Below are 57671 nucleotides of genomic sequence, written 5' to 3'. Positions count from 1 at the left end.
TCGCCTGGACGTCTTATAGGGCAAGCAACCGATTGCAAGCCTGGACGTTTACGTGGTTTATCCACTGTATTTTTTTAGCCGGAACTGTTTTCAAGCAATAACGGCGAAGGATGCTACCTGTTCTCACTTACCGAGGCAAAAAAAACGTCACTAAAAATTGTTATCACTCATATTTCGCAGGACGAATTTTGTGGATACGTGCGGTCAGGATGTCTCTTTTGGCAGGCTCTCTTTTCTGACCCGCTCAATGTTAATTGACAGGTACATGACCTCTTCCGTGGTCAGCTCACGCTGATATTGCGCGCTCAGGTAATCACCAATCTTTTCGGCGCAGGTCCAGGCCTGCGGGTAATTTTCTTTGACCGCCACGTGCAGCGTCATGTCGTCGTCAGCCACTACCGTACGGCTCAGCATACGCTGTGCGAAAAATTTGAGATGGGTGACAAACCGCTGATAACTGAGCGATTCTTCGTCATACTCGAGCCGCAGCTGGTATTTCACCAGGTTAAGAATTTCCTGCATGACGCGGGTGATCTGCGCCACCTCAGGCATTTCGCCGTTAAGCTGAGCATTCACCAAATGGAGGGCAATAAATCCCGCCTCGTCGGGCGGCAGGCGAACGCCAAGGCGGCGGTCAATGATCTCAAGCGCGTCGAGCCCCAGCGCATATTCTTTCGGGTACAGACGGCGGGTTTCCCACAGCAGCGCATTACTGATCGGCACACCCTTTTTCTGCCGTTCGATGGCAAAATTGCAGTGATCGGTCAGCGCGATATACAGATTTTCCTGTAATTTTCCCAGACGGGTGCGCGCCAGCGTGATGATGTGATCACAGGTGGTCATCACTTCCATCGGAATATGGGATAAAAGCTCGGTCAGGCGGGCAACCAGTTCATCGTTTTGCAGCGCAAAGATTTTCTCGATTTTACTGTCGTCGAGTTCATCTCCCGTTTTTTTCATAAACGCCAGCCCGCAGCCCATGACCACCTGTTCGCGTTGCTGTTCGTTAACGACAACCACCACATTATTATTGAGTATTTTGGCGATTTTCATTCTAACTCCCTGAAAAGAAAAACCTGACCATCCGTACGGATGATCAGGTTTTGTCTGCCGCTGTCTACGGATCTGCCTGATAATATCAGGATTTCAACGATGCACCGTGAGATTTAATCACCTCGGTATACCAGAAGAAGCTTTTCTTACGGCGACGTTCCAGCGAGCCATTGCCCTGATCGTCGCGGTCAACGTAGATATAACCGTAGCGTTTGGAGAATTCAGCTTTCGACGCGCTCACCAGATCGATAGGCCCCCAGCTGGTGTAGCCCATCACTTCCACGCCGTCCTCAATCGCTTCACGCACCTGAACTAAATGGTCGTTGATGTACTGAATGCGGTAATCATCGTTGATACTGCCGTCGGCTTCGAGCTTATCGCGCGCACCCAGGCCGTTTTCAACAATAAATAACGGTTTCTGATAGCGGTCATACAGCTCATTCATCAGGAAGCGCAAACCTTCCGGGTCAATCTGCCAGCCCCATTCTGAACTTTCCAGATGCGGATTTGGCACCATGTTCAATATATTGGCGCGCGCTTTGATATTCAGCTCTGCATCGGTGGTCACGCAACCGGTCATGTAGTAACTGAAAGAAATAAAGTCGACAGTTTCTTTCAGCGCCTGTTTGTCTTCCGCGGTGATGATGATTTCCATGCCGCGATCTTTAAAGAAACGCGGCATATAGGCCGGGTACGCACCGCGCACCTGGACGTCACCGAAGAATAACCAGTCACGGTTCTGTTGCAGCGTTTCCATCATGTCTGCCGGTTTGCAGGTCAGCGGGTAGAGCATGCCGCCAAGCAACATGTTACCGATTTTGGCATCAGGAATAATCTCGTGGCAGGCTTTTACCGCTTTGGCGCTGGCAACCAGCTGATGGTGGATCGCCTGATAAATTTCCTGTTTGCTGCTGTCTTCCGGCAAGCCCACGCCGGTAAAGGGTGCGTGCAGCGACATATTGATTTCGTTGAACGTCAGCCAGTATTTGACCTTATCTTTGTAACGGCTGAATACGGTGCGGGCGTAGTTTTCAAAGAAGCCGATGGTGTCGCGGCTTCCCCAGCCGCCGTGTTTTTTTACCAACCCGTAAGGCATTTCGTAGTGAGAAAGCGTCACCAGCGGCGTAATGCCGTATTTTGCCATCTCATCAAACAGGCGGTCGTAAAAGGCCAGCCCGGCCTCGTTTGGCTGCGTTTCATCACCCTGCGGAAAAATACGCGTCCAGGCAATTGACGTCCGCAGAACGGTAAAACCCATTTCGGCAAACAGCTTCATATCTTCCGGGTAGCGGTGATAGAAATCGATCGCCTCGTCTTTGACGCCGAAATCACCCTCCACACGCTCCTGCACCGGACCGAAAACGCCCTGCGGCTGCAAGTCTGAGGTAGACAATCCTTTACCGTCGGTCAGGTATGCGCCTTCTACCTGATTGGCTGCCACTGCGCCGCCCCATAAAAAACCGTTTGGGAATTGCTTATTCATATGAACCTCCTGGCTCTGGTCGTTATCGAAAAAAAACTTATCGTAAAAGCGTAAGCAGTGGCGTTTGTTCACTGACGTTCTGGCCAATACTGGCCGGGATCACGTCAAGGTAATCGTCACTGTTGGTCATCAGCACCGGCGTTGTCAGATCGTATCCGGCGTCCGTGATGCCCTGAATATCGAATTCGAGCAGCAAATCGCCCTGCTTCACCACCGCATCGACGGCAACATGTGGCGTAAAGAATTTGCCGTCGAGCTTCACAGTATCGATGCCGACGTGGATCAAAATTTCCGCGCCGTCTTCGCCCTCAATTCCGATAGCATGATGCGTTTTAAACAGAGAAACCACCGTGCCGTTTACCGGTGAAACCACCCGCCCCGTAGTCGGTATAATGGCGACACCTTTACCCAGCAGACCGCTGGCAAACGTGGGATCTTTTACCTCTTCCAGCGCCACGCAGGTACCGGTCATCGGGCTTGCGATCAGCGTTTTACCCCGCGGTGCCTGTGCGGATTCTGCCGCCACTTTCGGATCGGGTTCGGCTGCGACCTCTTCTTCTTTCATACCGAAGAGATACGTTGCCAGGGCAGCAAACACCAGGGCAATCAGCGTACCGACAATGGCCGCGGTGACCGTCTGGTCAAAACCTGTCGGAGGGATCACCTGAGTGAATGTGAAAATGCTGGCAAAACCGAAGGAGTAAGCCGTGGTCTGGAAATAGCCAAGGATCGCCGACCCTAATGCACCGCCGACGCAGCCAAAGATAAACGGCCTGCGGCGCGGCAGGTTGATGCCATACACCGCAGGTTCAGTGATGCCGAAAATCCCGGCGCTGATGGCCGACCCCGCCAGCGCTTTAGTTCGCGCGTCTTTGGCGCGCAGCATGACGCCGATCACCGCACCGACCTGCCCCATAACCGCAGGGAGTAACAGCGGCAGCATGGTGTCGTGACCGAGAATACTGAAGTTATTGATCATCAGCGGCACCAGCCCCCAGTGCAGGCCGAATATCACACAAACCTGCCATAACGCCCCCATAAAGGCACCGGCGATCATCGGGCTGACGTGATAAATAAACTGATAACCGTTTGCCAGTTGCTGGCTCGCCCACGTCGCTACCGGGCCGATCACCAGGAATGTCAGCGGAACGATCACCATCAGGCAAATCAGCGGGGTAATAAAATTGCGCAGCGCACCGGGCAGGATTTTCATCGCCCGTTTTTCCAGCCAGCTGGATGCCCAGGCCGCGAGGATCACCGGGATAACCGATGACGCATAGTTAATGAAAATCAGCGGAATACCAAAGAAATGCTCGGCCGGAGCACCGGCCTGCTGAGCGTCAAAAGCGGCAATCATCAGCGGATGCACCATGGCTGCGCCAATCATCATCGTCACAAACGGATTACCACCGAATTTTTTACCCGCTGTAAACCCAATCACCAGCGGGAAGAAATAAAACATCGCATCGCTGGCGGCAAACCAGACTTTATACGTACCGCTTTCCGGCACCAGCCAGCCGCAGGCAAGCGCCAGTGCCAGAAACCCTTTGAGGATCCCTGAGGCAGCCATGATGCCGATGAACGGCGTAAAGATACCGGATATCACATCAATTGCCCGCGCAAACAGGCTGCCCTTGTCGCCGGACTCTTCGTCACCCCCTTCGGAAAGCGGGCTGGTTTTCACCAGCGCTTCGTAGACTGCGCCTACGTGATTGCCAATCACCACCTGAAACTGGCCGCCACTTTCCACAACCATGATCACACCGGGATTTTTTTTCAGCCCTTCCGCATCGGCCCTGGTGGTGTCTTTTAATTTAAAGCGTAAACGGGTTGCGCAATGCACCACGCTGTTCACGTTCTCTTTTCCGCCCACTCCGCGGAGAATTTCATCGGCTAACGTTTTGTATTCCATGGTGTTATCTCATCAGAGTAATGGCGTCGTGCACGACATTGCCGGTATATTCCACAGGGGCGGCCGGCCCCTGAATTCAGGCCAAAAAAAAACCTAAACATCCGGTCTCTCCGCACAATGCGAAGAAACAAGAAGTTTAGGTTTTGCCTGTCAGACAGTAACAATCCTGCTCTCTGAGGGGATTCTCTGGTGAATCCCTTCCGGATACAAGCCGTAATCTCGGACAAATCGTGAAAATGTGACCGGCCTCAGATTATGTGCAGAAGTCTTGCCTCACAAGCCCCCGGCCGGAGTTCGTTGCGGGCATAAAGCGCTAAATAAGCGGCGTAAGGCTGCAAAATTAGTAAGCTGTGTATTGCAACCTTGGTAACCGTTTACACGTTGCGCTATAATTCCTTGTCGCGGCAAAATCCGCGTCCGGGATTCTCAACCTGAATGTTCACTGGCGACATGGAATGCACACACATTCTATGTCTGAGTCTGCGCACACCTATTGCCTGTACAAACAACAAGCAATATCTCAATGGTGGCTCAGGCGGGGCTGACTTAGGTCAGGCCGGTATCCAGTAGAACCGGTGTTGAGAACCCCGTCAGGGCTACCACCAGCGAGATTCTCAACTCCAGTGGCGGCCAAACATTAATCTACTGGACAATGTGAAATGAAAGACAAGCCAAGGCAGGCACTCCCCCTCTCCCGGTCATTATGTGCCCCAGATACGCAGAGGCCGCATTATGACTAACTCCAGAGAAGACTGGCATCCCGCCGATATTATCGCGGCAATTCGCAAAAAAGGTTCAACGTTGACGGCACTCTCCCGGGAGTCCGGACTGGGTTCTTCCACACTCTCAAATACCCTTTCACGACGCTGGCCGAAAGGCGAAATGATCATCGCGCAAATGATTGGCGTACCGGCCTGGGAAATCTGGCCTAGTCGTTACTACAATGCCAAGGGTGAGTTAGTTGTGCCGAAGTTGCGTACCCCTAAAGCGGAAGTTTAGCCCGTTACGCGGTGAGAGCCCCGCTTTCACCGCCTTTTGAATCCAGCCGTTTACCTGCCTTTTCCTGAATTGCAGAAAACAAAACGGACGCTGATGCGTCCGTTGCAGGATATTTTGTCTGATATCGGGCTTATTCTTCGTCGCGAGAGAGTCCGAAATGCTTATAGGCATGATTGGTTGCCATTCGCCCGCGCGGCGTACGCTGAATAAAGCCCTGCTGGATCAGGAATGGTTCAATGACATCTTCGATGGTTTCACGTTCTTCACCAATCGCCGCCGCTAAGTTATCCAGGCCGACAGGTCCGCCGGAAAATTTATCTATAATCGCCAGCAGCAGCTTCCGGTCCATATAATCGAAACCTTCAGCATCCACGTCCAGCATATCCAAAGCGCCATTGGCGACATCACCGTTGATCGTTCCGTCACCTTTCACTTCAGCAAAGTCGCGCACGCGGCGCAGCAGACGGTTAGCGATACGTGGCGTGCCGCGTGAACGGCGGGCAATCTGATGAGCCCCCTCTTCGGACAACTCCAGCCCCAGGCATAATGCACTTCGCCCGACGATGTGTTGTAAATCCGCCACCTGATAAAACTCCAGGCGCTGCACAATACCGAAGCGGTCGCGCAAAGGAGATGTCAGGGAACCGGCGCGGGTCGTGGCGCCAATCAGAGTGAACGGCGGCAAATCGAGCTTGATCGAGCGCGCGGCAGGGCCTTCGCCGATCATGATGTCCAGCTGGTAGTCTTCCATCGCCGGATACAGAATTTCTTCAACAACCGGCGACAGACGGTGGATTTCATCGATGAACAACACATCGTGCGGCTCGAGGTTGGTAAGCATCGCGGCCAGATCGCCGGCCTTTTCCAGCACCGGCCCGGAGGTCGTGCGCAGGTTAACGCCCATTTCGTTCGCCACGATATTGGCGAGAGTGGTTTTCCCCAGCCCCGGAGGTCCGAAAATCAGCAGGTGATCGAGCGCGTCTTTGCGTTGCTTAGCCGCCTGAATAAAGATTTCCATTTGCGAGCGCACGTGAGGCTGGCCAACATATTCCGACAGCAGCTTGGGGCGGATCGCACGATCAATGACTTCTTCTTCGGTGAACACTTCGGACGAAATCAGGCGGTCAGCTTCGATCATCTCTTACCTCACAGCGCAGCGCGCAGCGCTTCTCTAATCAACGTTTCTGATTCAGCGCCGGGTTTGGCGACTTTGCTGATCATACGGCTGGCTTCTGGTGGTTTGTACCCGAGGGATATCAGGGCTGCAACGGCTTCGCCTTCAGCGTCAGATTCTTTCGCTTTCGACGCAGATGCAGGTAGCGTGATATCAGTATGATTGTTAAACAAATCACCGTTTAATCCTTTAAACCGGTCTTTCATTTCGACGACCAGACGTTCTGCGGTTTTCTTACCAACGCCAGGTAACTTGATTAAGGCGGTGATTTCTTCCTTTTCTACCGCACTGACGAACTGTTGTGCCGACATGCCTGACAGGATAGCCAGCGCCAGTTTTGGCCCGACGCCGTTAACTTTAATCAGCTCACGGAACAGCGCGCGCTCTTGTTTATCGTTAAATCCGTAGAGCAACTGAGCATCTTCACGGACGATAAATTGCGTGAAGATGATAGCTTCCTGACCCAGTTCCGGCAATTCGTAAAAACAGGTCATCGGCATATGCACTTCATAGCCCACGCCGTTGGTTTCCAGCAGCACCAAAGGGGGCTGTTTTTCCAGAATAATGCCTCGTAGTCTGCCTATCACGTTCATTTTCCTTATCAGGTCAAAAGCTGCGATGTTTATATCATAAAAAAGGCTGGATGGATATCCAGCCCAGGGGACTTGCGGCGTCTATCGCATACGTCCGCGTGCCATCTGTAATTTGTCCGTGCTGAGCCGGATAGCGTTCTGGCTCATGTGACAGTGAGTGATGGCAATCGCCAGCGCATCAGCCGCATCGGCCTGCGGATTAGCAGGGAGCTTCAGCAAGGAGCGCACCATGTGCTGAACCTGCGATTTCTCAGCGGCACCGGTACCCACGACGGTCTGTTTCACCTGCCGCGCGGCGTATTCAAACACCGGCAAATCCTGATTCACAGCGGCCACAATGGCGGCTCCGCGCGCCTGACCAAGCTTTAAAGCAGAGTCGGCATTCTTCGCCATGAATACGGATTCGATAGCAAAAAAATCAGGCTGAAATTGCGTAATAATTTCCGACACACCGGCATAAATCAGTTTCAGTCGTCCCGGCATATCGTCCACCACGGTACGGATACAACCGCTGCCGAGATAACTCAGCTGACGCCCTGTCTGGCGAATAATGCCATAGCCGGTGATACGCGAACCGGGGTCGATCCCCAGAATAATAGCCATAGCCAGTCAACGCCTTGTGTTGTCGTTTTTTTGCAAAGTTGGGGAGAGTATAAACTGCCGGGGGACAACAGGATAGCCAGCCGGTGGTAGCCACCGGCGGCACTGAGATTACAGAGTTTCTGCGATCTCGTCAGAGATTTCACCGTTGTGGTAAACCTCCTGAACATCATCACAATCTTCCAGCATGTCGATCAGGCGCAACAATTTAGGTGCAGTGTCTGCGTCCATGTCTGCTTTGGTCGATGGGATCATGGTGACTTCGGCGGAATCCGCTTTGAAACCGGCAGCTTCCAGCGCATCTTTCACGTCGCCCAGACTTTCCCAGGCAGTGAACACGTCGATAGCACCGTCATCGTAAGACACGATGTCTTCTGCGCCCGCTTCCAGCGCGGCTTCCATTACAACATCTTCATCCAGACCCGGTGCGAAAGTGATCACACCTTTTTTGGAGAACAGGTAAGCCACGGAGCCGTCTGTCCCCAGATTGCCACCGGTTTTGTTGAAAGCATGACGCACTTCCGCCACGGTACGGTTGCGGTTATCACTCAGACATTCAACCATCACCGCCGAACCACCAGGACCGTAACCTTCATAAATGATGGTTTCCATGTTGGTGTCGTCATCACCGCCCACGCCACGCGCCACGGCACGGTTGAGGGTGTCACGGGTCATGTTATTGGACAGGGCTTTGTCGATAGCCGCACGCAGACGCGGGTTAGCCGCAGGATCGCCGCCGCCGAGTTTTGCTGCCGTTACCAGCTCACGAATGATTTTGGTGAAAATCTTGCCACGTTTAGAATCTTGCGCCGCTTTGCGGTGCTTGGTGTTGGCCCACTTACTGTGACCTGCCATAAAAATCTCCAAAAAGTCTCAAGTCTTAACAGACCGAATAGTTTACAAATTCTTCAATCGCCTGCTGGTTGCTCGGGGAGACCGTCAGCGCTGCGGCTGCCGGCTTATCGAGCCACCGGTACGCGTGATGTTCCGTAAGAGGCACGTCACGCTCGTCGGGCAACGCCAGACAGAACCAATGTTCTTTGTTGCGGGTTACGCCCGGAGCATAGCGATGGCGCAAATGCGCAAATATTTCAAAGTCCTCACAGCGATGGCAGTCCTGAAGAGTCAGGTTTTCACCTGCGATGTCGATACCGACCTCTTCCATGACTTCGCGCTGCGTGGTTTGATTCGGGGATTCCCCGTCCTCCAGGCTGCCGGTTACCGACTGCCAGAAATTCGGGTCATCCTTTCGTTGAAGCATCAGCACCCTGCCGGTGTTTCTGGCGTAGATGACGCACAGTATCGACTCAGGACGCTTATAGCTCATTAGTTATTCTCTGTATTTGTGTCTGGCGTCACTTCTTTTTTCGCCACAACTGCGATGCCCAGTTCCAGCAGGGAAGCCGGATTGGCAAAGCTTGGGGCTTCTGTCATCAGACAGGCCGCTGCCGTGGTTTTCGGGAAGGCGATCACGTCACGGATGTTGTCCGTACCGGTCAGCAGCATCACCAGACGATCCAGACCAAATGCCAGACCCGCGTGCGGAGGCGTGCCGTATTTCAGGGCGTCGAGCAAGAAGCCGAATTTCTCGCGCTGTTCGTGTTCGTTAATACCCAGAATGCTGAACACGGTCTGCTGCATTTCGCTGCGGTGAATACGCACGGAACCGCCGCCAACTTCATAACCGTTGATGACCATATCGTAAGCATTCGCAATCGCGGAAACCGGATCCGCCGCCAGCTCTTCTGCGGTCATGTCTTTCGGCGCAGTGAATGGGTGGTGCATGGCGCTCAGGCCGCCTTCGTCGGTGTCTTCGAACATCGGGAAGTCGATCACCCACAGCGGCGCCCACACATCGTCCTGAGTAATTTTCAGGTCGCGGCCCACTTTCAGGCGCAGCGCACCGATAGCGTCAGTCACGATTTTCGCGCTGGCTGCGCCGAAGAAGATCATGTCGCCGTCTTGAGCGCCGGTGCGTTCAATCAGGGCAGACAGCAGTTCTTCGTTCAGGAATTTAGCGACCGGGCTCTGGATACCTTCCAGACCTTTCGCCACTTCATTCACTTTGATGTAAGCCAGACCTTTCGCGCCGTAGATTTCGATGAATTTCGCGTATTCGTCGATTTGCTTACGGCTCAGGGACGCACCGCCCGGCACACGCAATGCAGCCACGCGGCCTTTCGGATCGTTGGCCGGATCGGCAAACACTTTGAACTCGATATTTTTCATCAGGTCCGCAACGTCAACCATTTCCATCGGGTTGCGCAGGTCAGGTTTGTCGGAACCGAAACGACGCATCGCTTCTGCATAGGTCATGATCGGGAAGTCGCCGAGATCCACGCCTTTAATTTCCTGCCACAGCTCGCGCGCCAGTTTCTCCATCACTTCACGCACTTGTTCTGCGCTCATGAAAGAGGTTTCGACGTCAATCTGGGTAAATTCTGGCTGACGGTCAGCGCGTAAATCTTCATCACGGAAGCATTTTACGATCTGATAATAACGGTCAAAGCCGGACATCATCAGCAGCTGTTTGAACAACTGAGGAGACTGTGGCAAGGCATAGAATTTGCCTTTGTGCACACGGCTTGGCACCAGATAGTCACGCGCACCTTCCGGCGTGGCTTTGGTCAGCATCGGGGTTTCGATGTCGAGGAAATCATGGCTGTCCATGAAACGGCGCACGAAGCTGGTGATTTTTGCGCGCGCTTTCAGGCGGTTCGCCATCTCAGGGCGGCGCAGATCCAGATAACGGTATTTCAGGCGCGCTTCTTCGGAGTTGACGTGATTGGAGTCAAGCGGCAGGGATTCGGAACGGTTGATGATGTTCAGGCCGCTGGCAAACACTTCCACTTCACCGGTCGCCATGTCTTTGTTGAACTGGCTTTCAGGACGCGCGCGCACGGTGCCGGTAAGCTGAATGCAGAACTCGTTACGCAGTTCAGACGCCAGTTTATAGGCTTCTGCCTGATCGGGGTCGAAGAAAACCTGAACGATGCCTTCGCGGTCACGCATATCGATGAAAATCAGACCACCCAAATCGCGTCGACGGTTAACCCAGCCACACAATGTCACTTCCTGGCCCACATTGGACGCATTCAGTTTTCCACAATATACAGTACGCATAACGGTATCCTTTTGATCCCACTACCCGGCCTTATGGCGCACAGGTACAGAAACGGTTATTCACTCTGGTCGCCCGCCCGCAAAACGCTGCGGCGCGCGGAATAGGTTTTATACGGGTCGAAAAAAGGCGGCTATTATAAAGGAATTTCCTTCGCAGGATAAGTGCGAACACGTCAACGCGGGCGCGGAAATTCACTCATGTTGCAAGCTACACATAATTTAACAAAATTATCCCCAATGCGATCCCCGCGTTAGCATAGACTCGCGCAATCCCCTTTGTACACGCAGTTCATAATTCCTTTCGCTATTAATGAGATAACCGGGAGCTAAACGCCATGAAACTTGACCCTAACACTACCGCGCTGGTACTGATCGATTTACAGAAAGGAATTTTACCTTTCGCGGGTGGCCCGCACACGGCGCAGCAGGTGCTGGATAATGCCACTGAACTGGCAAACCGCTTCCGTAAACTGGGTGCCCCGGTAGTGATGGTGCGCGTGGGCTGGTCGGATTCTTTCGACGAGGCGCTGAAACAGCCGGTGGACATTCCCGCAGCAGCCCCCGAAGGCGGCCTGCCTGCCAGCTGGTGGGAATTCCCGGAGCAACTGGGCGTGACTGACAGCGATCTGCTGGTGATCAAACGTCAGTGGGGCGCGTTCTACGGCACCGACCTGGATCTGCAACTGCGCCGTCGTGGCATTAAAAGCATCGTGCTGGCGGGTATTTCCACCAATATCGGTGTGGAATCCACCGCGCGTAACGCCTGGGAACACGGCTATGAACTGGTCATCGCAGAAGATGCGTGCAGCGCGCATAACAACGATCATCATCAGTCCAGCGTACAGTTTATTTTCCCACGCATCAGCCGCGTACGTTCGACCCTTGAAGTGCTTGCCGCTCTGCCGGAGTAACGTTACCCTGCCCTGACGCATTAATTTTGCTATCCTGACGCCGCCCGCTGAGGCGGCGTTTTGTTATGGAAAAATCGGGAGAATTCGGCATGTATATTGGTTTACCGCAATGGCATCACAGCGCCTGGGCAAAGATTGGTTTGCGCGATCTGGCTGATTACGCGCGGTATTTCAACTGTGTCGAAGGCAACACCACCTTTTATGCCCTGCCAAAGCAGGAAGTGGTGATGCGCTGGCGCGACATGACACCGGGATCCTTCCGTTTCTGTTTCAAATTCCCTTCTGCCATCAGCCATAAAGCTGCACTGGCAAACTGCCAGGGAGATGTCGATACGTTTTACCGCACGCTCGGGCCGCTCGGCGAACGCATCGGCCAGTTATGGCTTCAGCTGCCCGCAACCTTTGCGCCGCAACATCTTGACCGCTTATGGCAATTTCTCGATGCGCTGCCCGCGGGATTTGATTACGGCGTCGAAGTCCGGCATCCGGATTTTTTTGCGAAAGGCGATGACGAGCGGAGGCTGAATCAGGGGTTACGCCAGCGGGGTGTCAACCGCGCTATTCTGGACAGCCGTCCGGTACACAGTTCCGTCTCGGTGACAGAAGCGGTACTCGAGGCCAAACGTAAAAAGCCCGTGCTGCCACTGCACGCCGTAGCCACTGCATCGCGCCCGCTGGTGCGTTTTATTGGCGGTGACGTGCTGGAAGATAACCGGCCTTTGTTTGCGCAGTGGATAACCAAACTTCAGGCGTGGGACGCACAAGGGCTTTCGCCCTATTTATTCATCCACACGCCGGATTGCACCGACGCTCCCCAGCAGGCAAGAAGCCTGTGGCAGCAACTGCGCCAGCAAATGCCTTCGGTGTCGCCGGAACCAGACTGGCCTTTGCAGGACACGTTGTTCTAAGAAAATTCTCTTTTTCATGACGACAGTATTTAGTCAGACCGCTATCATAGCCGCGCAGCGGAGAAGAAAATGGCTCCGCCGGATTACCTGGAATAACCAAGGAAGTCATCATGATTAGCGCGTTATATGTCGTGCTTGCCGCCATACTTTTGATCAAACTCTCTTTCGATGTTGTCCGTTTGCGTACCCAATACCGCATTGCCACCGGCGACGGCGGCTCTTACGAATTGCAAACGGCCATTCGCGTGCACGGTAACGCCGTCGAATATCTGCCGATTGGTTGTTTGTTATTGCTGTTTATGGAAATGAACGGTGCTGCCGTCTGGATGATCCACGCCTGCGGCCTGTTACTGATAGTCGGACGCTTATGTCATTATTACGGGCTAAAGAATCGCGAATTTGCCTGGCGTCGCAACGGCATGGCCGCCACCTATATCTCGCTGGTAGTGATGGTCATGGTGAATATTTTTTACCTGCCGTGGTCGCAGTTCCTCAACTTCAACTGATTTTGGATCTTTTTCCCGTCAGTTTGCAGTGAACACCGGTGCGCAGGTATCTGCCTGCGCCAGTATCTGCTAAAATCTGCCCTCAACTTTTTACCCACACTCTTTTCTGGCCTGACTCACCACTATGGCAAACCACGATACGCTTTTTTCTGCACCAATAGATAAGCTCGGCGACTGGACGTTCGATGAACGTGTGGCCGAAGTTTTCCCCGATATGATCCAACGTTCAGTACCGGGATATTCCAACATCATTTCGATGATTGGTATGCTCGCCGAACGCTTCGTTCAGCCTGATACGAATGTCTACGATCTCGGTTGTTCGCTGGGTGCCGCCACGCTGTCGATGCGTCGCAACATTAAGGTGCCGGGCTGCGAAATTATTGCTGTCGATAACTCCCCTGCCATGGTAGAGCGCTGCCGCCGACATATTGATGCTTTCCGCGCCGAGACGCCGGTTACCGTCATTGAATCGGATATTTTGAACATCGAGCTGAAAAATGCCTCGATGGTGGTGCTTAACTTCACCCTGCAGTTCCTCGAACCTGACGATCGTCAACGCCTGCTCAATCAGGTGTTTGAGGGAATGCGTCCGGGAGCGGCGCTGGTGCTGTCAGAAAAATTCAGCTTTGAAGATAAAGATGTCGGCGAGTTACTGTTCAATATGCATCACGATTTCAAACGTGCGAACGGCTACAGTGAACTGGAAATCAGCCAGAAACGCAGCATGCTCGAGAACGTGATGCTGACCGACTCCGTCGAGACACATAAAACCCGCCTGCGTCAGGCCGGTTTCCAGCACACGGAAGTCTGGTTCCAGTGCTTTAACTTCGGCTCACTGATTGCGCTGAAAGCCGGAGAAGCACAATGATCGATTTTGGTGATTTTTACCGCGTTATCGCCAAAGGGCCGTTAAGTCCGTGGCTCAATACCCTTCCCTCCCAGCTGACCGCCTGGCAAAAAGAGTCGCTGCACGGCAAGTTCAAACTGTGGTTCAACTCCGTCGACCGCCTGCCGCTGATCAAGCCAGAACGTCTGGATTTGCTGCACAGCGTCAGCGCTAATATGGAAGTGCCTTTACCGGACGGTCAGCGCGAAGGCATTGAAAACCTGCTGCGCAATATGATGCCATGGCGCAAAGGCCCGTTCTCATTGTATGACGTTGAAATCAATACCGAATGGCGTTCTGACTGGAAATGGGATCGCGTTCTGCCGCATATTTCCCCCCTGACCGGACGTACGATTCTGGACGTTGGCTGCGGCAGCGGTTATCACATGTGGCGCATGATTGGCGCAGGCGCACATCTGGCGGTCGGTATTGACCCGATGCAGTTGTTCCTGTGCCAGTTCGAAGCGGTGCGTAAATTGCTCGGTGGCGACCAGCGTGCGCACTTATTGCCGCTGGGCATTGAACAGCTGCCTGAACTCAATGCTTTCGACACCGTATTTTCAATGGGTGTGCTGTATCACCGTCGCTCGCCGTTGGATCACCTTTACCAGTTAAAAAACCAGCTGGTCAGCGGCGGCGAACTGGTGCTGGAAACTCTGGTGGTCGAAGGCGACAGCCAGCAGGTGCTGGTGCCAGGCGACCGTTATGCACAAATGGGCAATATCTACTTCATTCCTTCCGCTGATGCGTTAAAGGACTGGCTGGTGAAATGCGGTTTTGTTGATGTGCGCATTGCCGACGTCAGTGTCACCACCGTCGAAGAACAGCGCCGAACCGACTGGATGACCAGTGAGTCACTGGCCGAGTTTCTTGACCCGAACGATCCGACCAAAACCATTGAAGGCTATCCGGCACCGCGCCGCGCCCTGCTTATCGCCCGCAAACCATAACGCCTGCCCTTCCCTCCCGTCGCCCGGCGGGAGTTTTAATGTCGACACTTTCCTACACGTTCTGTAACACCATCAGCAACAACTTAAGTGAAAAAGGGCTAACCTTTTAGGGTTGGCTATCCGTTTGTTCTGACAGAGATCGTCGTTTACGTGTTGGGAGGAAATATGAAGTTCCCTAATGGCAGTATCGTTAAACACAGATCCGGAGACATCAAAGGTTCCGTCATGAATACTTTTGAATCGGCAAAGGGAGTGGTGTCGTACTACGTCACGTGGGGGGATGGAACCAGCAGCCTGCACCAGGAAAATGAGCTGCACTGGGCCAATATTGACGTCGCAATCCGGATTAAAAATTTCTACGAAAAGTAACCTGCCTGCAAATAATCCCCCGTCACTGGCGATAAACCCGCCGGGTTTATCGCTTTTATCTTACGTTAACGCGTGCTGTGTTACAGGCCTTTGTAAAGCTTCTGCTTTTTGCGCTTTATTAATGGATTGATGGATGCCGTTTCGTGTATAAAATCGTCCAAACTCCTTCATCTGATCGCGATGCCCCCGCCTCGCGGAGAACGTCATGCGCAGAAAAATCCGCTTCCTGTTAGACAGAGCCTTTATCGTTTTTGGCCTTTTCATTATGTGTCTGGTCGTCAAAGCTGGCATGTTTGGCGTGGCGCTGCTGACCTGGGGCTGAAAGCACGGCAGCAGGACTGCCTCGTTGCCGTAATTCGCGCGCAAAAAAAGCCCCGCCAAAATGACGGGGCCTGGTACTTGCGCAGGGCGACGCAATAAGGGTCGTAAGACCCAATTAAATCTGTTCAAACCTTGCGTCGATCACGCGGAGCGGGATATTTCATCGTCGAACTGCAATGTGTTTTTCATTGCGGCAACAATATCGCCATCCACGCAATAACGACTGAATTCATCAAAATCTGTGTCAGAACTCATGGTGACACCGGCTTTACGGTAGCGCATGGCTGATTTCACCTGACGCCCCGCCGAACTGTGCAATTCTGTCAGCCCGATATCCACGAACTTTTGCAAATTGGTCAGACGCACACCTGCGCCTGCCATAATGATAGGACCACGCGTTAGCTGATTCAGTTCCCGAAGCATCGGCAATCCGACTTCGGCATTCTGTTGCTGGCCAGAAGTCAGAATGCGCGCCACCCCTAACTGAGTCAACTGCTCGAGCGCGACCTTCGGATTGAGGCACATATCGAAGGCTCGGTGGAACGTGACCGCCATATCTGAGCACAGCGCCATCACTTCCCACATGCGCGGCATATCGATATGCCCTTCCGCATCCAGCATCCCGACCACGATGCCGGGGAAACCCATATCACGCATACAGGCAACGTCACTTTTCAGCACGTCGAATTCACTCTGGCTATAGCAAAAGTCACCACCCCGTGGCCGAACAATCGGATGCACCGGGATAGTCACTTTTTCCCTCGCCAGTTTGAGGGTACCGTAGCTCGGGGTGATTCCCCCGTCAGCCTGGCTCGCGCACAACTCGACGCGATCTGCACCGGCCTGCTCTGCCGTTAACGCACAATCTACGCTGTAACAACACACTTCTAACTTAGTCATGTGACCTCTCCTGAAAACGGCATTATGCTACAACACTTGTTTGTAACCGACCATGTCGCGTAGGCTCTTACAGATGAGCATCCCCGCCCAATTGCTAACTGCTTATTTAGGAAAACTAACTATGACACTCAATTTTGATTTATGGGTAGACCGCAGTCACAGCGATAGCCTTAAGTGGCATAAATACAATAATCAGGATGTCATTCCGCTTTGGGTAGCAGATTCCGATTTTACCGCTCCGCCTCAGGTGATCACCGAATTACAACAACGCGTCGCCGAGGGCGTTTTTGGGTACGGTTTTACCCCACCTGAACTGACTGAACTCGTGGTTCACCGCATGCGCGAGCGCCACAACTGGCACATTAAACCTGAGTGGATTGTCTGGCTGCCGGGCCTTGTTTGTGGTCTGAACGTCGCGGTACGCGCTAACGTTACTCAGCATCAAACCAGCCTGTTACCCATGCCGATATATCCGCCATTTATTCAGGCCGCACAGTCAGAAGGCCGCGGTTACAAAGCCGTGCCGGTCATCCAGCAACATCAACGCTGGGTGGCGGACTTCGCCGCAGTTGAAAGCCAGCTTGATGGCAGCGAAAAACTGTTGATGCTGTGCAATCCGTACAATCCGGGCGGCACGGTGTATCGCCGCGAAGAATTGCTGGAGCAGCAGGCGTTCGCACAACGTCACGATCTCGTGGTGTGCTCCGACGAAATACACTGCGACCTGATCCTCGAATCCGGTCTTCAGCACATTCCATTTGCCTCGCTAAATGACGATGCCGCGCAACGTTCAATTACGCTGCTTGCGCCGTCAAAAACCTTTAATCTTGCCGGGCTGGGCGCCTCAATGGCGATCATCCCGAATACTGAATTACGCCGTAAATTCCTCGAAACCAGCAAAGGCATCGTTCCTCACGTCAACATTCTGGCCTTCATCGCGGCAACCGCTGCCTATCGTGACGGAGATGCGTGGCTTGAGGCGCAACTCGATTATTTACGCGCTAACCGTACGCTTGCGACAACCCGCATCAATGCCATGCCTGGCTTAACCATGCTGGCACCGGAAGGCACCTACCTCGGCTGGATCGACGCAAGCGCATTGCCGGTGGCTGACCCATACCGCTTCTTTGTTGACGCAGGCGTGGGCTTTACGTCAGGGGCGGAATTTGGTGCTCCTTCCTTCGTTCGCATCAATTTTGCCTGCCAGCGCGCTTTACTTGAAAAGGCACTGGACCGCATGGATGCCGCCCTGCAAGAGCTGACGCGTTAATCCTCTTCCCTTTCGCTGGCAACAATCTCGCGCAGGCTGTGCGGGTGAAATTTGATCGTCACAGACCCGTCGGTGATCGCCAGCGTCGGGTTGGCCAGCCGCTCATGTTCACCTTTTGGGGCGCTTTGTTTGAGCTTGATGCCCGGCATTATCAGGGCATCGTCGGCAATCAGCGCCAGCGCACGCGTGTACAACCCTTCTTCGTCGCCCGGCAATACAATCTCAATGTGTTCCCAGCCTTCATGCGGATAACGCTTCTCACCAGGGTAAGGTAATTCTACCAGATCGATGTGCAGTGGCCCGACGGTGAGGGGCTCATCCAGCGTAAACAGGCAGATAGGACGCCCGTTAATCTCTGTCTCGTTAAGCAGTGTGCCGCAGCGGGCCAGCCCGGCACGCCAGCGGTCGGCCGTCGTGTTTTGATGGCAGCGCACGGAAATGTGATCGGCGTGAAAATCTGCCAGATTGATCTGCAACTTCGCCGCAAATGTTGTTAACACGCTGACAAAACGCGGTAAATCATCGGCTAAATCCTGTAATTCAGGCACATGTTTCATGGCAGGCATCCTAACTCTTTTCAGTTTGCGAATCTTCAGGGTCGGGTAATTTACACAGGCTTTCATCCGGTTGCCAGAGACACGCCGCAGAATCACGCTTTACTGCGCCACAGACGTGCGCCAATACTGACTCCACAGGCCTGATATGATATAAACACGCATCATTTTCGGTTCATCCGAAACAGAACGGGCAGTTAATCAAAACATAAGGTAATCCGGTGAATATACAGTCACTTCTTTCAGAAAAAGTCAGCCAGGCGCTGATCGCAGCAGGTGCATCTGCCGACAGCGAAGCGCAAGTCCGTCAGTCCGCCAAAGCCCAGTTTGGTGACTATCAGGCTAACGGTGTTATGTCAGTGGCAAAAAAACTCGGCATGCCACCGCGACAACTGGCAGAGAAAGTGGTTGAACTGTTGGATCTGAGCGGCATCGCCAATAAAGTTGAAATCGCCGGGCCGGGTTTCATCAACATTTTCCTCGATCCAGCCTTTGTCGGTGCGCACGTCGACAGCGCGCTGACTGACGCCAAACTGGGCGTCGCGCCGGTGGAACCGCAGACTATCGTCATCGACTACTCCGCTCCTAACGTGGCGAAAGAGATGCACGTTGGCCACATCCGCTCCACCATCATTGGTGATGCGGCGGTACGTACCAACGAATTCCTCGGCCACAAAGTGATCCGCGCCAACCACGTTGGCGACTGGGGCACCCAGTTCGGTATGCTGATTGCTTACCTTGAGAAAGTGCAAAACGAAAATGCCGGTGATATGAACCTGGCTGACCTCGAAGAATTCTACCGCGCTGCAAAGAAAAACTACGACGAAGACGAAGCCTTTGCCGAGCGTGCGCGCGGCTACGTAGTGAAACTACAAGGCGGCGACGACTATTGCCTGCAGATGTGGCGCAAGCTGGTCGATGTGACCATGAAGCAAAACCAGCTGACCTACAATCGTCTTAACGTCACTCTGACTCAGGACGATGTCATGGGTGAAAGCCTGTATAACAGCATGCTGCCGGGCATTGTTTCTGATCTGCAGGCCAAAGGTCTGGCCGTGGACAGTGAAGGCGCTGTAGTTGTCTATCTTGATGAGTATAAGAATAAAGAAGGCGATCCAATGGGGGTCATCATCCGTAAAAAAGATGGCGGCTACCTGTACACCACCACGGATATCGCCTGTGCGAAGTACCGCTACGAAACGTTGGGCGCCGATCGCGTTCTGTATTACATCGACTCCCGTCAGCATCAGCACCTGATGCAGGCATGGACTATCGCGCGTAAAGCCGGTTACGTCCCGGATTCCGTCGCACTCGAACACCATATGTTCGGCATGATGCTGGGTAAAGACGGTAAACCGTTCAAAACCCGTTCAGGCGGCACGGTGAAACTGTCCGATCTGCTGGATGAAGCGATCGATCGCGCCCGTAAGCTTATTACCGAGAAAAACCCGGAACTGAAAGACGCAGAAGAGCTGGATAAGCTGGTCAACGCTGTCGGTATCGGCGCGATCAAATACGCAGATTTGTCGAAAAGCCGTACCACTGACTACATCTTCGACTGGGATAACATGCTGGCGTTCGAGGGTAACACCGCGCCTTATATGCAATATGCGTATACCCGCGTTGCGTCCATCTTTAAACGTGCTGACATCGACGTGAACAGCCTGACACAGCCGGTTGTACTGCGCGAAGAACGCGAAGCGGCGCTCGCCACCCGCCTGTTGCAGTTCGAAGAAGTGCTGACCGTTGTTGCCCGCGAAGGTACGCCGCATACCATGTGCGCCTACCTGTACGATGTGGCCGGCCTGTTCTCCAGCTTCTACGAACATTGCCCGATCCTGAACGCAGAAGATGAAACCAGCCGCAACAGCCGCCTGAAGCTGGCACTGTTGACACAGCGCACGCTGAAAACCGGTCTGGATACACTGGGTATCGAAACCGTAGAACGTATGTAATTCGCGGTTTTGTGAGATTAAAAAAGGGCGCTCAGGCGCCCTTTTCTGTTTCTGTCATTCGTGGAATCAATCCAGACGTCGCGCAAATTCCTTCACCCGGAAACCCAGCAGGCCGAGTACGGCGAAATACGCCACCACACCCGCAGCGACCACTGCCGCAAGTCGCACCAGGCGATAAGCCATTCCGCCCACGTCCCAGGCTGGCATCAGCCACATCATGCCGATAAGTGCAGCGGACATCGCAAGCACCGCCACAAACAGCTTAATCAGGAAGACTTTCCAGCCCGGTTGCGGCTGGAAAATATCCTGCTTACGCAATTGCCAGTAAAGCAATGAGGCATTCAGGCAGGCGGCCAGACCAATCGACAGCGAAAGCCCTGCGTGTTTCAGCGGGCCGATAAACGCCAGGTTCATCACCTGCGTCATCAGCAAGGTAAACATGGCGATTTTCACCGGCGTTTTGATGTCCTGACGGGAATAGAAACCCGGCGCCAGCACTTTTACCACGATTAAACCCATCAGCCCGACGGAGTAGGCGACCAGCGCACGTTGAGTCATCAATGCATCAAACGCGCTGAATTTACCGTACTGGAACAGCGCAACGGTCAGCGGTTTCGCCAGAATGCCCAGCGCCACAGAGCTCGGTAACGCCAGCAGGAAACACAGACGCAGGCCCCAGTCCATCAGGCGGTTATATTCGGCATGATTACCGCTGGAGAAACTGCGTGCCAGCGAAGGCAGCAGGATAGTGCCCAGCGCCACGCCCAGCACACCGGACGGGAACTCCATCAGGCGATCGGCGTAATACATCCACGAAACTGAACCTGAAACCAGAAATGACGCAAAAATCGTGTTGATGATCAGTGAAATCTGGCTTACAGAAACGCCCAGAATCGCCGGTCCCATCTGGCGCATTACGCGCCATACGCCCGCATCTTTCAGGTTCAGGCGCGGGAGTACCAGCATGCCAATTTTCTTGAGGTGCGGAAGCTGGTAACCCAGTTGCAGCACGCCACCGGCGACGACCGCCCAGGCCAGCGCCAGCACGGGAGGATGAAAGTACGGGGCGGCAAATAAAGCAAAACCGATCATGCTGACGTTGAGGAACGTCGGCGCAAACGCCGGAATCGAAAAGCGGTTCCAGGTATTTAGGATCGCCCCCGCCAGTGAGGCCAGAGAAATCAACAGGATATAAGGGAACGTAATGCGTAACAGCGAACTGGTCAGCGCAAACTTATCCGGCGAATCAACAAAACCGGGCGCGGTGATGTAAATCACCCACGGCGCGGCGAACATCCCCAGTATCGTCACCACCGCCAGTACCAGCGTCAGTAAACCGGAGACATAGGCGATAAACGTCCTGGTCGCCTCTTCGCCCTGCTGGGTTTTATACTCAGCCAGGATTGGGACAAAAGCCTGAGAGAATGCGCCTTCGGCAAAGATTCGGCGCAGCAGATTGGGGAGTTTAAACGCCACAAAGAAGGCGTCGGTGACCATGCCGGCCCCAAAAACGCGTGCCACGATGGCGTCGCGCGCAAAGCCCAATACACGTGAAAACATCGTCATGGAACTGACGGCTGCCAGAGATTTAAGTAGGTTCATGTCATTTTTCTTAATTGCCGGTGGGACTTGTAAATCAACGCGTTAATCATCAAAAACCACCCGCCTGTCTCGAAGATGCGCATAGTCTACGCATCCGCTCTGCAATAGCCACCGGCAGTTGTTATATATTGTAACCATCTGAGCCGGTGCCGTTTTATCGCGACGCGTCAGTTTTCCAGCAGTTTCTCAATGAAGGTCTGGGCATAAATCGCCTGTTCGCCGCTGGTTTCCGGTGCGGTCTGGTTGGTCACACAGTCCACAAAGTGTTCAATCGCCCCGACGAATCCGCGCTGCGTCAGCGTGCTTTGCCAGCCCGGCACCGGTGGCTGAGTCAGAACATCTTGCTGTTCTTCACGCCAGAGCCGCATATCGTCAAGCTGATAGAAAGCCCCGTCGGTCACGGCCTGCACGCTTTCACGCGAAGTTCCCGCGCGGCGGTGCATTGAGGTCGTCACCAGCGTTTCACCGCACAGGAAATGGTGTTCGCCGTAAAGCATCTGGTTGGATTCATTCACCTGAATCAGCCCGCTTTCCAGACTGGCATTGCCGCCCGCCAGCCATAGTGCGGTATCAACCACATGCAGATAATCATCCAGTAAAGTGAAACGCAGATCGTTTGGCCCGACGCTGTCGGTGCGATGCTTATCCATGCGCACGGAGGCCGGTTCGCCCATCTGTTCTTTCAACTGGCGATACAACGGCGCATAGCGGCGGTTAAAGCCCACCATTAATGTTTTACCCGCTTTATGCGCCCGCTCAACCAACTGCTCAGCCTGCGACAGTTCCGCTGCCAGTGGTTTATCGACGTACACATGCACGCCCTGCGCCAGCAATTGCCCGACGACATCGAAATGGCTGGCCGTGCTGCTGTGAACAAACACCGCGTCACACTGGCTGGCCAGTTCATCGATGCGGGAGAAACAGGCCATGCGGTAACTGTCGCAAATGGCCTGAGCTTTTTGCTGATTGGGAGAAAAGCCCCCCACCAGCGTCCACTTTTCTGCATGGCTCAGTACCGGCAGATACGCTTTTTGCGCGATGCCGCCCAGACCGATAACTCCAATACGCAATTTACTCACAACCCGCTCCTGTTAATCGGCCAGATGTTGCAACACATTGTCCAGACGCTGCTTCAGTTCTGCCACTTCCGCTTCAAGGGTTTCCACACGCGCAGTCAGATCAGCGCTTTCCGGTGCGGCGCTGAACAGAGGTTCTTCAGCAGCGCTGGCAACATTGGTGACTTCGCCGCTGAACAAATGCATATAACGGCTTTCACGTTTACCCGGTTCACGCGCCAGACGCACGCAGAACGGGCCATCTTCACGGTGGGTCAGTTCTGTCAGCGTTTGTTCAACTTCAGCAACGTCAGAAAAATCATGCAGACGATTGGTGCGCGTACGCAATTCACCCGGCGTTTGTGCGCCGCGCAGCAACAGCGTAGTGACCACGGCCACTTCCTGCGGGGAAAACTTCAGATTGCCAAATTCGGAGTTACAGAAACGATGCTCGTATTTCATGGTGCGCGAACCGCTCAGGGTGCGGATAATGTGCTTTCTCAGCAGCAAATCCAGCGTTTGCTGAACGTCGCTTTCGCTAAACTCCATCACCGGTTCACGGTTGGTCTTCTGGTTGCAGGCCGTGGTTAATCCGTTGAGGGTCATCGGATATTGTTCTGGCGTCGTCAGCTGTTTTTCCAGCAAACAGCCCACCACGCGGGCCTCCCGGGCACTGAGTTCATGTTTCATCTTGCTTCCTTATCGGGACGGGGGTGTCCATTCTCGCCAGGTCAGGGCAGTCAGTACGTGATCCTGCCATTTACCGTCGATCAGCAAATAGTCGCTGGCATAGCCTTCGCGCTCGAAACCAAGGCGCTCGAGCAACTGACCGCTGCGTTTATTGTGCGGCATATAGTTGGCCATAATACGGTGCATTTTTTGCTGACGTTGCATATAACGGATCAGCGACTGCAATGCCTCCTGCATCAGTCCCTGCCCCTGCCATTCCTGCCCCAGCGAATAACCGAGAAAACAGGCGTGAAATGAGCCGCGTAATACGTTGCTGAAATTCGCCACGCCCATCACGCGATTTTCGTCAGGATCGAGCAAAATAAAATAGTACGCACTGCCCTGTTTCTGCATTTCGGTAATCAGGCTCAGACGAGCCTGCCACCCGGAGGGATAACAATGACTTTCGTCTCTGACCGGTTCCCAGGGTTTGAGAAACGCCCGGTTCTCCGCATAGTATTCCGCAAGCCGGTGCGCATCACGATCGTGCACCAGGCGCAGAACCATCCGGTCAGTGGTAAGCCGCACCTTAGGCGCGGCAGATTTATAGCCAAACATCCCTTCCCTCCACATCCCGCATGGGTCGATAAATAGAATTTATAGGAAACCATAAAACATGCCTAATTCTGCCAGTCAGAACGCGGCTTGACGATAAAAAAATATTATCTATAGCGCCCTATCTAAATGCCTGTTTCCGGTTCAGACTGGAACGGTCTTTTCTCCTTTCTGTATCTGCCGGACAGGATACAAATAATCGCTCATGGTGAAGCATGTCTCTGGTATCACAAGCTCGGAGCTTGGGTAAGTATTTTCTGTTATTAGACAACGCGCTGGTTATTTTAGGCTTTTTCGTAGTGTTTCCGTTGATCTCGATCCGATTTGTCGATCAACTGGGATGGGCCGCGATGATCGTAGGTCTGGCGCTGGGTGTCCGGCAGTTAACGCAACAGGGATTAGGGATATTCGGCGGTGCCATTGCTGACCGTTTCGGTGCCAAGCCGATGATCATCACAGGCATGTTGTTACGCGCCGCCGGTTTCGCCACCATGGCTATGGCCGACCAGCCGTGGATATTGATTTTCTCCTGCATTCTTTCCGGCCTGGGCGGCACCCTGTTTGATCCGCCCCGCACGGCACTGGTCATCAAACTCACCCGCCCGCATGAGCGCAGCCGCTTTTTCTCGCTGATGATGATGCAGGACAGCGCCGGTGCGGTGATCGGCGCGCTGATCGGCAGCTGGCTGCTGCAATATGATTTCCATTATGTCTGCTGGGCCGGTGCGGCCATCTTCTGTCTGGCCGCGGCCTGTAATGCCTGGCTGCTGCCGGCTTACCGCATTTCCACCATGCGCACCCCGATGCGTGAAGGCATGATGCGCGTGCTGCGCGACCGACGTTTTCTATCCTACGTGCTGACGCTGACCGGTTATTACATGCTGACCGTGCAGGTGATGCTGATGCTGCCGATCGCGGTTAATGACGTGGCGGGCAGCCCGGCAGCCGTGAAATGGATGTACGCCATTGAAGCCGTGCTGTCCCTGACCCTGCTCTACCCGATTGCGCGCTGGAGCGAGAAAAGGTTCCGCCTCGAACAACGCCTGATGTTTGGCCTGCTGATCATGACGCTGAGCCTGCTGCCGGTCGGGCTGGTCACCTCAATCAATCCGCTGCTGCTGCTCATCGGCTTTTTCTATATCGGCTCGATCATTGCTGAACCGGCGCGCGAAACCCTCAGCGCGTCGCTGGCCGATTCACGCGCACGCGGCAGTTACATGGGCTTCAGCCGCCTTGGGCTGGCGCTGGGCGGTGTCATCGGTTATACCGGCGGTGGCTGGATGTACGATACCGGACGCGCGCTCGAACTGCCTGAATTACCGTGGTTTTTACTCGGCGTCGTGGGCTTTATCACCCTCACTGGCCTGTACTGGCAATTCAACCTCCGACGCATTGAGCCAGCCATGCTCAGCGGCGGCTAATCTCTGTGCTTTACACCGCGCTTTCCGGAGCGCGGTTTGATCTCCCCGCCTTAATTACCCATACTGAATCTTATAGTTAGATAAAATCCGAACCTACATCCGGCATTTTCCACGCACCCTACAGGTCACCGCCGGCGAAAACAGGAGCCATGAAATATGAAACTTTACGTTTACGAACATTGCCCTTTCTGCGTAAAAGCACGCATGATTTTCGGTTTGAAGAACATTCCCGTTGAACTCAAAGTTTTGCTGAATGACGACGAGCAAACGCCGATTTCGATGGTGGGCAAGAAGATGGTGCCTATTCTGCAAAAACAGGACGGCAGTTTCATGCCAGAGAGCATGGATATCGTGAATTACATCGATAAAAGTGACGGAAAACCGCTGCTGACCGGCCCGACGAATGCGGCCATTGCCACCTGGCTGCGCCATGTTTCCGAATACACCGGCCGTCTGTTCCTGCCCCGCTTTGCTACCGCGCCACTGGAAGAGTTCTCCACCCCCGAAGCGCGTAAATATTTTTCCGATAAAAAACAGGCTGCCAGCGGAGATTTTCAGGAGCATCTGAAGCACTCCGACGGATTGATCAAGAAGGTCAGCCAGGATTTACGCGCCCTCGACAAACTGATCGTCGAACCTAACGCCGTGAACGGTGAGCTTTCTGAGGATGACATTCATCTGTGGCCGGTGCTGCGCTCGCTGTCCATTGTTCAGGGTGTTGAATGGCCCTCCCGCGTGCAAGCCTACCGCGACAATATGGCGAAGCAGACGCAGGTCAATTTGCTCACCCGCCTCGCAAGCTAACCTGTCATTGAGCCGGAGATCGTTCTCCGGCTTATTTTTACTTTCCATCTGCGCCCTCAGCACTTAGGCTAATCAGCGTTGTCTGATTGGAGCCATGCCGTATTACGGTCATGCTGACAAATAAAGTGTTCATGTAATGAGGGAAGAATGACAAAACGAATTCTCGGTGCCGCATTTTTGCTGTGCGCCACTGTGCTGACCGGGTGTAACCAGCTCACGCAGTACACCATCAGCGAGCAACAGGTGAATGATTACCTGCAAAAGAACAATAATTTCGAGAAGCAACTCGGTGTACCTGGGCTTGTGGATGCGAAAATTGTTCTGACTCATCTCAGCAGCCAGATTGGCCGCGCTGAGCCGGGCGTCGTGACCCTGACCGGTGACGCCAGTGTGGATATTTCCTCACTGTTCGGTCCTCAGAAAGCGGATATGCATCTGACCCTCAAGGCTAATCCTTCGTTCGATCGCGAGAAAAGCGCCATTTTCCTGAAAGATATGCAGGTGGTGGATTACACCATCAAGCCGGAAAAAATGGACAGCGTGATGAAAGGGCTGATGCCGTACCTGAACAATTCGCTGAAAACCTATTTTGATCAGCGTCCGGCCTACGTGCTGAACGGCGATCGCAGTAAAGGTGAAGCGATGGCGAAGAAACTGGCGAAAGGCATTGAAGTGAAACCGGGTGAACTGGTGATCCCTTTCACTGAATAATCATCGTCCGTAAAAAAGCCCGGCGCATTTTCATGGCCGGGCTTTTTGTCTTTTCAGGGGACGATTTACTGATCGTCTTCCTCGTCATCTTCCAGATCGTCTGGCAGCTGTTCTTCCAGTTCGTCGCGCATCGCCTGCAAGGCTTCACGGCTGATTTCAGACAATGTGCGGTAGAAACCGCTGGTGGCATGCGCTTCCACTTTACCGAGGAACTTGCCACACCACGGGAACAGGAATTCATCAAACAGCGTGATTTGCGCGCTGACTTCATCTTCCTTCGACTGATCTTCCAGCCATGACGCTGCCAGCAGCATTGCGCCGAAATGGTCGGCAGGCCCCTCGCCCAGCGGCATTCCGCGCTGTTGCAGGAAAGTGCGCACATCCATTTCATTCGCGCCTTCCACATAATCACTGCGGAAAGGCGAAACGGCGCATTCTGAACCGACAAACAGATGATTAAATTCAGCCGCCAGCGTTTCAGGGTTGGCGCTTTCCTGTAAACGTATCAGCAGCGCATTTTGTTCCAGCGGCCAGTGCTCACGCAGTTTTCCGTCCTGAATCAGGCCAAAAAGTGGAACCAGTAACGGATCCTGCGGCTGGCGGTAAAACAGCGTACCGAGTACGCGGCAAACAATAGAAAACTCATTCATAACAGTAACCTGATCAGACAATGAAAAGGGCTAAACCCCTGCGATTTGGCGGCGACAATGTCACAGTTCGCTGAGTTCTGCAATTGGCGCACGGCCACGCTTCTCCAGAAAATCCAGGAAACGGCGCGGGCTGACGTTCAGAATACGGTCTTCAGGGAAATCCACTTCACGCAGAATTCGCTCGCAATGTTCAAATCCGCCGAGTGAATAGGCGATATGCGAATCCGACCCCAGCGCCAGCCAGCCACCGGCTTCTTTCACCGCCAGCGCAATGGCGCGGCAATTAGGCTCGCTGCCTACGCGGGAGTGAATAAACGACGAATTATTCAGCTCCAGCGCCACGTCATATTTCGCGGCAGCCGCGGCGACGGCCGGAATGTCTATCGGGTATTTCGGGTTACCGGGATGCGAAATAATATGCACGTCTCCGCCCGCCATCGCGGCAATCATGGCGGCGGTGTGGGTTTCTTTATCGACAGGTTGCATCACCGGCTCGTGGAAACCGGCGATGATCACGTCGATCTCGGTGAGCATCGGGCCGGTACAGTCGATATCGCCATGAATATTTTTAATATTTGATTCGATACCGCGCAGGATGCCAACGCCGTTCACCAGACGCGGCCAGACCCGCATATTCATAAAGTGCCAGTAGTGCGGCGCATCGGCCATATCAGGGCCATGATCGGTAATGGCAAACAGCTTAATGCCCTTTTCCGCTGCTTCATCAATGTAATCATGCAGCGTGCTGTAAGCATGCGTGCTGGCCACAGTATGCATATGTAAATCGACCGGGTACGGCATGTACTCTCCTTGAGAATGTTCCGCTGTGGCTAAATGACCACAGCTTTAATCATGTTAGCAGACTCGTCAGTAACCTCGCGCAAGATCGACACGTCCTGCCGGTTCACGCCCCGCCTCTATCGCCAGAATATTATTCACAATGCTGTCCATCGCCTCTTCCGGCAGCGTGTCCGCCGCCACGTGCGGCGTAATGCTCACGCGCGGATGCGTCCAGAACGGATGCATAGCCGGTAACGGTTCTTCGACAAAGACGTCAAGCGTGGCGGCGGCAATCTGCCCGCTGTCGAGCGCGCGCAGTAAATCGCCTTCCACCAGATGTCCGCCACGGCCGAGGTTAATCAGGTAAGCATTATGATGTAAATATGTGAACAGTTGATGATCGAGAATACCGGCGGTGTGCGGCGTATTGGGCAACAGATTGATCAGCACTTTGCAACCGGTGGCAAATGCCTCCAGCTGGTCGTCGCCGAAGAAACTCTGCACGCCTTCCTGCGACTTGGCACTGCGGCTCCAGCTGCGCACGGTAAATTTCATCCCGGCCAGGGTTTTCGCCACGCTGCTGCCGAGCACGCCGGCGCCGAGAATACCGACGGTAAAATCACTGCGTGAATGCGGCGCAAGAGGTCGCCACTGTTTTTGTTGCTGGAAAAGCTGATATTCATCCATCCGGCGGAAATAGCGCAGCACACTCGCCAGCGCATACTCCTGCATCTGCAACGCCATGCCGGTGTCTTCGAGGCGGATCAGCGGCACACCGGCAGGCAGAGTGCCGGGCTGACGCGCTTCCTGGGTGAGAATGGCATCGACCCCCGCGCCCAGCGCGAAAATGCCTTTAAGCTGCGTTCGCGGCGCCAGCATGGCATGAGGCGGACGCCAAACCAGCGCGTAATCTGCCGGTTCTTCATCAGCCGCATTCCATACGCGGACGTTGGCCTGCGGTAATCTTTTGGTTATTCCGTCAATCCAGGGTTTGGCATCAAATGTAGGGTGGTAAAAAATTATGTTCATCTTTGTGACCTCCGGTGTGCTGATAGATTTCCCTGAATATCATCGGGATGCAACCCTGAGTCCGAAAAAAGAACAGGCCCCGAAAATCGGAGCCTGTGAAATAAATGATTGATGAGATAAAAAACTCAGGCAGCAGCAGGCTCACGGCTGATCAACCGGCGCAGCAGCGGGATCAACACCAGCAGTACCACACTGGTCGCGACAGAACCCCAGCCCAGCGCGTTGAACACCTGGCTGTAGCCCGGATTGGTGACTAACGGCGTGCTGCCCGCATTTTGCGGCATCAGCCCGGAGATATAACTCGCCAGTACCGAGGCCACGCCGGTGACCATCATCCAGCAGCCCATCATCACACCCTGATAGCGCGCCGGAGCCAGTTTACCGATCATGGCGTAACCTATCGGCGAAATCAGCAGCTCACCGATACTTTGCAGCAGGTAGCTGATGGCAATCCATTTGAACGCCACCAGACCGTCGCCGCCTGCCAGATGAATACCAAACGGCAGCACCAGCATACCCAGCCCCATACAGAACAGGGAGGCGGAGAACTGCGTCGGGATATCAATGTTCCAGCCGCGCTGACGCAGGTTTTTAAACCACAGCGCCATCAGCGGCCCGCCAATCACAATCACCAGCGTATTGATGTTCTGGATCCATTGCGGTGCCACACGAATGCCGTACACGTTCAGATCAATATTGTGCTCGGAGAACAGCATCAGGCCCATCGGCGCCAGCTGATAGAGCGTCCAGAACACCAGCGAACCGAGCGCCAGCAGCAGATAAGCTTTCATCCGGCGGCGTTCGTCAGTATCACGATGACGGAACGTCACCAGCGCCATCAGTGCAAAAATAATCACGCCCAGGACCACCACGAAATAACTGCTGAACTCGGCGTGGGTCAGCAGCATACGGATAACCGGCACCAGCACGATCAGAATGGCGATACCGACCGCCATCCGGCGTAACATCTGGCTGCGGCTGGCTTCTTTCAGCGGTGTGCTGATATCAGCCAGAATCGACCAGCGGGACAGCGTCACGACAATCGCCGCAACATTCCCCAGCGTGGCAAACAGGAACAGCGCACGGTAGTTTTCGCTCAGCTGGAAATACCCGGCCACGGCAAAGCCGATGAAGAAACCGAGGTTCATGCCGGCGTAGTTCCACAGGAAAGCCGACTCGCGGCGATCGTCGTCCGGCGCAAACCGCTGTGTCAGCATCATGTTCAGGCAGGTGACGTTCAGTCCGCTGCCGGTGAGGAACATCGCCAGCCCCCAGTAAAGGCCGGTCACGCCTTCAAGTGCAATCAGCGCACAGCCAAACACCTGCAACACCATGCCCAGCACAAACAGGTTACGGTTGCTGAGATAGCGCCCGCCAAGATAGCCGCCGAACATATGCAGACCGTAGTTGAACGCGCCAAACACGCCCATAATGGCGTTAGCATTATCTTCACTAAAGCCGAGTTTTTTCGTGGCATACAGCACCAGCGTGGAATACAACACGGCAAAGCCGAGTGTCGCAAAGGTCTGAACGAAGAATAAAGTGCCTGCACCCGCGGGTATCGCGGGCCGGTGTTGCGACGTGGTCGCGTTGTTTGGCTGACTCAAGAATAACCCCTGTCCCGGTTTATGGAATAACGCTGCTTCGTCTGACGACTTGTACAGTTCTTATAGGAAGCAATTTTTCGAAGGGCAATGTTATACCGCCACGACTGGCGCTTTTCACAACATATGTTGCTATTTGAGCGTAACAAAACGTGTTTGCGGGTTAATCACACACTTATGCGGTTTACTCATTATTGACTCTGCGAGATTAGAAAAATTAATCTCCCACGCAGCGCCCTCACGGTTGTTCAGGCTTAACGCGTTATTTGCTCTGTAAATCATCAAATTGCTCTAAGTTTGGCTAATCGGCACGGAACCTGCAAAAGAATGTTGACGATGAAGCGACTTTTCCCTACATTAGCGCCGGTCAGCAGCACTGCGGTGCGACTGACAGCTGGAGAGGTGTCTGAGTGGCTGAAGGAGCACGCCTGGAAAGTGTGTATATGAGCAATCGTATCGAGGGTTCGAACCCCTCTCTCTCCACCACATTAAACGGAAAAGGTTCTGATGAAAATCAGGACCTTTTCCGTTTTGGGCGCTCTAAAAATCCGGCTGCCCGTGAAATATTCCCGCTGAACAGACTCTGAGCGCCTGACACAAAACGCCGAAAATTTTCTTGACCCCTCGCGGCTGTCTCCCTATAGTAGCGCCCCGTTGCAACGCTCGCGCTGTAACGAACACGGTGAGGTGTCTGAGTGGCTGAAGGAGCACGCCTGGAAAGTGTGTATACGAGAAATCGTATCGAGGGTTCGAACCCCTCTCTCACCGCCAAATTAAAGAAAAGGGTCCTGATGAAAATCAGGACCCTTTTCTTTTGGTTGCCATTCTAACGCGTCAAATTTCATGATTTTCATCCATGAAAAAGGCGGGTCTCCCCCGCCTTATTGAGATCAGTTTCTTTCAGAACCCATCGTATTCGTCATAAATCATGTTCATATGATCCTCCCTGAACCGTTTAACTACGTTTTCGCGTAACAAAAACATGCAATGAATTCAACGTCATGCCGAATCCGATGAACACAAATTACTCACAAGAGCGCCATCTTGCAATACTGTATGAACAAATCAGGAAGACGTCTCGCAAAAATCACATCTTCACCAGCATCAGCCCTGCCCTTAATCCCAGTGCGACATTCGGGTTTGGGAACAGCACCGCTTCTTCGTCTGCTTCCACTTTATAGATCCTGCCGTTTTCCTGTGCGATGACAAAACCCTGGCTGAACGCGGTGAAATTCACAGCATCAGCCGGGACAAACAGCTGGAAATCTTCCTTTGAGCGGATCACATCCTGCACCACGCGGTAATGCACCAGCGGCGCGGTGGCGTCACGGGCGGGTAAGGGTTCGCCGCTGACCAGCGTTTCCAGCGCACGGCGGATGCCGGTGAACTGCGCATGATCGTTACTGCCAAACGGCAACGCTTTACCCAGTTCCAGCGTGCAGCTGTCTGCCTGAAAAACGTCGCTGCTGAAATGGGTAAAGGTGCCGCCCGGTGAGCGATGATGCACCAGGGCGTCCAGCCCGGCAGCGTTGAGCCATTCGAGCATAGACTCCGCTGGTGGCCGCGCCTGAAAAGGCAGCAAGCCGAAACGCACATGCCGGGATCCGCGGATCGCCGTGTGCAAGTCATAATGCAACCGCTGCGTGGCCCCGGCGGCGGAGGCGCTGCGGTAGAACAGCGCCATCACCTGCTCCAGCTCCTGCGCGCGGCGGGTTTCATCGTTAGGTTTATAACGGGCGTGGCGGCCACCAAACATGCGGTTCATGTCGGTATCCACATAACGTTTGTTGATGCGCATTGACGGCGGATTACCCAGCAACACCAGCAGCCGGGTTCGCAGCAGCCTTTCGCCTGACAACAGCTCACTGACCAGTTTACTAAGCAGCTCGATGGGTGCAGTTTCGTTACCGTGAACGCCCGCAGAAATCACCGCCGCCGTCTCACAAGGCTGGCGCGGTGAAAGCTCGAGGATCCCCTCGCCGCGCCACTGCCAGTCCAGCGTTTCCGTTTGTCCCGAAGGCTCAGACACCGGCTCGCCGGAAAGCGTCACCGCCAGAAAATCAAACATCTGTTCACTCCTGTGATGGCTCAGCGCTGGAACGGATAAATCGGCCCCAGACCGAGAATATTGGTCAGTTCATCGAGCGCGGTGCGCACTTCGGTAAGCAGTTGCGGATCGGCCAGATCTTTGGCCTGCATCCGGTCACGGTAATGTTTATCGACCCAGGTATTCAGGCTGATAAACTGCGTGTCGCTCATCAGGGAGCCCACATTGACCGCATTCAGTTCATTGCGATTAAGTGCCACGCGCAGACGCAAACACGCAGGTCCGCCGCCGTTACGCATGCTTTCGCGCAGATCAAACACTTCAATCTGATTCACCGGTCCGCCGCTTTCGATCAGCGCCGATAAATAAGACCAGACCCCCACATGCTGACGGGACTCTTCCGGCAGCACCAGCAGCATTTTGCCGTCGGATTTGGTCAGTAACTGGCTGTTAAACAGGTATGTCGCGACCGCATCGTCAAGAGACACTTTTGACTGCGGCACTTCAATGGGCTGGAAATCCAGATCCAGCGCGGCCATTTTGCGACGAATTTCCTCCAGTGCGACGGCAGAATTCACAAACGCCTGTTCGTGATGGAAAAGCACGTTGCCGTTGCTGACAGAAATGACGTCGTTATGAAACACACCGCTGTCGATGGCCTGCGGGTTTTGCTGAACAAACACCGTGCGTTGCGCATCCAGCTGATGCAGACGTGCCACCGCGTCACTGGCTAAGCGGGTCTGACGCGCAGGATAGCGCACCGGTTCGTTTTCGCCGGTGACCAGCCCGTCGCGTCCGTACACAAACACCTGCACGCCGGGCTTGTCATATTCGCCGCACAACCGGTTATGGTTGGCCGCCCCTTCATCACCCAGCGCGCCCACCTGCGGCAGCGCCCCGTGATGGGCAAAATAGCGGTCAGCATGAAAGGTCGCACGCAAAATGGCCGATGTGGTGTCGGCTTCGATCGCGCGATGAAATTTATTGTTCAGATTCGCCACCGTGAAATGCACACGGCCATCTGCACTGTCGGCTGAGGGCGACACCGTGGCGGCGTTCGCCACCCACATAGCCGATGCCGAGCTCAGTGACGACAGCAGACGCGGCGAGTACGCCTGCGCTTTGGTCAGCACTTCACGGTCGCTGCCGCCAAATCCCATCTGCCGTAAGGTGCTCAGATGCGGGCGTTCATGCGGCGGCAAAATGCCCTGCGCAAAGCCCAGATCGGCCAGCGCTTTCATTTTCAGCAGGCCCTGTTTGGCCGCCAGACGCGGGTTCGCCACTGCGTTCTGATTTTTGGTTGAGGCTTCGTTGCCAAACGACAGCCCCGCATAATGGTGCGTCGGCCCGACTAAACCGTCGAAATTTGCTTCACATCCAGACATGCCTGTCTCCTCAGGTTGTGCGGAAATCGATACCCGGCGACAGCGTCGCGGGGAGTTCCAGCGTGTCTGTTTCCAGCGAGGCCATTGGCCACGCGCAATAATCGGCTGCGTAATACGCGCTCGGACGATGATTCCCCGACGCGCCGATCCCGCCAAATGGCGCATTACTCGACGCGCCGGTGAGCGGTTTGTTCCAGTTCACAATTCCCGCCCGTGCTTCCAATAATAGCTGCTCAAACCGATCGCGCCCGGCGGAGATTAATCCGGTCGCCAGCCCGAAGCGGGTCTGATTCGCCAGGGCAATGGCGCTGTCAAAATCGCTGTAGCGGTAAATACTCAGCAACGGCCCGAAGTATTCTTCATCAGGCACGCCCGCCACGCCGGTCAGATCGATAATCCCTGGCGTCAGCACGGTATTAAGAGGATCAGGGCGGGTCAGCAGCAGCAGCGGTTTGCCGCCCAGCGCCAGTAATTCGTCCTGCGCTTTCAGCATATTGCGTGCGGCTGCGTCAGAAATCACCCCGCCCATAAACGGCTGGGGCTCATCATTCCAGCCACCGACGCGCAGCTGCAGGGTCACCTCCAGCAGGCGCGCGATAAACGCATCGCCCGCCGCGCCCTCTTTCACCAGCAGACGACGCGCACACGTGCAGCGCTGCCCGGCAGAAATAAACGCCGACTGAATGGTCAGGTTAACCGCCGCATCAATGTCTTCCACCGGCTCAACGATCAGCGCGTTATTACCGCCCATTTCCAGCGCCAGAATCTTTTCAGGCTGACCGGCCAGCTGGCGGTGCAACTGATAACCGGTTCCCGCGCTGCCGGTAAACAGCAACCCGTCGATATCTGCGCAGGCCGCCAGCGCTTCACCGGTGCTGCGCCCGCCCTGCACCAGATTCAACACGCCGTCGGGCAAACCGGCCTGTTGCCATAACTTCACGGTTTCTTCCGCCGTTTTAGGCGTCAGTTCACTCGGTTTGAAAATCACGGTATTGCCCGCCAGCAATGCCGGAACGATATGGCCGTTCGGCAAATGACCGGGGAAATTATACGGGCCGAACACCGCCAGTACGCCGTGCGGACGGTGGCGCAGCACCGCTTCGCCGTCCGGCATCGCGGTATGTTTTTCGCCGGTACGCTGCTGGTTGGCTTCCAGCGAAATCGCCACTTTGCCGATCATGGCCTGAATTTCGGTCAGCGTTTCCCAGCGCGGTTTGCTGGTTTCCTGGCTGATGATTTCCGCCAGCCGGGTTTTATGCTCCGTCAGTAAACCGGCAAAACGCTGAATAACCTCCGCGCGTTCTGCCACGGTTTTGCGCGCCCAGGCGGGAAATGCCGTGCGGGCAGCCCGGCAGGCCATATCAACATCTTCCGCGTCAGCGCTCAGCGCCGACCACAGCAGGGTATTGTCCGCCGGATTGATTTTGTTCAGCTGCGCGCCCTGTCCGCTGCGCCACTGGCCCTGAATAAAGAGTGCGGGTTGCATCATGCGAGAGTTTCCTTTTTGAGAGGTTGCGTGGGAGCGTTCAGGTTGCTGCCGGGAAACAGCGCCACGGCGCGCATCATGTCGCCCTCACGCAGCCCGAGAATGTCAGCTTCGGCTGAACTGAGCGTCAGGGACTGCGGCGATTCTTCGCCCGCAATCAGCAGCGCCCGGAAGTTCTGATACTGCTCATTGGCCACCAGATACAGCGGCTCGTCGTCGCCGTCCCGGTGTTCTGCCAGACGAACCGGCCACAGGCGGCTCTCTTTCACCGCGCGCAGCTGGTCAATTTCACCTTCCAGCGTCGGGCCGGCATCGAAAATATCCACATAGCCCTGATAACTCAGCCCTTCGCCTTCCAGCACCGCACGCGCCGGGGCGGTATGCGGATGCACTTCGCCGATCACTTCGCGGGCTTCGTGGCTGAGCAGATCGGTATATAAAGGATGTTTGGGCATCAGCTCGGCGATAAAGGATTTCTGCCCCATGCCGGTCAGGCGGTCGGCTTCGGCGAATTCCATCCCGAAGAAGTGCCGCCCGACGCTGTCCCAGAACGGCGAATGGCCGCTGTCGTCTGAAACACCGCGCATTTCGGCGATCACCTTGCGGGAGAAATATTCTCGAAACGCGGCCAGAAACAGAAAACGGACTTTCGCCAGCAGCTGACCGTTCTTGCCATTGCGGTAATCGGGATCGAGAAACAGCGTGCAAAGCTCGGTATAACCGGTGTGATCGTTACTGAGAAACAGCGTCGGCACCGGCTTATAAATATTCAGACTTTTGGAGGCGTGCACCAGCGTGCCGAGGCGGAAGTTGTACCACGGCTCGCTCAGGCCCACCGCCACTTCGATGGCGCTTACCCCCACCACTTTCGGCTGTTCTGTGTCTTCGAGCACAAACAGATAGCCCTGATCGGGTTTATCCAGACGGCCTTCCCAGGTCGCCACTGAACGCTCAATGCGCGCACGCAACTGCGCCTCATCCTTGGGCAAAGACGTTAAACCGATGCCGGTTTTGCCTGACAACTGCAGAATATCGGCGAGATCGCCGGGCCGCACAGGTCGAATCAACATCATGATGCTCTACCTCATTTATCCCAAAGAATCACGCGCACAGGCGCGCAACGGCACGCTCAAGGCGGTTCAGCCCTTCTTCAATATCTGCCCCCGGTATGATCAGGGACGGCGCGAAGCGCAATACATTCGGCCCGGCAATCAGCGCAATCAGCCCCTCTTCTGCGGCCAGCGTGTTCAGCTGTTTGGCCTGATCCTGATAACGCTCGCTCATCACGGCGCCGATCAGCAGGCCCTGCCCGCGCACTTCGCTGAACACCTGATATTGCTCATTGATGCGTTTCAGGCCGTCGGCAAACCACTGATGGCGCTTGTGCACGCCTGCCAGCACGTCCGGCGTATTGATCATCTCAAACACTTTGCCGGCCACCGCCGTTGCCAGCGGGTTGCCGCCGTACGTGGTGCCGTGCGTGCCCGGCTGGAACAGCACAGCGTAGCGGTCGGTGGTCAGCATTGCGCCAATAGGGAAACCGCCGCCCAGCGCTTTGGCACTGGTCAGAATGTCCGGCACCACGCCGTAATGCTGATACGCATACAGCTCGCCGGTGCGCCCGACGCCGGTCTGCACTTCATCAAAAATCAGCACCGCCTGATGCCTGTCACACAACTCACGCAGGCCTTGCAGGAATTCGGCCTGCGCAGGCACCACGCCGCCTTCGCCCTGGATCGGCTCGACAATCACCGCGCAGGTACGGGAGGAAATCTGGCTGGCGACCGCGGCCAGATCGTTGAACGGCAGATGGGTAATCGCCTGCGGTAACGGCGCAAAGTCTTCCGAGTATTTCGGCTGACCGCCGGTGGTGACGGTAAACAACGTGCGCCCGTGAAACGCGTTTTTGAAGGCGATGATTTCATTCTTTTCGCCGCCGGCTTTATTGCCGTAAAGGCGCGCCAGTTTGAGTGCCGCTTCGTTGGCTTCCGCCCCCGAGTTACAGAAAAACACCTTGTCGGCAAAGGTGGCGTCGATCAGCTGTTTCGCCAGACGCAATACCGGTTCGTTGGTATAGCCATTGCCCAGATGCCAGACTTTATCCGCCTGCTCAAGCAGCGTTTTACGAATTTCCGGATGGGCATGACCCAGCGCATTCACGGCAATGCCGCCCGCAAAATCGACATAATCTTTACCCGCCTGATCCCACAGCCAGGATCCTTCGCCGCGCACCGGAATAAACGCGGCAGGGGCATACACCGGCACCATCCAGTCATCAAAGTTCTGGCGGCTGACGTTTTGTGGCTGCTGTTGGTGTTCCATATAAACCTCTTAATGTAAGGCCAGTGACTGGCTGAATTCAGGGTGCAGGAGCCCGCCCCCCATACCGGCAGGATTTCTGGTTATTGGTTTGTTATTTAAAAGTTAATAAATAATCTCACTCAGTCACATCATAGAGTGCAGGCTTCGTGCCAGCAAAGGATAAAAGTGAATAAAAAGAATCAGCACCAGAAAAAACAATCACTTAAACGCGACCGTTATTCACTTTAAATGCATAAAAAATGAATAAACAAAAAAATCCCCTTTCGCAGCAACGAGGGGCAAAGAATGAGTATGCAGGGAAATATTTTGATTTTTGGCGCAATGTTTTCGTCAGGATTGTGATCCGGCGCGTATCACCTGTGCTGTCGCGCAGTGCATTGCCAGAAAACGGTGCAGGCGCGCACGGTTTTGGCGCATCCGCTGCCGTGACCCTGTTCACACTCTGCGCAAATAAAAAAAACCACAGGCGCATCCTTTCTGAAAAGCCCCCGTGATGGGCTTCATATGTGTTTAATTTGTTAATAAATTGATTACTTTTTGTTTCATTTTTATCGGTAACACCTGCCATAGCGCGCCCGCATGAACCTGGCGATAGATTTAATTAACCAATATTTTACATATAAAGTTATTAAATTTAACAATTAAGGGCTTTGATCACATTCTGTTTACGAGCGAGAGAAAACGGCTTTCCCGTTAAGTTAATCTCTGAGTGTGGAATAAATAACCACTGCCCGTTCCCTACACCAGAACAGAACATCATAAGAAAGGTACAGACATGAAATTTAACCTCGCATTAGTCAATGCATGTGTGGTTTCAGCATGCATGTTATTCACGACACCGACATTCGCCGCCAAGCCTTACGACATCGCCGTGGTCGCCAAAGTCACCGGCATTCCCTGGTTCACCCGCATGGAAGTCGGCGTAAAAGAAGCCGCGCAAAAACTGAATGTGAATGCCTATCAGGTTGGCGGTTCAACGCCTGATCCGGCACAGCAGGTTAAAGTGATTGAAGATCTGATCGCCAAAAAAGTGGACGCCATTATCGTGGTGCCCAACGACGCCAAAGTGCTGGAGCCGGTGCTGAAAAAAGCCCGCGATCAGGGCATCGTGGTGTTAACCCATGAATCGCCGGATCAGCAAATTGGTCAGTGGGATATCGAAACCATCGACAGCCAGAAATATGCCGAAGCCAATATGGATGAGCTGGCGAAAGACATGGGCGGCAAAGGCGGATACGCCATTTATGTCGGTTCCCTGACCGTGCCATTGCATAACGCCTGGGCAGACGCCGCCATTAAATATCAGAAAGAAAAATACCCCGATATGCATGAAGTCACCTCACGCCTGCCGGTGGCCGAAAACATCGATAAGTCTTACTCCACCACGCTGGATCTCATGAAAACCTACCCTGATCTGAAAGGGATTATCGGTTTCGGTTCCCTCGGCCCGATCGGTGCCGGTCAGGCCGTTCAGCAGAAACGTGCGAAAAACAAACTCGCGGTGGTGGGTATCGCCATGCCCGCTCAGGCTGCGCCCTACCTGATGCGCGGTGATATCAAGAAAGTCCTGTTGTGGGATCCGAAAGATGCCGGTTACGCCTTAGTGACCGTCGCCGACCAGTTGTTACAGGGTAAAGAAGTCACCAAAGACCTGAGCATCGAAGGGTTGGGCAAAGCGGATGTGGATATGGATAAACACGTGATCCGCTTTAATAAAATTCTGGAAGTCACGCCAGAGAATGCAAAATCACTCGGCTTCTGATGTAGCTTTTTAATTCTTTAATTTACCGGAGACATATTTATCTCCAGCGCCACACCAGGCAAATAGAAACAGATACGGCGTTGTGTGCTGTGCCGTATCTGAATTTCTAATCAGACATTGAATACTTATTCTAAATAGAACGTTGTAAGGATAATGTGATGAACACTCTCACTCCGTCGTCCGGTTCGCGCACGTCCCCTGCCCCTGCTGAGGCTTTTATCAGCCTCGAAAAAATCAGTAAAAAATTCCCCGGCGTATTAGCGCTGGATAATGTCAGCCTGACGCTGAATAAAGGCGAAGTGCACTGTCTCGCCGGTCAGAATGGCTGCGGTAAAAGCACCATCATTAAAGTCATTTCCGGCGTCTATCAGCCGGAAAAAGGCGCGGCAATTACGCTCGATGGAAAACTTTTTCATAGCCTGACGCCGCAACTTTCTTCTTATTACGGCATTCAGGTTATTTATCAGGATCTCTCTTTATTTCCGAATTTATCGGTTGCCGAAAATATTGCCATCCACCGTTATTTACCGGGCGGCGATTTTTGGGTACATCGCGAGGCAATGCGCAAAAAAGCTGTGGCCGCTATGCAACGGGTCGGAATTTCTCTGGATCCGGATCGTAAAGTCGAAAAGCTGTCGATCGCCGACCGTCAGTTAGTGGCAATATGCCGCGCAATCGCTGCTGACGCCAGCCTGGTGATCATGGATGAACCCACCGCGTCGCTGACCCGCACCGAAGTGAACGGCCTGCTGCGGGTGGTGAATGAACTGAAAGCCGCGGGTATCTGCGTGGTGTTCGTCAGCCACCGCCTTGATGAAGTGATGGAAGTCGCCGACCGCATCAGCGTGATGCGCGACGGCAAACTGGTGGGCACCTATCCGGCCAGTGAACTCGACAGCAATGAGCTGGCGTTCCTGATGACCGGACAGCGTTTTACCTACAGTCACCTGCCGCACCGCGCACCGGCCAACGTCACGCCGCTGCTGGAAGTCAGCCACCTGAGCCGCAAAGGCCAGTATCAGGATATTTCGCTGTCGCTGCGCCAGGGCGAAATCACCTCGATTATCGGCCTGCTGGGTTCAGGGCGTACTGAACTCTGTATGAGCTTATTCGGCATGAGCCAGCCGGACAGCGGCGAAATCCGCGTTAACGGCAAGGCGGTGAAATTTCACAGCAACCGCGACGCCATCCGTCACGGTATCGCTTATGTCTCGGAAGACCGTCTGACGCAGGGGCTGATCATGGAGCAATCCATTTACGACAACACACTGGTGTCGATTTTCGACAAGCTGCACACCGCCACCGGGCTGATGGATCACCGCAAAGCGGCGTCAGTGGTGAAAGACCTGATCCGTGACCTGAACATCAAAGTCTCCGACAGCGGCCTGCCGGTGAAAACGCTTTCCGGCGGCAATGCGCAGCGTATCGCCATCGCCAAATGGGTGGCGACGCAGCCGCATATTCTGATCCTCGATTCGCCGACCGTCGGCGTGGATATCGCCAATAAAGAAGGCATTTACCGTATTGCCCGTGACCTGGCGGAATCCGGCATGGCGGTACTGATGATTTGCGATGAAATTCCGGAAGCCTATTACAACAGTCACCGCGTGCTGGTGATGCGCAAAGGCGAACTGGTGGCGGAATTCGCCCCGCACCAGAGCAGCGAAGCGCAGATTGCGGAGGCGATCAATGGATAACAACGCACTGTCGAAACTGTTCTCCCGGCACGAATTCTGGCTGGGATTACTGGTCCTGCTGCTGGTCATCGGCCTGAGCCTCAGCACCAGTGAATTTATGACGCTCGGCAACCTGACCGACGTTGCCACCAGTTACGCCATTCTCGGCATTCTGGCCTGCGGCCTGTTTGTGGTGCTGATTGCCGGGGGTATCGACATCTCCTTCCCGGCGGTGACGTCCATCGGCCAGTACGTGATGGCGAGTTACATCCTCCATCATGGCGGCAGTTTTCCGCTGGCGTTTGCCATGTCGATGGGCACCGGTTTGCTGCTCGGGCTGGTCAATGGTTTTCTGGTGTACTGGCTGCGCGTGCCGGCCATCATCATTACCATCGCCACGCTGAATCTGTTCTACGGATTGCTGGTGTACCTGACCAACGGCACCTGGCTGTACGGCTTCCCCGACTGGTTTATGAATGGCATTAACTGGTTCTCCTTTACCGCCGCGGACGGCTACGACTATGGCCTGACGCTGCCGTTACTCAGCCTGCTCGGGGTGATTATCGCCACCGGTGTGCTGATGAACCGCACCCGCGTCGGACGGCAGATTTACGCCATGGGCAGCAACCGTGACGCCGCGTCGCGCCTTGGTCTGAACATTCTGCGGCTGCATTTTTACGTCTACGGCTTTATGGGATTACTGGCGGGTATTGCTGCGGTGGTTCAGGCGCAAATCACTCAGTCCGTCGCACCGAATTCCCTGCTCGGCTATGAGCTGACGGTGCTGGCGGCGGTGGTGTTAGGCGGTACCAGCATGACCGGCGGGCGCGGTTCGCTCACCGGCACCATTCTGGGTGTCATGCTGCTGGCCTTCCTGCAAAACGGCCTGACGCTGCTGAGTATCTCGTCTTACTGGCATCAGGTGTTCAGCGGCCTGATCATTCTGATCAGCATCAGCAGCACGGCGTGGAATGAAAAACGCAAACTGGCAAAGGGGATGTGACATGACGACCTTAACCCGATTTTTCCCCGGCGACCGCATCATCCGTTTGCAGTTGCTGATCATCGTTGCCGTGGCCGTGTTGTTCTCCTTCACGCTGGGCGGCAGTTTTTACAGCGTCGGCAATTTCCAGTCGATCTCTTCGCAGTTGCCTATTCTGGGCATGCTGGCGCTGGGGATGGGCATCACCATGCTTACCGGCGGCATCAACCTTTCGGTGATTGCCGGTGCGAATGCCTGCTCGCTGGCCATGGCGGCCATTATGGTGGCGCACCCGAATCAGCCGGAATATTTCGCGCTGGCGATGCTCGCCGGGCTGGGCGTGGCGGTGGCTATCGGTGTGCTTAACGGCGCGCTGATCGCCTATGTGGGTGTCTCGCCGATTCTGGCGACGCTCGGCACCATGACGCTGATTGCCGGGCTGAACATTCTGCTGACCAGCGGTGCGGTGATTTCCGGCTTCCCGGCGGCCATCCAATATCTCAGCAACGGCAGCCTGCTGGGCATTCCGGTCGCCCTGCTGTTGTTCCTGCTGGTGGCGCTGCTGTTATGGGTGTTGCTCGAACACACCACCCTTGGCCGCAGCCTGTATCTGATGGGCTCCAACGAACAGGCCACACGCTTTAGCGGCGTCAACACCCATAAAGTGACTATTGCGGTATACGTGCTTTCCGCCCTGCTCGGCTGGGGCGCGGCTCTGCTGATGATGTCCAAATTTAACTCGGCGAAAGCAGGCTACGGCGACTCCTATTTGCTGGTGACCATTCTGGCCTCCGTGCTCGGCGGGATTAACCCCGACGGCGGCTTTGGCCGGGTCATCGGGTTGGTGCTGGCGCTGATCGTCCTGCAAATGCTGGAAAGCGGCCTCAACCTGATGGGCGTCAGCAGTTACCTGACGATGGCCCTGTGGGGCGGCGTCCTGATCCTGTTTATCGCTCTGCAAAACAGAAAATCTTAAGCGAAAGCTTTTTACCGAAGGGAAAGAACATGGCGAGTTATTTTATTGGAGTTGACGTAGGAACCGGCAGCGCCCGCGCGGGCGTCTTCGACATGACCGGCCGCATGGTCGGCCAGGCCAGCCGTGAGATCACGTTGTACCGCCCGAAAGCCGATTTCGTCGAGCAATCTTCCGATGAGATCTGGCAGTCCGTCTGTAACGCCGTGAAAGACGCGGTGAATCAGGCCGACATCAACCCGATTCAGGTGAAAGGTATCGGTTTCGACGCCACCTGTTCGCTGGTGGTGCTGGATAAAGAAGGCAAACCGCTGACCGTCAGCCCGTCCGGGCGCAGCGAGCAGAACATCATTGTGTGGATGGATCACCGCGCCATTACGCAGGCGGAACGCATCAACGCCACCGGCCACCGCGTGCTGGAATTCGTCGGCGGGATTATTTCTCCGGAAATGCAGACGCCAAAACTGCTGTGGCTGAAACAGCATATGCCCACCACCTGGAACAACGTCGGGCACCTGTTCGATTTGCCGGATTTCCTGACCTGGCGCGCCACGCAGGACGCCACGCGCTCTCTGTGTTCCACCGTCTGTAAATGGACCTACATCGGCCACGAAGACCGCTGGGATCCGAGCTATTTCCGCCAGATCGGGCTGGAAGATTTGCTGGAAAATAATGCGGCGAAAATCGGCAGCGAAGTGAAAACCATGGGCGAACCGCTGGGGCACGGTCTGACCCAGCGCGCCGCCGCCGAAATGGGCCTGATGGCAGGCACGGCGGTCAGCGTCTCGATCATTGATGCGCACGCAGGCAGTCTTGGCATTCTCGGCGCCAGCGGCGCATCCGGCGAATCGGCAGATTTCGACAACCGCATCGCGCTGATCGGCGGCACCTCGACGGCACACATGGCGATGTCGCGCAGTGCGCGCTATATCGGCGGCATCTGGGGTCCGTATTACTCGGCGATTTTGCCGGATTACTGGCTGAACGAAGGCGGGCAATCCACCACCGGCGCGCTGATCGATCACGTCATTCAGTCGCACCCGTGCTATCAGGATCTGCTGAAACAGGGCAAAGACAGCGGCAAAACCATTTACGAAGTGCTTAACGGCATCCTGCGCAAAATGGCTGGCGAGCCGGAAGACATTGCCTTCCTGACCAAAGACATTCATATGCTGCCCTACTTCCACGGCAACCGTTCACCGCGCGCCAACCCGACGCTGACCGGTACGCTGACCGGCCTGAAACTCTCGCGTACGCCGGAAGATATGGCGCTGCATTATCTGGCGACCATTCAGGCGCTGGCGCTCGGCACCCGTCACATTATCGAAACTATGAACCAAAGCGGTTACCGCATTGATACCATGATGGCAAGCGGCGGCGGCACCAAAAACCCGGTGTTTGTGCAGGAGCATTCCAACGCCACCGGCTGCGCGATGTTATTGCCGGAAGAAAGCGAAGCGATGTTGCTCGGCAGCGCCATGATGGGCACCGTCGCGGCGGGTGCGTATGACTCGCTGCCGGAAGCCATGGCCGCCATGAGCCGCATCGGCAAAACCGTCACGCCGCAAACCAACAAAATCAAAGAGTATTACGACCGCAAATACCGCGTATTCCATGAGATGTACCACGACAGCATGAAGTACCGCCGCCTGATGCAGGGGGAAACCGAATGAATGCAGAGGAAGAATTTGCTCTGGCGTGTCAGGGCTGGCAAACCTACAGCCAGGAATTACTGGCATTGCAGCGCCATCTCGATGCCGATATCTGGCAGCAGTTGCTGACGCTGGTGACCGGCTGTAAGGGCAAAATTGCGGTGACCGGCGTGGGCACGTCGGGGATTGCGGCGCGCAAAATCGCCCATATGCTGGCGTGCGTTGAACAACCGGCGGTGTACCTCAGTGCCACCGATGCCGCGCACGGCGACTTAGGTTTTATGCGCAGTGATGACCTGATGATCCTGATTTCGCGCGGCGGAAATTCCGAAGAGCTGACGCGCCTGCTGCCGACGCTGAAAGCCAAAGGTGTGGCGATCGTCAGCGTGACCGAGAATCTGGATTCAGCCATTGCCCGTGCCGCCACGCTGGTGGTGAAAACCCATATCCAGCGGGAGATCGATCCGCTGAATATGCTGGCGACCACCTCTATCGTGCTGGTGCTGGCGGTGTTCGACGCGCTGTGCGGCAACATCATGCTGCGCAACGGCTTTGACCAGCAACGTTTACTGAAAGTGCATCCGGGCGGAAACGTCGGTAAGACGCTGCGGGAACAGGATGTCTGACAACGCGCTTTTCACTGTTTAATTTCCTCCGCCACCAGCGCCGCCAGAATCGAGATGGCGCGCGCGGTGTGCGGGGCCCATTCGAAAGACGTGTTGATGCGGATGCAGTGGCTGAAACGCTGATCGGCGGAAAACATGCTGCCGGGCGCCACACTGACGCCTTTCGCCAGCGCCAGCTGATAGACCCGCGCCGCATCGACGTTTCCCCCCAGATCCAGCCATAAAAAATAGCCGCCCTTTGGCTGGCTGACAGAAACCTGTGCGGGAAATTCGGCGAGAATGGCGTGATACATCGCCATTTGCCGCTGCTCGAGTACGCGGCGAAGGCGGCGCAGATGGGTGTCATATCCTCCCTGCTGTAAGTAATCGGCCAGCGCCAGCTGCACCGGCACGCTGGCCGATAAAGTGCTCATCAGCTGTAACCGCTGGATGCGCTCCGCGTATGCCCCCGCCGCCACCCAGCCGACGCGAAAACCCGGTGCCAGACATTTAGAAAATGACGAACAATGCAGGATCTCGCTGCGGTAGGACGAGGCCTTCAGCGGCACCGCGCGTTCACTGCCGAAATAGAGTTCGCTGTAAACGTCATCTTCAATAATGGCGACCTGGTGCGCCTGCAAAATATCCACCAGCCGGGCCTTGTTTTCCGGCGGCAAGGTACAGCCGAGCGGATTCTGATAGCTGGACATCAGCCAGCAGGCTTTGATCGGGTAGGTTTCCAGCGCTTTTTCCAATGCATCGGGATCCATGCCGTATCGCACGTCAGTCGGAATGGCGACCGCTTTGAGTTTGCGCCGCTCAATGGCCTGCAACACGCCATAAAAAGCCGGAGACTCAATCGCCACCCAGTCTCCCGGCTCGGTCACCATCTGCAAACTCAGCCCGAGTGACTCCATCGCGCCAGACGTAATGACGATTTCATCCGGCGCGACTTCGATACCGTTTTGCGCATAACGCTGGGCAATGCTGCGGCGCAGCTCTTCGTTACCCGGCGGCAGGTTGGCAGTGGCGCTGTGAGGGGACATCCGGCGCACGGCGCTGGCAAGCGATCGCGCCAGACGCGGCTGGGGAAATAACGTCGGATCCGGGAACGCCGAGCCAAGCGGCACCACGCCAGGATCTTGTCCGGCTTTGAGAATATCAAAAATGGCATCGTTGACGTCCACCTGCTCGGCGGCATGCAGACGCTCGTCCGGCTGATGCCGCACCGGACGCTGCAATCCGGCAGCCACGTAGTAACCGGACTGAGGCCGCGCGACGATCACTCCCTGACTTTCCAGCAGCTGGTAAGCCTGCAGGACTGTCATCAGGCTCAGGCCAGACTGCTTGCAGGTATCGCGCAATGAAGGCAGGCGATCGCCGGGCAGCCAGACCTGGGTGTCAATTTGTTTGCGCAGCGTGCGCGCCAGTTGGGCATAGCGGGATTCAGTCATAATGCGGATCACTGTTACAGGCGGTGTTAACGAAATGAAAACTATTATGCCTGTTTTCGCCTGTTCATCGCCAAGTAAACCGTGAGTAAACTTCAAACATTCTTTACACGCGGGCTATAGCGGCAAATCATTCATCATGTTAATGTTTGAATCCTTCGCATGACTCGGATTTATCCGAACCACCATTCACGTCTGTTCGCCTAACCTTACGCTTTCTAAACATTTTCTCCATGATTGCGCGAAATGTGTCTCTCCGACTTTCAGAATTTTACATCTACCTCGCATTACTATTCATTGGATTCAGTAGACTTGCTTTCGTCGAAACAAAACGGGCAACGTGCCTGAATCTTCAATAAGGAATTTTATTATGCGTAAACTTACCGCAATGATTGTGGCTTCAACCCTGGCTCTGAGCTCTGCTTCTTTCGCGTTTGCTGCTGAGACGACTGCACCTCCTGCACCTGATGCTGCTCACGGCAAAATGCTGCATCATAAAGGCCCGCAACACATGAACCCGTTTGCCGGCCTGAACCTGACTGAGCAGCAAAAAACTCAGATGAAAGACATCATGAAAGACAGCGGCGCACGCCCTGACCGTGCCGCTATGAAAGCGCAGATGGATCAGATGCACAGCCTGGTGGCGACCGACAGCTTCGACGAAGCTAAGGTGAAATCGCAGATTGATACCATCACCAAAGCACAGTCTGACCGTATGCTCGACCGTGCCCGTGCAGAGAACAAAATGTATAACCTGCTGACACCTGAGCAGAAAAAACAGTTCAACGAGAACTACCAGAAACGCTCTGCCAAAATGGAACAGATGCGTGACCACAAACCAGGCCAGGAAAAACCTGCTGCTGCAGAATAATCCCCGACCTGACAGAAATAGACCGGCCTTCGTGGCCGGTTTTTTTTGGTTTTTTCCTGCCCCGCCACAACTTTATTGTCATCCGACCAGTACTCTCTGCGCAAAGCGTAAACCGCATCACACTTCCGCTTTTAACTTCAAACTTTTCTGTTCAAAAACATTATTTTTGACCAGTAATTTAACATAGTCGCAACGTGCCGCTGGCGCGCCGACCCTTACCTCCCTACCTCACACTCTCACAAAAAAAGTGGCCAGCACGATAAAGGACCACTCACAAGGAGTTGTAATCATGAAAAGCGTCAAGTCCGGGATAACCTGGCTGGTGGTGGCGTTCATCGGAGCCTTTGCTTTTTGCATGCTGGCGTTAAGTCGTGGCGAACACGTCAACGCGCTCTGGCTGGTGGTTGCCGCCATTGCCTGTTACAGCATTGCCTACCGTTTTTACAGTCTGTTTATCGCCGAAAAAGTATTTGAACTCGATGATAAACGCATGACCCCCGCCGAGCGTCACAACGACGGGCTGGATTATGTGCCGACCAATAAATGGGTGCTGTTCGGCCACCACTTTGCGGCGATTGCCGGAGCAGGCCCGCTGGTCGGCCCGATCCTCGCTGCGCAAATGGGCTTTTTGCCGGGCACCATCTGGATTTTAGTCGGCGTCATGCTGGCCGGTGCGGTGCAGGATTTCCTGATCCTGTTTATCTCTACCCGCCGCGATGGCCGTTCTCTCGGGGAAATGGCGAAGCAGGAGCTGGGTAATTTCGCAGGCGTCATCACCATGCTCGGGGCGCTCGGCGTGATGATCATTATTCTGTCGGCGCTGGCGCTGGTGGTGGTCAAAGCGCTGGCCGACAGTCCGTGGGGGCTGTTCACTATTGCCGCGACCATTCCGATTGCCCTGTTTATGGGCATCTATATGCGCTTTCTGCGTCCGGGAAAAATCGCTGAAGTGTCGGTGATTGGCTTTGTGCTGATGATGCTCGCGATTGTTTACGGCGGCAACGTGGCGGCGGACCCGTACTGGGGGCCGTTCTTTACCCTGCACGGCACCACGCTGACCTGGGTGCTGGTGATTTATGGTTTTATTGCCTCGGTATTGCCGGTCTGGCTGCTGCTGGCACCGCGCGATTACCTCTCAACGTTTCTGAAAATCGGGGTGATTGCCGGGCTGGCAGTCGGTATCGTCTTCGCCATGCCGGAAATGAAAATGCCCGCCGTATCGCGTTTTATTGACGGCAGCGGCCCGGTATTCTCCGGCAGCCTGTTCCCGTTCCTGTTTATCACCATCGCCTGCGGGTCGATTTCAGGTTTCCACGCGCTGGTTTCCAGCGGCACGACGCCGAAACTGGTGGAGCGCGAAAGTCACATCCGCTTTATCGGCTACGGCGCGATGCTGATGGAATCGTTTGTGGCGATCATGGCGCTGATTTGTGCGTCGGTGATCGACCCTGGCGTCTATTTTGCGATGAACTCACCGGCGGCGCTGATTGGCACCACGGTGGAAAGTGCCTCGCAGGTGATTAACGGCTGGGGCTTTGTCATCACGCCGGACATTCTGACGCAAATTGCCAAAGACGTCGGCGAGCAGTCAATCCTGTCCCGCGCCGGTGGCGCACCGACCTTCGCCGTCGGCATGGCGCACATCATTACTGAGGTGTTTAACAGCCGCGCGATGATGGCCTTCTGGTATCACTTCGCGATCCTGTTCGAAGCCTTGTTCATCCTGACCGCCGTGGATGCCGGTACCCGCGCCTGCCGTTTTATGGTGCAGGATCTGGTGGGCGTTGCCGTCCCTTCTTTAGCCAATAACCGTTCGTGGATCGGCACGTTCGCCGGTACTACCGTCGCGGTCGCGGGCTGGGGTTTCTTCGTGTATCAGGGCGTGGTCGATCCGTTAGGGGGCATCAATACTCTGTGGCCGCTGTTCGGTATCGGCAATCAGATGCTGGCCTCGATGGCGCTGATCCTCGGCACCGTAGTGCTGTTCAAAATGAAAAAACAGCGTTATGCCTGGGTGACTATTTTGCCGACCATCTGGCTGTTCATCACCTCAATGACCGCAGGCTGGCAGAAGATTTTCCACGAAAAACCGTCGATTGGATTCCTGGCGCAGGCGAAGAAATTCTCTGCCGGGATCGACAGTGGTGAAATCATCAAACCGGCCAAAACGCTGGCTGATATGCATACCATCGTGCTGAATAATCAGATCAACGCCGTGCTGTGTGGCTTCTTTATGCTGGTGGCGGTGACGATGCTTGTGTCGTCGTTCTTTGTTATCCGCCGCGCACTGAAATCCGCCACGCCGACGGTACATGAAACAGCCGTGGTGCTGCGCCGTGAAGGCCGCCCGGTTGGCGAGGTGCGCCATGTCTGAGTCACGCGCATTGTTTAAAACACCGCGACCGGCGTCTTTTCGCATCATCAGCTGTCAGCCGCTGTTTATCGTCGAGCCGAAGCCGCACAACGTTTCCGGCTGGCTGAAGCTGGCTATCCGGCGCACTGCGCAGAGTTTCCGGCTGATGGTCGGCGTGCAGGATTACCAGAATTATGTGCAGCATATGAAGGTGCGACACCCGGATAACGAGCCGATGTCCGAGCGGGAGTTTCACCGCCGCTGTCTTGAGGCAAGATTCCCCAGCGAAGGCGGTAAGATGGGGAAATGTCCGTGCTGAGGCGCAGCGTTTCTGTGCCGTGAACTAAAACCTTGCGCAGCCCGTCACGGATGACGGGCTGATATGCTTAGTGTGCGAACAAAATTATCACGCGCGTTATCTTTCTGAAATTCAAACGCTATTATTTTTTTAAATTGCCGGCCGGTGTGTGGGATAAAAAACTCACTGTGCGGCCTAAGCCTTTCTGGTTAAGAAAAAACCTCGCCCGGTTGCGGCCTGCTCCCCTTTCGTCTTCTCACTTTTCGCGATTGCGCGGCTAAAAACCGTCACGCAAAAATGTGTGGCTATGTGATTTTTGCCCCGCGTCTTCTGGTGATAATTTAACCATACACAAGTTAACCGGTTTTATTCTTACCTTAGAGGAAAGCATCATGATTGGCGCAGCACATGCCAGAGATATCGTCACCATAGAGCACAGTATTGTTTTAGCCGTTATGGGAATGTCAGCGTGGGGTGGCGTCGTTCGCTACATCATGCTGAGACAGAAGAAGGCCTTCATGGATGAACTTAAGGCCTGTCTTTTGCAGGTTATCGTCTCCTGTTTCAGCGGCATGATATTGAGTATTTTCGTTTTGTCGCACGATGCCAACGATGACAAGCTACTGGTCATCGCCGGGCTGGGCGGCGTGTTTGCCGGGCCGATTATCACCCTGCTCGGTAAGAAAATTTCGGCGTTCATTGACACCATGACCCCCGCGCCGAAACAACAAGGTTAATCCTTTCCCCCGACAGACCCACGTCTGCGGGGGATTTTTTTTGCCCTCTTCCCGCGCTGTACGCCCTCTTCGTTCTGCTTTTACTGTCTCAACCTGTCACTCTCCTTCAGTACGCCAAACACCCTGCGCTGTCTCTGATACAGCCGGCTGAACCTGTGTGTCTGACGCGGGTTCGGCAAGCTGCACAACCCACCGTTGCAGCAAAAAAAAGCGGGACACCCGTAAGTGTCCCGCTTTGCGCTTTCATTAGCATGAGGTCAGAACCTCATGACATCTGCGTGGTGTAATCAGAGTAACTTCCACTGTGACCATTCACCGGTGAACTCTGCCAGACCTGGCTCGTTTGCCTGAGTCCAGTAGTTAGCCACGTAATCTTTTCCTTTATGGCTGACTTTATCGCCGGTGTTGTACACCTTGCCGGATTCCCACTCGTCGTATTTACCTGCCGGTGTCGGCGTTGGTGTCGGTTCCGGAGTCGGTTCTGGCGTAGGCTCAGGCGTCGGTTCTGGGGTAGGTTCCGGCGTCGGCTCCGGGGTCGGTTCTGGCGTCGGTTCAGGCGTTGGCGTCGGGTCGATCACTTCTTCACCAAAGACCACCAGCGTGTAGTTTTTGGCAACGGAAGTGGCCGCATGGGTGTCAGTGACCGTCAGGGAGAACTGGAACTCTGCACGGCTGACCACGGTTGGTGCGATAAAGGTAATGGTTGACGTGGTGGTGCTGTTTGGCGAAATGCCCGCCGGAACGCTCCACTTGTAGGTCAGCGCTTCGTTATCGGCATCGCTCGAGGCAGCACCGCTCAGACGCACTTTTGAACCGCTGATCACCTGCAACTGGATATCCGCAACCGGTGTGGTATTGGTAGCAGGTTTATCATCATCAGGCACTTCGCCGGCGACATTGATACCGTCGAAGTAGAACGGTGCCATATCGACAACCTGATTAGTCACGGTGCAACCCAGACCTTCACGCGCGGCGTTAACCAGCACGCCGTTGTCCTGATCGATAGTCCAGGTAAACAGTGCGCCGAGCCCTTTTTTCGCTACATACTGACCTTTAGCCCTGACGCTGCGCGGAGTATCAAGGGAGACGAACAGTTTGGTGTCTTTGTTGTAGAGGTAATCAGCGTCTGCAACCTGGTCGGTGTACACGCTGAAACCGTTACGGCCTTTCTGGTTTTCCAGATCAATATAGTTATTGATCAGGTCATACCATTCGCTGCAACCGCTTTCGAATGTGCCGGTAGTTTCAGCATTGGGTGTCGGTGAGTAGGTGCCTTTAAGCGGTGAGTAGCTTTCCAGAACCGCATTCTGGCCGTTACGTGAGTACCCCGCATAACCTACGTTAATGCGGTCAGCCGGGAAGCCTTTCGCCAGCAGGTAATCAACGATGGTATCCACGCCCCAGCCGCCTTCTACCAGCGCGTGCAGGTTGGTGTGGTGATCGAGTTTCTCTGCCCACGGCGTACCGTAGAAGTCGTACGTCATCACGTTGATGCTGTACAGACCGTTTTTCAGCAGAGTGGCGACATCTGATTTTTCCAAAATCGCTACCACCGCAGAACTGGCGATACTGATTTTGACGTCACTGCGTTTAATGGCTTTCAGCTCTTTGGTGATTTCAGCCAGCAGCAATGCATAGTTCGCACCATCAGAATCGCTGTAGGCATTGTTGTTACCGGCGTTGCCCGGATATTCCCAGTCGATATCCACTTCAGAGAACATCGGGAAGCGGGTAAACAGTTTTGCCACGCCTTTTGCAAAGGTGCTGCGCCCCGCAGACGTTTGCGACATGTTGTGGAAACCGCTGCTCATGGTCCAGCCGCCGATACTCATCGACAGTGCCAGGTCATGCCCCTGGGTTTTGGCTTTGGCTTGCAGATCACGCAGGCCGCCGACGATACCTTTTACTGTCGCCTGAGTGGCGGAGTTCACGTCCATTTCTTCCCAGCCGGACTCTTTCAGGCCAACGTTGTTGCTGGTCTGGAAGTCGCCCCATGGGTCGAGGAAGGTGGGTTCGTTAGTGGATTTGTTCAGATTGCTTGCTGCGCGGGCGATAACTTCCGCTTTTTCGCCGGTGCTGTCGCCGACGATGCCCAGGAAGCCAAGAATGATTTTGTCATACGCCGTCGGGCTGACGTTGGCTAAATCATAGCCGCGACCGCGGTTAGCCGGGGTGTCATCTCCGTCGGTCTGACGGCTGTCATACTGCGACCAGTCAGTGTAGTAACCGAAGACTTTAGGTTTATTGGTGGTGTCATACTTGTTGTACACCGGTTTAGCCACGCGGGCAGAGGTATAGCTATATTTCACCGTGTCTTTCGACGCGTCAAAACCGTCCGCTTTATAAGATTTGTCAGTCAGAGAATCTGTTTTAATCAATTTACTGGTAGCCATAATAGTTTCCTGAATAGAAGTTAAGGGTCTAACAGCATCTTGCTGTTGAAGCTATAATTAGTGAGAGGACGTTTTCTCTCAAATCATCATTCAGCATAAATATTTTTGACAACGATGATGTTCAGGAAATGAGCATCAATTTTTTATCTGATAGTGCAGGAAACTGGACAAGTAATGAGCTGCCGGGGTTTTGCAATCAAAAACATCAACCTGCCGGTTTAAGCAATGAGTCACAATACGGGTTTAATGTGCCACCGATGATATAAATAAAATCCTATAATTCAACGTCAATCATTCAATTTTTATATTTTCTATTTCAAGTTAAACTCAAAAGACTTTTTAATTTCACTCAAAAAACCCATCAACTTTTATAACAGATCACAACTTATCTAAAATTAATCACAATATTCTGATTGAATGTGGTGAATTTTAAAAAAGAAGATACGATAAATCCTATCAAAAAATGAATGTCAGCAATTTTCTACCACCGGACTGGAGAGTGTTGAAAGATGAGCGTTTATCTTATTAATGGGCTGTACGTTTTCAACGAAGGAACGAAAGAGTTAAAGACGCTGAATAATGGAATGAATATTAAACTGACCACGATGCGAGCCCGATGCCTCAGTTTTATCATTGAACACGCTAAAGACGAAGTGATAGAGAAGTCAGCGATATCTTATGCTTTATGGGGTGCCAGAAGTACCTTTACCAGCGACGCCAGCCTTACCCAAACACTCTATTTAATTCGCCGCGATCTTAAAACGTTAGGGTTGGATGAATTGTTTATCACCGTACCTAAATCAGGCATTCGGGTGAACACTTCAATAACAATCGATATAATTCAGGAAAAAAAACCCAAAACAAAAATATCATATAACCCTATTTTACTGAGTCTGATTGTATTAGTGCTGTTAATCGGAGTAGGTGTATATCTTACCTTAGTTATCTGAGATCTCTTTACTCACAGAGGGTTCCACTATGCCAAGCAATCCTATTATTGATGCCGTGCTGGAAAATGAAGGGGCTTATATCAACCATCCCGACGATCCGGGCGGCGCGACACATTGGGGCATCACCGAAAAGACCGCACGTGATTATGGCTATACCGGCGATATGAAAGCATTTACCCGTGAACAGGCATATATCATTCTGGAGAAAAACTACTGGTATCAGCCAGGGTTTGACAAAATCCACGCCTTGTCGCCGGCTCTGGCGTTGGAGCTGTGTGATACCGGGACAAATATGGGGCCCTCCGTGGGTATTAAGTGGCTACAGCGCTGGCTCAATGCATATAATCAGCAAGGCCAGGTTTATCCCGATATCACCGTTGACGGAAAAATTGGGCCTGCCACGCTGAATGCGCTGGCCGGGTTCCTGAGACTGCGCGGGCAGGAAGGAGACGCTGTTCTGGTCACTTCGCTCAATTGCAGCCAGGGACAACGGTATCTTGATTTAGCCGAAAGTAAGGCCAGTAATGAATCTTTCATTTACGGCTGGATGAGAAACCGGGTGCGCCTGATAACGCTTTAAACATAAGTGTTTCTTATACAAATAAATGAGCTGCAATAACTTCACTTGTGATGCACAACATCGTTTAGCTATTAGGAATTAATTCAAACCACTCATTAATGCATACAAATATCATGATATTTTGAGATTTTTTTACTTTATTTGTAGCATCACAATGTGAATGATGCAGGCTCCATATCTTGATGACGGAGAAAAGTAATGATTTACGATAAAATAAATGAGTTTGATTATAATCTGATCAAGATCATGAATGAAGTGATAGTCTCTGGTAGCCTTTCGCGCGCAGCTGAAAAACTTGAACTCTCCGTTTCTGCGGTCAGTCTTTCCATTAATAAATTACAACGTTTCTTAGCCGTCGAACTTTTTATCAGAACCGCTCAGGGCATGAAACCAACACAAATAGCCCTGGACATTCATGAATCTTTTTCACATGCCATGTGTATAATTGATGACGTCGTTCATAAAGCTAAAAATCAGGAAAAAACCGTCTCTTCAGTTAAAGTCATGTGTTCTGACTTAATCGAAAGTTTTTACTTTCAACGTTTACATCAGCAAGATGATTTACAGGAAACCCTTCTCGCCTTCACTAACTCCACCATATTTAACCATGATGAATGTGTGAGAAATCTGCTGCAATCTGGCAATGACATCGTGCTAAGTAATTTTGCCCTTCACCACCACAGCATCACCTCTGTTGAAATTGATTCCGTGGATGATTTCGTGGTGGTATGCAGTTCCGGCAGTTTACTGGCGTCACAACCCGCCTTTACGCTTTCACACTATTACACGTTACCCCATGCCGTGTATTGTCACAGCGAAGGCCAGACCATGAAACTGGTGTCGGTTAATAATCGTCATATCCAGAATGAAAAAACCAATATGCGCAAAGTCATTTATAACTCATCGTCTATGAATGGCATTATTGCTGCCGTTGAGCGCAGTGATATGATCGCCATCTTTCCCAGAAAAGTGGCAGAGTATTTTATTGAAAAACGTCACAGCAAATTAGTGACATTTACATTACCGGATGACATTCATCATGAAACTTTAAAAACATATGCAAACTTTGTCACCAGAACGACCAAAGTCCGGGGTGTCAATAATATCATTTCTTCACTCAAGGCCGTTGAAACCTGCTCCTGAAAATAAATGATTATCTCAACGGCACAACGCAAAATCACACGTAATTAATGATGGACAATGTTCTTATTTTAATAGTGAAGTAACCCGGTGAAGATTACCCTTTCAATGTTGGTCTGAGACTGACATTGAAAACACAAACTCCTCAGAGTTTTTATTCTTGTACTTATTGCAACGAATGAAGGGTATTCACTATGCATAGATTAAAGCCTCACTTTTATTTAAATCTTATTACCGCATCCTGTTTGCTGGCTGCAAGTTCTGCCGCGCTGGCGGAGGAAACCCCTGCCCCTTCAGAACCGTACGTTATTAAAGAAAGTGATCTGATCAAAAAAGAAAATTCATTAACACAAAACCCGCTGATGCAGGAAGTGAAAGCTTCCATCCGCACGCTGGATAATGATTCCGTTGAAAAAATTGCGCCGGGCCGTGCGGCAAACCCGGATAACGTAAAACGCGTTGAGAAAATCCTCAGCAAAGAGCAATGGGATTATATTTTCCCGCTCCGCGCGCCGGAATACAGTTATGAAAACTTCATTAAAGCGATAGGTAAATTCCCGGCAGTTTGCGGGACTTACACTGACGGCCGTGATTCCGACGC

At 53.9% G+C, this 57671-nt stretch carries 54 protein-coding genes and 2 tRNA genes (1 of these 56 only partly in view); 29 read left to right on the top strand and 27 right to left on the bottom strand.

The genetic code is table 11. The features are described from left to right. Nucleotides 1-204: 204 nt before the first annotated feature. The 3 genes from licT to bglF all read right to left on the bottom strand — a co-directional run bounded on the left by licT (nt 205) and on the right by bglF (nt 4448). On the bottom strand, nt 205-1053 hold the full coding sequence (gene licT / locus ED901_RS03920) for a BglG family transcription antiterminator LicT (RefSeq protein ID WP_122094908.1): 849 nt from the start codon (nt 1051-1053) through the stop codon (nt 205-207). An 85-nt stretch (nt 1054-1138) separates the two neighbouring features. Then, nucleotides 1139-2536 carry a glycoside hydrolase family 1 protein gene (locus tag ED901_RS03915; protein ID WP_122094906.1) on the bottom strand — a complete coding sequence of 466 codons (1398 nt, stop codon included), beginning with the start codon at nt 2534-2536 and terminating at the stop codon, nt 1139-1141. 37 nt (nt 2537-2573) lie between these two features. After that, the gene (bglF, locus tag ED901_RS03910) at nt 2574-4448 is read right to left on the bottom strand and encodes a PTS beta-glucoside transporter subunit IIABC (protein WP_122094904.1); all 1875 of its coding nucleotides are present in this window, start codon (nt 4446-4448) and stop codon (nt 2574-2576) included. A gap of 732 nt (nt 4449-5180) precedes the next feature. Between bglF and ED901_RS03905 the strand changes: the two genes are divergently transcribed. Further along, a complete protein-coding gene (locus ED901_RS03905; RefSeq protein WP_056769510.1) occupies nt 5181-5447 on the top strand; it encodes a helix-turn-helix transcriptional regulator in 267 nt (88 codons plus the stop codon). A 130-nt stretch (nt 5448-5577) separates the two neighbouring features. Here ED901_RS03905 and ruvB read toward each other — a convergent pair whose 3' ends face one another. The 6 genes from ruvB to aspS form a co-directional block, all read right to left on the bottom strand. Then, the gene (ruvB, locus tag ED901_RS03900) at nt 5578-6585 is read right to left on the bottom strand and encodes a Holliday junction branch migration DNA helicase RuvB (protein ID WP_056769508.1); all 1008 of its coding nucleotides are present in this window, start codon (nt 6583-6585) and stop codon (nt 5578-5580) included. 8 nt (nt 6586-6593) lie between these two features. Next, entirely contained in the window at nt 6594-7208 is a 615-nt protein-coding gene (gene ruvA / locus ED901_RS03895) for a Holliday junction branch migration protein RuvA (RefSeq protein WP_013575037.1), read from the bottom strand. Between the two features lie 87 nt (nt 7209-7295). Next, entirely contained in the window at nt 7296-7817 is a 522-nt protein-coding gene (ruvC, locus tag ED901_RS03890; protein WP_056769506.1) for a crossover junction endodeoxyribonuclease RuvC, read from the bottom strand. Between the two features lie 108 nt (nt 7818-7925). Continuing rightward, nucleotides 7926-8669 (bottom strand): YebC/PmpR family DNA-binding transcriptional regulator, encoded by a 744-nt coding sequence (locus tag ED901_RS03885; RefSeq protein ID WP_056769504.1) that lies wholly within the window; start codon nt 8667-8669, stop codon nt 7926-7928. Between the two features lie 25 nt (nt 8670-8694). Beyond that, nucleotides 8695-9141, bottom strand: a complete 447-nt coding sequence (nudB, locus tag ED901_RS03880; protein WP_122094902.1) for a dihydroneopterin triphosphate diphosphatase — start codon at nt 9139-9141, stop codon at nt 8695-8697. Then, nucleotides 9141-10937: an aspartate--tRNA ligase gene (gene aspS, locus ED901_RS03875; protein ID WP_056769501.1), complete on the bottom strand. Its 1797-nt coding sequence runs from the start codon at nt 10935-10937 to the stop codon at nt 9141-9143. The genes nudB and aspS overlap by 1 nt, the downstream gene beginning before the upstream one ends. 335 nt (nt 10938-11272) lie before the next feature. Between aspS and ED901_RS03870 the strand changes: the two genes are divergently transcribed. From ED901_RS03870 to ED901_RS03845, 6 genes are all read left to right on the top strand, one after another. After that, on the top strand, nt 11273-11848 hold the full coding sequence (locus ED901_RS03870; protein WP_122094900.1) for a hydrolase: 576 nt from the start codon (nt 11273-11275) through the stop codon (nt 11846-11848). A gap of 89 nt (nt 11849-11937) precedes the next feature. Then, nucleotides 11938-12756 carry a DUF72 domain-containing protein gene (locus ED901_RS03865; protein WP_122095610.1) on the top strand — a complete coding sequence of 273 codons (819 nt, stop codon included), beginning with the start codon at nt 11938-11940 and terminating at the stop codon, nt 12754-12756. Between the two features lie 110 nt (nt 12757-12866). Continuing rightward, nucleotides 12867-13262 (top strand): MAPEG family protein, encoded by a 396-nt coding sequence (locus ED901_RS03860; RefSeq protein WP_122094898.1) that lies wholly within the window; start codon nt 12867-12869, stop codon nt 13260-13262. A 124-nt stretch (nt 13263-13386) separates the two neighbouring features. After that, on the top strand, nt 13387-14130 hold the full coding sequence (gene cmoA / locus ED901_RS03855; RefSeq protein ID WP_056769494.1) for a carboxy-S-adenosyl-L-methionine synthase CmoA: 744 nt from the start codon (nt 13387-13389) through the stop codon (nt 14128-14130). Next, entirely contained in the window at nt 14127-15098 is a 972-nt protein-coding gene (gene cmoB, locus ED901_RS03850; protein ID WP_122094896.1) for a tRNA 5-methoxyuridine(34)/uridine 5-oxyacetic acid(34) synthase CmoB, read from the top strand. The genes cmoA and cmoB overlap by 4 nt, the downstream gene beginning before the upstream one ends. 225 nt (nt 15099-15323) lie before the next feature. Further along, nucleotides 15324-15467 (top strand): hypothetical protein, encoded by a 144-nt coding sequence (locus ED901_RS03845; protein WP_371414280.1) that lies wholly within the window; start codon nt 15324-15326, stop codon nt 15465-15467. Nucleotides 15468-15929: 462 nt separating this feature from the next. Here ED901_RS03845 and cutC read toward each other — a convergent pair whose 3' ends face one another. Then, nucleotides 15930-16688, bottom strand: a complete 759-nt coding sequence (gene cutC, locus ED901_RS03840; protein WP_122094892.1) for a copper homeostasis protein CutC — start codon at nt 16686-16688, stop codon at nt 15930-15932. 121 nt (nt 16689-16809) lie between these two features. Between cutC and ED901_RS03835 the strand changes: the two genes are divergently transcribed. After that, nucleotides 16810-17958, top strand: a complete 1149-nt coding sequence (locus ED901_RS03835; RefSeq protein ID WP_122094890.1) for a MalY/PatB family protein — start codon at nt 16810-16812, stop codon at nt 17956-17958. Here the strand turns inward: ED901_RS03835 and ED901_RS03830 are convergent. Next, nucleotides 17955-18515, bottom strand: coding sequence for a VOC family protein (locus ED901_RS03830; protein WP_122095609.1), 561 nt, complete (start codon nt 18513-18515; stop codon nt 17955-17957). The two genes, ED901_RS03835 and ED901_RS03830, sit on opposite strands and share 4 nt — an antisense overlap. A 218-nt stretch (nt 18516-18733) precedes the next feature. Between ED901_RS03830 and argS the strand changes: the two genes are divergently transcribed. After that, nucleotides 18734-20467 carry an arginine--tRNA ligase gene (gene argS, locus ED901_RS03825; RefSeq protein ID WP_056769482.1) on the top strand — a complete coding sequence of 578 codons (1734 nt, stop codon included), beginning with the start codon at nt 18734-18736 and terminating at the stop codon, nt 20465-20467. 66 nt (nt 20468-20533) lie between these two features. Here the strand turns inward: argS and murJ are convergent, their stop codons facing one another. The 4 genes from murJ to rimJ form a co-directional block, all read right to left on the bottom strand. Then, nucleotides 20534-22069 (bottom strand): murein biosynthesis integral membrane protein MurJ, encoded by a 1536-nt coding sequence (gene murJ, locus ED901_RS03820; protein WP_122094888.1) that lies wholly within the window; start codon nt 22067-22069, stop codon nt 20534-20536. A 167-nt stretch (nt 22070-22236) separates the two neighbouring features. Further along, nucleotides 22237-23148: a Gfo/Idh/MocA family protein gene (locus ED901_RS03815; RefSeq protein ID WP_122094886.1), complete on the bottom strand. Its 912-nt coding sequence runs from the start codon at nt 23146-23148 to the stop codon at nt 22237-22239. Nucleotides 23149-23160: 12 nt separating this feature from the next. Then, nucleotides 23161-23814 carry a YceH family protein gene (locus tag ED901_RS03810; protein WP_122094884.1) on the bottom strand — a complete coding sequence of 218 codons (654 nt, stop codon included), beginning with the start codon at nt 23812-23814 and terminating at the stop codon, nt 23161-23163. Nucleotides 23815-23823: 9 nt separating this feature from the next. After that, a complete protein-coding gene (gene rimJ, locus ED901_RS03805; protein WP_056769474.1) occupies nt 23824-24411 on the bottom strand; it encodes a ribosomal protein S5-alanine N-acetyltransferase in 588 nt (195 codons plus the stop codon). A 212-nt stretch (nt 24412-24623) separates the two neighbouring features. Between rimJ and mdtH the strand changes: the two genes are divergently transcribed. From mdtH to ED901_RS03790, 3 genes are all read left to right on the top strand, one after another. Further along, nucleotides 24624-25829, top strand: coding sequence for a multidrug efflux MFS transporter MdtH (gene mdtH / locus ED901_RS03800; RefSeq protein ID WP_122094882.1), 1206 nt, complete (start codon nt 24624-24626; stop codon nt 25827-25829). 156 nt (nt 25830-25985) lie between these two features. After that, nucleotides 25986-26633: a glutaredoxin 2 gene (grxB, locus tag ED901_RS03795; RefSeq protein ID WP_056769471.1), complete on the top strand. Its 648-nt coding sequence runs from the start codon at nt 25986-25988 to the stop codon at nt 26631-26633. A gap of 147 nt (nt 26634-26780) precedes the next feature. Further along, nucleotides 26781-27344 (top strand): lipoprotein, encoded by a 564-nt coding sequence (locus tag ED901_RS03790; protein ID WP_056769470.1) that lies wholly within the window; start codon nt 26781-26783, stop codon nt 27342-27344. Nucleotides 27345-27409: 65 nt separating this feature from the next. Here ED901_RS03790 and ED901_RS03785 read toward each other — a convergent pair whose 3' ends face one another. The 4 genes from ED901_RS03785 to ED901_RS03770 all read right to left on the bottom strand — a co-directional run bounded on the left by ED901_RS03785 (nt 27410) and on the right by ED901_RS03770 (nt 31410). Continuing rightward, the gene (locus ED901_RS03785; protein WP_122094880.1) at nt 27410-27994 is read right to left on the bottom strand and encodes a molecular chaperone; all 585 of its coding nucleotides are present in this window, start codon (nt 27992-27994) and stop codon (nt 27410-27412) included. A 60-nt stretch (nt 27995-28054) separates the two neighbouring features. Beyond that, nucleotides 28055-28795, bottom strand: a complete 741-nt coding sequence (locus ED901_RS03780; RefSeq protein WP_056769465.1) for a phosphatase — start codon at nt 28793-28795, stop codon at nt 28055-28057. Nucleotides 28796-28861: 66 nt separating this feature from the next. Next, nucleotides 28862-29803: a glyoxylate/hydroxypyruvate reductase GhrA gene (ghrA, locus tag ED901_RS03775; RefSeq protein WP_122094878.1), complete on the bottom strand. Its 942-nt coding sequence runs from the start codon at nt 29801-29803 to the stop codon at nt 28862-28864. Between the two features lie 125 nt (nt 29804-29928). Continuing rightward, entirely contained in the window at nt 29929-31410 is a 1482-nt protein-coding gene (locus tag ED901_RS03770) for a peptide MFS transporter (RefSeq protein ID WP_122094876.1), read from the bottom strand. Between the two features lie 393 nt (nt 31411-31803). Between ED901_RS03770 and ED901_RS03765 the strand changes: the two genes are divergently transcribed. From ED901_RS03765 to ED901_RS03760, 3 genes are all read left to right on the top strand, one after another. Then, nucleotides 31804-31893: transfer RNA gene (locus ED901_RS03765), tRNA-Ser, on the top strand. Beyond that, entirely contained in the window at nt 31851-31994 is a 144-nt protein-coding gene (locus ED901_RS25030; RefSeq protein ID WP_162997807.1) for a hypothetical protein, read from the top strand. The genes ED901_RS03765 and ED901_RS25030 overlap by 43 nt, the downstream gene beginning before the upstream one ends. A 94-nt stretch (nt 31995-32088) precedes the next feature. Next, nucleotides 32089-32178 (top strand) — tRNA-Ser (locus tag ED901_RS03760). A gap of 316 nt (nt 32179-32494) precedes the next feature. Here the strand turns inward: ED901_RS03760 and astE are convergent. The 6 genes from astE to ED901_RS03730 all read right to left on the bottom strand — a co-directional run bounded on the left by astE (nt 32495) and on the right by ED901_RS03730 (nt 39215). Further along, nucleotides 32495-33475, bottom strand: coding sequence for a succinylglutamate desuccinylase (gene astE / locus ED901_RS03755; RefSeq protein WP_122094874.1), 981 nt, complete (start codon nt 33473-33475; stop codon nt 32495-32497). Nucleotides 33476-33495: 20 nt separating this feature from the next. Continuing rightward, nucleotides 33496-34839 (bottom strand): N-succinylarginine dihydrolase, encoded by a 1344-nt coding sequence (astB, locus tag ED901_RS03750; RefSeq protein ID WP_122094872.1) that lies wholly within the window; start codon nt 34837-34839, stop codon nt 33496-33498. A gap of 10 nt (nt 34840-34849) precedes the next feature. Further along, nucleotides 34850-36328, bottom strand: coding sequence for a succinylglutamate-semialdehyde dehydrogenase (astD, locus tag ED901_RS03745; RefSeq protein WP_122094870.1), 1479 nt, complete (start codon nt 36326-36328; stop codon nt 34850-34852). Then, entirely contained in the window at nt 36325-37398 is a 1074-nt protein-coding gene (gene astA, locus ED901_RS03740; protein ID WP_122094868.1) for an arginine N-succinyltransferase, read from the bottom strand. The genes astD and astA overlap by 4 nt, the downstream gene beginning before the upstream one ends. A 28-nt stretch (nt 37399-37426) precedes the next feature. Beyond that, a complete protein-coding gene (locus ED901_RS03735; RefSeq protein ID WP_056769450.1) occupies nt 37427-38647 on the bottom strand; it encodes an aspartate aminotransferase family protein in 1221 nt (406 codons plus the stop codon). Nucleotides 38648-38849: 202 nt separating this feature from the next. Next, the gene (locus ED901_RS03730) at nt 38850-39215 is read right to left on the bottom strand and encodes a hypothetical protein (protein ID WP_122094866.1); all 366 of its coding nucleotides are present in this window, start codon (nt 39213-39215) and stop codon (nt 38850-38852) included. A gap of 207 nt (nt 39216-39422) precedes the next feature. Here ED901_RS03730 and ED901_RS03725 point away from each other — a divergent pair, with 207 nt between their 5' ends. The 6 genes from ED901_RS03725 to ED901_RS03700 all read left to right on the top strand — a co-directional run bounded on the left by ED901_RS03725 (nt 39423) and on the right by ED901_RS03700 (nt 46318). Continuing rightward, nucleotides 39423-40409: an autoinducer 2 ABC transporter substrate-binding protein gene (locus ED901_RS03725; protein ID WP_056769447.1), complete on the top strand. Its 987-nt coding sequence runs from the start codon at nt 39423-39425 to the stop codon at nt 40407-40409. A gap of 158 nt (nt 40410-40567) precedes the next feature. Beyond that, nucleotides 40568-42106: a sugar ABC transporter ATP-binding protein gene (locus ED901_RS03720; RefSeq protein WP_056769445.1), complete on the top strand. Its 1539-nt coding sequence runs from the start codon at nt 40568-40570 to the stop codon at nt 42104-42106. Continuing rightward, nucleotides 42099-43088, top strand: a complete 990-nt coding sequence (locus tag ED901_RS03715) for an ABC transporter permease (protein WP_056769443.1) — start codon at nt 42099-42101, stop codon at nt 43086-43088. The genes ED901_RS03720 and ED901_RS03715 overlap by 8 nt, the downstream gene beginning before the upstream one ends. Nucleotide 43089: 1 nt before the next feature. Beyond that, nucleotides 43090-44043 carry an ABC transporter permease gene (locus tag ED901_RS03710; protein ID WP_122094864.1) on the top strand — a complete coding sequence of 318 codons (954 nt, stop codon included), beginning with the start codon at nt 43090-43092 and terminating at the stop codon, nt 44041-44043. Between the two features lie 29 nt (nt 44044-44072). Next, nucleotides 44073-45713 carry an FGGY-family carbohydrate kinase gene (locus tag ED901_RS03705; protein WP_056769439.1) on the top strand — a complete coding sequence of 547 codons (1641 nt, stop codon included), beginning with the start codon at nt 44073-44075 and terminating at the stop codon, nt 45711-45713. Further along, nucleotides 45710-46318, top strand: coding sequence for an SIS domain-containing protein (locus ED901_RS03700; RefSeq protein WP_122094862.1), 609 nt, complete (start codon nt 45710-45712; stop codon nt 46316-46318). Before ED901_RS03705 ends, ED901_RS03700 begins: the two co-directional genes overlap by 4 nt. An 11-nt stretch (nt 46319-46329) precedes the next feature. On the opposite strand, the gene ED901_RS03695 is transcribed toward ED901_RS03700, so the two are convergent. Beyond that, entirely contained in the window at nt 46330-47751 is a 1422-nt protein-coding gene (locus ED901_RS03695; protein ID WP_122095608.1) for a PLP-dependent aminotransferase family protein, read from the bottom strand. 367 nt (nt 47752-48118) lie between these two features. On the opposite strand from ED901_RS03695, the gene spy reads away from it, so the two are divergent. From spy to ED901_RS03675, 4 genes are all read left to right on the top strand, one after another. Next, nucleotides 48119-48619 carry an ATP-independent periplasmic protein-refolding chaperone Spy gene (spy, locus tag ED901_RS03690; protein WP_122094860.1) on the top strand — a complete coding sequence of 167 codons (501 nt, stop codon included), beginning with the start codon at nt 48119-48121 and terminating at the stop codon, nt 48617-48619. A 289-nt stretch (nt 48620-48908) separates the two neighbouring features. Beyond that, on the top strand, nt 48909-50993 hold the full coding sequence (locus ED901_RS03685) for a carbon starvation CstA family protein (protein ID WP_056769432.1): 2085 nt from the start codon (nt 48909-48911) through the stop codon (nt 50991-50993). Further along, complete coding sequence (locus ED901_RS03680) at nt 50986-51291, top strand: YbdD/YjiX family protein (protein WP_056769431.1); 306 nt, start codon at nt 50986-50988, stop codon at nt 51289-51291. Before ED901_RS03685 ends, ED901_RS03680 begins: the two co-directional genes overlap by 8 nt. Nucleotides 51292-51662: 371 nt before the next feature. Continuing rightward, the gene (locus tag ED901_RS03675) at nt 51663-52007 is read left to right on the top strand and encodes a phage holin family protein (RefSeq protein ID WP_122094858.1); all 345 of its coding nucleotides are present in this window, start codon (nt 51663-51665) and stop codon (nt 52005-52007) included. Between the two features lie 287 nt (nt 52008-52294). Here ED901_RS03675 and ED901_RS03670 read toward each other — a convergent pair whose 3' ends face one another. Next, the gene (locus tag ED901_RS03670; RefSeq protein ID WP_122094856.1) at nt 52295-54400 is read right to left on the bottom strand and encodes a glycosyl hydrolase family 18 protein; all 2106 of its coding nucleotides are present in this window, start codon (nt 54398-54400) and stop codon (nt 52295-52297) included. Between the two features lie 509 nt (nt 54401-54909). Here ED901_RS03670 and ED901_RS03665 point away from each other — a divergent pair. From ED901_RS03665 to ED901_RS03650, 4 genes are all read left to right on the top strand, one after another. Further along, the gene (locus ED901_RS03665; RefSeq protein WP_056769424.1) at nt 54910-55350 is read left to right on the top strand and encodes a hypothetical protein; all 441 of its coding nucleotides are present in this window, start codon (nt 54910-54912) and stop codon (nt 55348-55350) included. Between the two features lie 28 nt (nt 55351-55378). Next, on the top strand, nt 55379-55930 hold the full coding sequence (locus ED901_RS03660) for a glycoside hydrolase family 108 protein (protein ID WP_056769422.1): 552 nt from the start codon (nt 55379-55381) through the stop codon (nt 55928-55930). Nucleotides 55931-56128: 198 nt separating this feature from the next. Further along, nucleotides 56129-57073 carry a LysR family transcriptional regulator gene (locus tag ED901_RS03655; RefSeq protein WP_122094854.1) on the top strand — a complete coding sequence of 315 codons (945 nt, stop codon included), beginning with the start codon at nt 56129-56131 and terminating at the stop codon, nt 57071-57073. A gap of 191 nt (nt 57074-57264) precedes the next feature. Then, nucleotides 57265-57671, top strand: partial view of a chitinase gene (locus tag ED901_RS03650; RefSeq protein WP_122094852.1) — the 5' portion only. The gene runs 1393 nt beyond the window's last position; the window shows 407 of its 1800 coding nt (coding positions 1-407); its start codon is at nt 57265-57267; the stop codon falls past the right edge of the window.

It is taken from the genome of Rahnella sp. Larv3_ips, from assembly GCF_003697865.1.
GTDB lineage: Bacteria > Pseudomonadota > Gammaproteobacteria > Enterobacterales > Enterobacteriaceae > Rahnella > Rahnella rivi.
Note: the sequence above shows the minus strand (reverse complement) of the source record. Positions and strands in the feature narration are given on the sequence as shown.

Coding starts and splice junctions, on each gene's coding strand:
- ED901_RS03860 (WP_122094898.1), top strand. CDS start 12,867: ATGATTAGCGCGTTATATGTCGTGCTTGCCGCCATACTTTTGATCAAA.
- ED901_RS03790 (WP_056769470.1), top strand. CDS start 26,781: ATGACAAAACGAATTCTCGGTGCCGCATTTTTGCTGTGCGCCACTGTG.
- cutC (WP_122094892.1), bottom strand. CDS start 16,688: ATGACTAAGTTAGAAGTGTGTTGTTACAGCGTAGATTGTGCGTTAACG.
- ED901_RS03830 (WP_122095609.1), bottom strand. CDS start 18,515: ATGAAACATGTGCCTGAATTACAGGATTTAGCCGATGATTTACCGCGT.
- ED901_RS25030 (WP_162997807.1), top strand. CDS start 31,851: ATGAGCAATCGTATCGAGGGTTCGAACCCCTCTCTCTCCACCACATTA.
- ED901_RS03835 (WP_122094890.1), top strand. CDS start 16,810: ATGACACTCAATTTTGATTTATGGGTAGACCGCAGTCACAGCGATAGC.
- ED901_RS03660 (WP_056769422.1), top strand. CDS start 55,379: ATGCCAAGCAATCCTATTATTGATGCCGTGCTGGAAAATGAAGGGGCT.
- nudB (WP_122094902.1), bottom strand. CDS start 9,141: ATGAGCTATAAGCGTCCTGAGTCGATACTGTGCGTCATCTACGCCAGA.
- ED901_RS03725 (WP_056769447.1), top strand. CDS start 39,423: ATGAAATTTAACCTCGCATTAGTCAATGCATGTGTGGTTTCAGCATGC.
- ED901_RS03865 (WP_122095610.1), top strand. CDS start 11,938: ATGTATATTGGTTTACCGCAATGGCATCACAGCGCCTGGGCAAAGATT.
- ED901_RS03675 (WP_122094858.1), top strand. CDS start 51,663: ATGATTGGCGCAGCACATGCCAGAGATATCGTCACCATAGAGCACAGT.
- ED901_RS03665 (WP_056769424.1), top strand. CDS start 54,910: ATGAGCGTTTATCTTATTAATGGGCTGTACGTTTTCAACGAAGGAACG.
- astD (WP_122094870.1), bottom strand. CDS start 36,328: ATGATGCAACCCGCACTCTTTATTCAGGGCCAGTGGCGCAGCGGACAG.
- ED901_RS03685 (WP_056769432.1), top strand. CDS start 48,909: ATGAAAAGCGTCAAGTCCGGGATAACCTGGCTGGTGGTGGCGTTCATC.
- grxB (WP_056769471.1), top strand. CDS start 25,986: ATGAAACTTTACGTTTACGAACATTGCCCTTTCTGCGTAAAAGCACGC.
- ruvB (WP_056769508.1), bottom strand. CDS start 6,585: ATGATCGAAGCTGACCGCCTGATTTCGTCCGAAGTGTTCACCGAAGAA.
- ED901_RS03695 (WP_122095608.1), bottom strand. CDS start 47,751: ATGACTGAATCCCGCTATGCCCAACTGGCGCGCACGCTGCGCAAACAA.
- astA (WP_122094868.1), bottom strand. CDS start 37,398: ATGATGTTGATTCGACCTGTGCGGCCCGGCGATCTCGCCGATATTCTG.
- ED901_RS03670 (WP_122094856.1), bottom strand. CDS start 54,400: ATGGCTACCAGTAAATTGATTAAAACAGATTCTCTGACTGACAAATCT.
- mdtH (WP_122094882.1), top strand. CDS start 24,624: ATGTCTCTGGTATCACAAGCTCGGAGCTTGGGTAAGTATTTTCTGTTA.
- ED901_RS03730 (WP_122094866.1), bottom strand. CDS start 39,215: ATGGCAGGTGTTACCGATAAAAATGAAACAAAAAGTAATCAATTTATT.
- rimJ (WP_056769474.1), bottom strand. CDS start 24,411: ATGTTTGGCTATAAATCTGCCGCGCCTAAGGTGCGGCTTACCACTGAC.
- ED901_RS03700 (WP_122094862.1), top strand. CDS start 45,710: ATGAATGCAGAGGAAGAATTTGCTCTGGCGTGTCAGGGCTGGCAAACC.
- cmoA (WP_056769494.1), top strand. CDS start 13,387: ATGGCAAACCACGATACGCTTTTTTCTGCACCAATAGATAAGCTCGGC.
- murJ (WP_122094888.1), bottom strand. CDS start 22,069: ATGAACCTACTTAAATCTCTGGCAGCCGTCAGTTCCATGACGATGTTT.
- ED901_RS03915 (WP_122094906.1), bottom strand. CDS start 2,536: ATGAATAAGCAATTCCCAAACGGTTTTTTATGGGGCGGCGCAGTGGCA.
- cmoB (WP_122094896.1), top strand. CDS start 14,127: ATGATCGATTTTGGTGATTTTTACCGCGTTATCGCCAAAGGGCCGTTA.
- ruvC (WP_056769506.1), bottom strand. CDS start 7,817: ATGGCTATTATTCTGGGGATCGACCCCGGTTCGCGTATCACCGGCTAT.
- ED901_RS03735 (WP_056769450.1), bottom strand. CDS start 38,647: ATGGAACACCAACAGCAGCCACAAAACGTCAGCCGCCAGAACTTTGAT.
- astE (WP_122094874.1), bottom strand. CDS start 33,475: ATGTTTGATTTTCTGGCGGTGACGCTTTCCGGCGAGCCGGTGTCTGAG.
- ED901_RS03885 (WP_056769504.1), bottom strand. CDS start 8,669: ATGGCAGGTCACAGTAAGTGGGCCAACACCAAGCACCGCAAAGCGGCG.
- ED901_RS03785 (WP_122094880.1), bottom strand. CDS start 27,994: ATGAATGAGTTTTCTATTGTTTGCCGCGTACTCGGTACGCTGTTTTAC.
- ED901_RS03845 (WP_371414280.1), top strand. CDS start 15,324: ATGAATACTTTTGAATCGGCAAAGGGAGTGGTGTCGTACTACGTCACG.
- ED901_RS03680 (WP_056769431.1), top strand. CDS start 50,986: ATGTCTGAGTCACGCGCATTGTTTAAAACACCGCGACCGGCGTCTTTT.
- ED901_RS03780 (WP_056769465.1), bottom strand. CDS start 28,795: ATGCCGTACCCGGTCGATTTACATATGCATACTGTGGCCAGCACGCAT.
- licT (WP_122094908.1), bottom strand. CDS start 1,053: ATGAAAATCGCCAAAATACTCAATAATAATGTGGTGGTTGTCGTTAAC.
- ED901_RS03710 (WP_122094864.1), top strand. CDS start 43,090: ATGACGACCTTAACCCGATTTTTCCCCGGCGACCGCATCATCCGTTTG.
- ED901_RS03655 (WP_122094854.1), top strand. CDS start 56,129: ATGATTTACGATAAAATAAATGAGTTTGATTATAATCTGATCAAGATC.
- spy (WP_122094860.1), top strand. CDS start 48,119: ATGCGTAAACTTACCGCAATGATTGTGGCTTCAACCCTGGCTCTGAGC.
- bglF (WP_122094904.1), bottom strand. CDS start 4,448: ATGGAATACAAAACGTTAGCCGATGAAATTCTCCGCGGAGTGGGCGGA.
- ED901_RS03810 (WP_122094884.1), bottom strand. CDS start 23,814: ATGAAACATGAACTCAGTGCCCGGGAGGCCCGCGTGGTGGGCTGTTTG.
- astB (WP_122094872.1), bottom strand. CDS start 34,839: ATGTCTGGATGTGAAGCAAATTTCGACGGTTTAGTCGGGCCGACGCAC.
- ED901_RS03720 (WP_056769445.1), top strand. CDS start 40,568: ATGAACACTCTCACTCCGTCGTCCGGTTCGCGCACGTCCCCTGCCCCT.
- aspS (WP_056769501.1), bottom strand. CDS start 10,937: ATGCGTACTGTATATTGTGGAAAACTGAATGCGTCCAATGTGGGCCAG.
- ghrA (WP_122094878.1), bottom strand. CDS start 29,803: ATGAACATAATTTTTTACCACCCTACATTTGATGCCAAACCCTGGATT.
- ED901_RS03715 (WP_056769443.1), top strand. CDS start 42,099: ATGGATAACAACGCACTGTCGAAACTGTTCTCCCGGCACGAATTCTGG.
- ED901_RS03705 (WP_056769439.1), top strand. CDS start 44,073: ATGGCGAGTTATTTTATTGGAGTTGACGTAGGAACCGGCAGCGCCCGC.
- ED901_RS03870 (WP_122094900.1), top strand. CDS start 11,273: ATGAAACTTGACCCTAACACTACCGCGCTGGTACTGATCGATTTACAG.
- ED901_RS03905 (WP_056769510.1), top strand. CDS start 5,181: ATGACTAACTCCAGAGAAGACTGGCATCCCGCCGATATTATCGCGGCA.